The following is a 46,460-nucleotide window of genomic DNA, read 5'->3' on the forward strand; positions in this document are numbered from 1 at the left end:
TCAACCGCGAGGAGGAGATGGCCTCCCTCACCGCTCTCGTGCAGGACGCCCGCGCCGGATCAGGCGGTATCGCGCTCCTGGAGGGCGTCGTCGGCATCGGGAAGAGTCTGCTGCTGGAAAGGCTGGTGTCCGCGCTCCGCACCGACGGCCTGTCCGTGCTGACGGCCCGCTGCGACGCTCTGGAGCATGACTTCCCCTTCGGTGTCGTGCGCCAGCTCTTCGAACCGCTGCTGGCCACCCTCGACGAACCGCAGCTCACCCGGCTGCTGAGCGGCAGTGCCCGTACCGCGGCGCAGGCGCTCAGCGGTGAGAAGCTGCCGGGCGACGCCCTGCTCCCCACCGAGGACATGTCGTACGCCGTGCTGCACGGGCTGTACTGGTTCACCTGCAACCTGGCGGCGGAGGCGCCGCTCGTGATCGTGGTCGACGACGCGCACTGCGCCGACATGGCGTCCCTGCGCTTCCTGACCCACCTCGCGCGCCGGATCGAGGGCCTCCCCCTCCTGCTGGTGCTGTCCCAGCGCACCGGCGACGAGGCGACGGACGCCGCGCTCCTCGGTGACATCGCGGGCCAGCCGCTCTGCAAGGTGCTGCGGCCCGGTCCGCTGACCCACCGGGGGATCGGCCATCTGGTGCAGACCGTCTTCGGCCACGAGGCGGACGACGCGTTCCACGAAGCCTGCCTGGCGCTCACCGGCGGCAACCCCCTGCTCGTCCACTCCCTGCTGAGCGTCCTGCGGCTCGGCGGCCGACCGCCGACCGTCGACAACCTGCCGTACGTCACCGCGCACGACGGTGCCTTCTTCCACGACGCGGTCCGCTCCGTCCTGCAGCAACAGCCCGATTCCGCCACGGCGGCGGCCCGCGCGCTGGCCGTGATGGGCGACGATGCGCTGCCGGAGGTGTGCGCACGGCTGGCCGGGCTGGATGACGCGACGCACTTCGCCGCGATGCGGGCGCTGCGGTCCAACGGGCTGGTCTCGGAGGTCGACGACGGCCGGAGATGGTCCTTCAACCACGGGCTGATCAGAGAGGTCATCCTGGCGGACCTGCCACCCGAGCGGCTCGCTGAGGCGCACCGGCACGCTGCCCGGCTGCTGCTGGACGCGGGGGCACGCGCCGAGCAGGTGGCCGGCCATCTGCTGATGACCACCCGGCCGGCCGCCGGGGACTGGGCGGTGACCGTGCTGCGGGAGGCCGCCCGGGAGGCGTCGTTCCGCGGCGCCCCGGCACTGGCGGTGGAGCTGCTGCGGCACTGTCTGCCCGGGGAGGAGCGGACGCCCGAGGACACGCCGGTCCTCGTGGAGCTGGGTCTGGCCGAGGCGGTCGTGGACCCGCAGGCGAGCGTCCGGCATCTGCAGGCGGCGCTGGAGCATGTGCATGAGCCACCGCTGCGCTTCCGGCTGCTCAGCTCGCTGGCCAGCGGCCTGATCCGCAGCGGGCAGTCCCTCCAGGCGGTGCGGCTGCTCGCCGAGGAAGCGCCGACGGTCCACGACCCGGATCTGCGACGTCTTCTGGAGGGACAGCGGCTGATGGCGTCGGCCGAGGACCTGACGAGCTTCGCGGTGACCTTGCAGGAGTATCCGTTCGACATCAGCCGGCCCGGTAACACCCCCGGTGAGCGGGCCCTGATCGCCGCGGGGGCCGGCCTGTGCTCGGTGCGCGCCGACCGGGCCCAGGAGTCGGCCACCGCTGCCCGCCAGGTGCTGGAGAGCAGCGTGCCCGGTGTCGACTCGCCGTTCTTCCTGACGACGGCGGCGACGGCGCTGCTGTACGCGGGGCTGCCGGACGAGGCGGATGCCGCCTATCAGCGGGTCATCGACGTCACCCGGCAGAGCCACCGGCTGCTGCTGTACGGCCTGTGCCTGGCGCTGCGAGCCGAGGCGCACTACCGGCTGGGGGCGCTGTCCGAGGCGCTGGCGGCCACGCGCTCGGCGCTGAACGTGGTGCCACCGCGCCACTGGGGCCGCACACTGGCGCTGCCCGTCGCGACCCAGATCCATGCGCTGATCGACTCCGGTGATCTCGCCGGCGCCGATGCGGCGGCCACCCAGGCCTTCCCCTCGACGAGCCTGGACACCTGGCAGTGGAACGAGTTCCTGTGTGCTCGGGGGCGGCTGCGGCTCGTCCACCAAGACGCGAAGGGGGCACTGGAGGACCTCCTGGAGGCCGGCAGACGGCAGCTCCAGTGGACACGGACGAGTCCTGCCGTGTCGTCCTGGTGGTTCTGGGCCGGCCGTGCCCACCTCGCCCTGGGCGCGCCGGCGGCTGCCCGGGAGCTGGCGGAGGACGCCGTGGAACGAGCCCGGGCGGGGAAGCTGACCGATGCGCTGGGCACCGGGCTGCGGCTCCTCGCGACGACGGAGAGCGGCGCGCGGAAGCTGGGCCTGCTGGAGGAGGCGCTGTCCGCCCTCGACGGCTCTCCGGCACGGCTCGAACGGGCCCGTACGCTGGTCGACTACGGCTCCACCCTCCATGCGTGCGGACGCACGGAAGCGGCGCGGGAGACACTGCGGCAAGGGCTCGATCTCGCGTATGCGCTCGGCGCGGCCCAGTTGCACGCCCAGGCCAATGACGCGCTGCTGGCCACCGGCGCCCGTCCCCGCCGGGTCACGTCGAGCGGTGTGGAGTCGCTGACCCCGAGCGAGGCCCAGGTGGCGCGGATGGCCGCGGCCGGTGGCACCAACCGGGAGATCGCCGAGGAGCTGTTCGTGACCCAGCGCACCGTCGAGCAGCATCTGACCTCCGTGTACCGCAAGGTCGGGGTGTCCGGGCGGCGGGGCCTCGGCCGGTTCTTCGCGTCCGGAAGTCCCGCGAAGTGACGTCCCGGCCGTAGGGCTTCTGCGCGCTGTGCCGCGGGAAGCGGTCTCCGGCGCCGGGCCCGGACCGCTCCGGTCCACGCCGGCCGTGCCGCGCCGGCCGGTCACGGCGCTGCCGTTGCCGCGACACCGGCGCCTGGCTCGTCCGCCGACCCTGAGGCGGCGTGGACGGCGACCGCGGTCATCACCAGGCCCGCCCGTACGGCCCAGCGTCCTTCGAAGCCGGTCAGTAGCGCATCGCCGAGCTGCCATCCGGGCACCAGCAGCCGCGCGGTGAAGGTCCCCTCGTCCGGGTCGAAGGAGAGGAGTGCGTCCTCGAACTCCAGCGGACGCCCGGTCATCGGGAACCACGCCTTGTACACCGACTCCTTGGCGCTGAACAGCATCCGGTCCCAGGGCAACGGGGATGCGCCGTAAGGGTTCCGCGGGAGTGCGGCGCGTTCCGCGGGCAGCGCCACGGCTTCCAGCACCCCGTCCGGCAGCGGCTCCGCCGGTTCGGCGTCGACGCCGAGGGCGAGCACCTCCGTGGACCGTGCGACGACCGCGGCGGCGTACCCCTCGCAGTGGGTGAGAGCACCGACGAGCCCGGAGGGCCAGCGCGGTTCCCCGCGTGGTCCCGGCAGGATCGGTACGGGCGGGAAACCGAGTTGGGCCATGGCCCGGCGGGCACACCAGCGGCCCGCAGCAAACTCGCGTTGACGCTTGGCGACCGCGCGGGCGACAAGGGGCTCTTCCTCGGGCAGGAGCGCCGCGGCCGGCGGTTCGCCGAGGATCTCCGCCGCGGAGACCGTCTCCGGCAGTAACTCGTCGATCATCGCGGGGTCTCCTTTCCGTGCTGCGGTGAGGGCGCGCCTTGCGGGGCGTCGGCGCGGAGCGGTGGCTCACGGCGCAGGGACCGACACTAGAGCGCGCGCCCGGACAGAACCACCGCAGCGGGTGACCGCGTCTCAAGTACCGGGGAAATGACCAGACTTTCCCGCCTCGGCGGGCCACTCCGCCCCGCCGGTCCGGGCCCCTTTAGGGATTTCCCGAGTGTCGCCCCTGCTCCAATGGCCCGCAGCGAATCGTCACCCCGAAAATCGGTCGCCACACAGTCGAGCGGGCGCGGAGAAGGGCAGTTGACCATGCTGATGAACGAAATGAACGCACTGCTTCGTGGAGGCTCCAGCACCTACGTCGCAGACGAGGAACGGGTCCGCTATGTGCCGGACATGGGCTCCCCGCTCAAGCTGCTCTGCGGCAACCGCTATGAGCACTTCGAGCCGACGGCGGAACGTGTCCGGCAGGACGGTCACACACTCCAGGTGTTCGTCTGGACGGGGTGCACCTACGTGGCCGAATAGCTCGTCGGCCGGTGCCCGCCTCACCACCGGAAAGCACTGATCTGCGCCCGGCCCTCCGCGACCCGCGGAGGGCCGGGCCTTTGTCTTTCGATGGACTCCGGCCCCGGGCATTCCGTCCGGCATACCCCTTGTGACCGGCTGACACCGGGGGTTGTGCCCGCCTCTGACGCGTAGCCGACTCGCAGCCCGTGTACACCCCTCATTCTCAGGGACTACCCGGTGTCTGCGCCTGCTACCAGCGAGCGAGGAACGCGGACGCTTTCGGCTGACGCGGCGGCAACTCGACGCGGCCTAACGTGTTGTCCGTCCCGACAGGGATGCCACGAAAGGGATCAGCATGATTGCAGTAAAGGGATTGTCCAAGCGCTACGGCGACAAATTCGCCGTCGACAACCTGGATTTCACCGTAAAGCCGGGCCGCGTCACCGGATTCCTGGGACCGAACGGGGCGGGGAAGTCCACCACGCTGCGGATGATCGTCGGTCTGGACCGGCCGACCTCGGGCTCCGCCACGGTGTGTGGACGCCCGTACCGCGACCTTCCCAGTCCCTTGCGCACCGTCGGTGCCTTGCTGGAGGCGCGGGCGGTGCACAGTGGCCGGACCGCTCGGGAGCACCTGCGCGGGCTCGCCGCGTCCAACCGCCTGCCGCGGCGGCGAGTTGACGAGGTTCTGGAGAGGGTCGGTCTGACCGATACCGCCCGTCGGCGGGTGGGCGCCTTCTCGCTCGGTATGGGCCAGCGCCTGGGTATCGCGGCGGCGCTGCTGGGAGACCCGGAGATCGTCATTCTCGACGAGCCGGTCAACGGCCTCGATCCCGAAGGCATCCAGTGGGTGCGGGAGCTCATGCGCGGTATGGCCGAAGAGGGCCGTACGGTGCTGGTCTCCTCCCACCTGATGAGCGAGATGCAGGACACCGCGGACCATCTGATCGTGATCGGTCGTGGCCGTCTGGCGGCCGACTGCTCGATGGCGGAGTTCCTTGCCCGCAGCGCGCACAACGGCGTGGTGGTCCGTACCCCCCACGCCGTGGAGCTGGTGCCGTTGCTGCGGCGTGCGGGCGGCACCCTCGACGACGACTCGGCAGGCCGGGGCGAGCCTCGGGGCGAGAACGTTCCCCTGGTGGTGAAGGGCCTCGATGCCCGGCGGATCGGGGAGTTGGCGGGCCGGCACGGCCTGTGGCTGCACGAACTGGCGCCCCAGCGGGTGTCTTTGCAGGAAGCCTTCATGGAACTCACCGCGGACGCAGTCGAATACCGAGCGAAGGAAGAGGGACGAGCCGCGTGAAGACCGCAACGGGCACGATGGAGGCCACCCCAGCAGCAGTGCGGAGCGAGGGCCGGGCCTCGCGCATCCGCTTCATCGACGCGGCCGCCTTCGAATGGATCAAGGTCCGGTCCCTTCGGTCGACGTGGTGGACGTGGTTCGCCGCCGGCTTCGTCACGATCGGTATCTCTCTGGTCAGCGCCGGGAACGCGCAACCGGGCGAGCCCTCGGGGGCTGTGCTGGGAAAGCTGCTCGGCGGCATCCAGCTCGGGCAGATCGCTGTCTGCCTCTTCGGCGTACTCGCGGCCACCTCGGAGTACGGCACCGGTTCGATCCGCAGCACCTTCACGGCCGTCCCGCTGCGACCGCGGCTGTTGACGGCCAAGGCGCTGGTCGTGGGTGCGGTCTCCGTGGTCGTGGGGACGGTCATCACCTTCGGTTGTGTCCTCGTGGGCTCCCTCGGCCTGGACAGCGGTGTCCCCTCGCCGTCCCTGTCCGAGGGGTCGGTGCTGCGTGTGTGCCTGGGTGGCGGTGTCTATCTGGGATTCCTCGGCGTGTTCGCCCTCGCACTGGGCCTGGTCATGAGGGCCACCGCCGGTGGGATCACCGCTGCCACCAGCATCACCTTCGTACTGCCCAACATGATGATGTTCCTCGGTGAGACCGGCGAGACGGTCTCCAAGTGGTGGCCCACGGACGCGGGGGCCCAGATCCTCCAGAAGGAGCCCGCCACGGGCAGCCTGGCGCCCTTCCCCGGGCTTGCCTACTTCGCGGTCATCACCGTCCTTGCCGTCGTCGGCACGATCGTCCTGACCAACCGGCGCGACGCCTGACCGGCACCTCGCCGCCGGAACGGCCCTGCCCGGTTGCTGACGGGCAGGGCCGACGCCGCGCGTGCGCGCTGTGAGCCCCGGGTGATCGCCGAACGTGTCCGGTGGTGAGGTTCTCGGCCGCCCGTCGACGGGAGCACACCCCGCCGCACCGCGATCGGTTTCTCTACCCGTCCTGAGGGAGGAAGCAGCGGCAGGCGAGGGGCAGCAGCAGCGCCACTCCCGCGGGGAGTGCGAAGGCCAGCCGGAAGTGCCCGCCGGCTCCCAGGACACCGCTCAGTGCACCGCCGGAGACCACGCCGATGTAGTTGAAGACGTTGAGCCGGGCGAGGAGGGAGTCCGTGGCGTCGGGGCGGAGACGTCCGGCCGCCGCGACGGTGAGCGGCACGAGCACCGAGGTGCCCAGGCCGACGACCCCTGCCGCGGGCACTGCGGGCACCCACTGGGGTGCCAGGGCCAGAGCGGCGAGGCCGAGCGCGGTGACCAGGGCGAAGCAGCGGATCACCGGGCCCGGTCCGAGGCGGTGCACGAGGGCGTCGGCGAAGGACCGGCCCAGGACGGTGCCGGTCTGGTAGGCCGCGTAGGCGAGCGGCGCGGTCGCGAGCGAGGCGTGCAGGGTCTGGTGGAGATAGACCGTCGCCCACGCGGACATCGTGGAGTCGATGACGTAGACGAACAGCAGGACGATGCCCAGGGGGACGAGCCTTGCCCAGACGTTCCGGCCCAGGACACCGGCGCCGGCGCCGGACGCTGCTGCGGGGCGGTCCGCCGCCCCGGGCGGAGCGGGTCGTGCGGCCGCGAGCATGGCGAGCAGCGCCACGGCGAGCGCCTGGAGGGCCAGCGTGCTGCGGAAGGACCAGCCGGCGTGTGCGGCGCCGGCGGTGGCGAGGGCCGCCAGGATGCCCGCCCCGGCGGCGACCGCGTAGAAGGAGGAGAAAACGCTGTGCCCCGCGCGCCGCTCCAGCACGGCGGCACGGGTGTTGAGGGTGACATCGACGCCGCCGAGGACCAGCCCGAACAGCAGGTAGGCGCAGAGGGCAGCCGTCCGGCCGGGGGCCCAGCTGAGGAGCGCCGGGGCGACCGCCAGCGCCAGGACGAGGGGCCGCAGCACCTGAGTGGCGCCGTAACGCCGGATGACCGCCGATCCCGCGAAGCTGCCTGCCCCGGCTGCCAGCGAGACGCCGACGAGCAGGCCGGTCATGGCTCCGCCGGAGAAGCCGAAGTGCTCTCGCACCGTGGGCACCGTGGTGAAGACGGCAGCGACGCCGAAACCCTGAGCGAAGTATCCGCTGCCCACCGCGCGCCCCGGCCGCGAGCGCAGCACGTCGACGGCGCGAGGGCGCCGGGTGGCGGTTGCCGGGATGACGGACACGAAGCGCCCCTTCCGTACTGCTGCCCGTGAGGCGGGCAGGCGACGTGGGACATGACCCTAGGAAGGGGCGCGCACGGGAAAGAGGACGTCAGCGGACGGGGAAGGGGCGTTACCGGCCACATTCCCGGGCCGCCGGCGCCACCCTTCCTAGAATTGGGCGGACGGGGGCCAGTGGAGGCGAGGGCGATGGAGAGTCCCAGCACGGGGCCGCAGGGTGCGCCGGGTACCAGCCGCAGCACCTCGGCCACCATCCAGCCCAGCATTCTGCGGCACCTGCTGGTGGTCTGCGATGCGCGCGGTGTCGATCTGCGGCCGGCGCTCACCTCCGTCGGGCTTGCCCCCGACCTCCTGCAGTCGGCCCAGCTGCGGGTGTCCTACCGGCAGGGCAGTGCCGTCATCAGGGAGGCGCTGCGGCTCACCGGGGACAGCGGACTCGGCCTGGCGGTGGGAGCCGCGCAGCACCTGACGGCATGGGGCCTGCTCGGCTTCGCGCTGCTCGCCAGCGACACCGTGCGGAGTGCCGTGGAACTGGGTGTGCGCTACCAGAACCTCTCCGGGGCGATGGTGGTCTGGTCCACGGCCACGGACCGCGAAGGGTTCGCGCTGCATGCGCGGCTGCCCGACCCGGGGCTCGACCCCGCGATCGCGGTCTTCCTGGCGGACGAGGCTCTGAGCAGCATCGTGACGGTGACCCGCCTCGCGGTGGGCGCCGCGTTCCACCCCCGGCTAGTCGAGTTCGCCCACCGGCGGCCGCCCCATGCGGAGCGGTACGCCGATCTGTTCCGCTGCCGGGTGCGCTTCGGTGCCGAGACCAATCGTTGTGTGTTCGCCCCGGAGTGGTCATGTCTGGTGATGCCGGCTCGGGACCCGTGGACGCTGGCCGGCACCGTGGAGTTGCTCGACCAGGCCATGTCCTCCCGCCGCGCGCAGCAGGACCTCCTGGAGGTGCTGGAGATCTCGATCGCACAGAGCCTGCCGGACGTGCCGTCCTTCGCCGAGCAGGCCCACCGGCAGGCAGCCAGTGAGCGCACGCTGCGGCGGCGGCTCGCGGAGTGCGGTACGACCTATGACGCGCTGGTGGACGGTGTGCGGCGGGAGCGGGCCGAGCAGCTGCTCGGCCGTACGGCGCTGACCGTGCGTGAGGTGGCGCGCGGAGTCGGGTTCGCCGATGAGCGGACCCTGCGGCGGGCGGTCAACCGCTGGCACGGGATGACGCCGCTGGAGCTGCGCCGGGCACTCGGCGCCCGGCAGGACACCGGCGGCTGACCTCCCTGTGCCGCCGGTGTCCTGCCAGGCTGTCAACGGCCGTGAATCCACACGGTCTTGCCGCGGGTCCACTGGTCGAAGGCGGCCGTCGACTTCTCGGCCCCGCCGAAGCCCGACTGCTTCCACCCGCCGAACGGCACCGTGATGTCGCCCTCGCTGTAGCAGTTGACCGACACCACTCCCGCGTGCACCTTGCGGGCCATCCGGAGGGCGCTGTCGATGTCCCGGCTCCACACCGAGGCGGCCAGGCCGTAGCGGCTCGTGTTGGCCATGCGTACGGCCTCCTCCTCGGTGTCAAAGACCTGCACGGTGACCACGGGGCCGAACAGCTCCTCGGTGAGGATGCCGGAGCCGTCCGGCACACCCACCAGCACGGTCGGCGGGTAGTACGCCCCGCCCGGGTGGACGTCCACGGGGGCGCCGCCGGTGACCACCTGCGCGCCTTCGGCGTGCGCGGTGTCGACGGCGGCCGCGACACGGGCGAGCGCGGAGCGGTCGATCAGCGGGCCGACGCGTGTCCCGGGCGAGGCAGGATCACCGATCGTCAGGGACCGGGCAGCCGCGACGAACCGCTCCAGCACCTCGTCCGCGATGCCGCGGTGCACCAGTACCCGGGACCCGGCGGTGCAGTTCTGGCCCATGGTCAGGAAGGCCGCGTCCATCATGTGGTCGATCAGCTCAGCACCAAAACTCAGGGCGTCCGGCATCAGGATCTGCGGGCTCTTGCCCCCCATCTCCAGTGAGATCCGCTTGAAGTTGCTCTCCGCCGCCGCGGCGAGGACGCGCCGGCCGGTCGCGGTGGAGCCGGTGAAGGACAACGCGCCGACGTCCGGATGGCGGGCGAGCGCCGCTCCCGCCACCGGGCCGAAGCCGGGCAGCACCGTGAGCACACCCTCCGGAAGCCCGGCCTCGCGGCCCAGCTCCGCGAGACAGCAGGCCGAACGCGGCGTCGCCTCGGCCGGTTTGACCAGCAGACAGTTGCCGGCCGCCAGCGCGGGGCCAACCTTCCAGGCGGTCATGGCCAACGGGTAGTTCCACGGCACGACGGCAGCGACCACGCCGATGGGCTCACGACGGGTGAAGCCCAGGCCGCCCGTGGCCGGGGCGACCTTCCCATAGAGCTTGTCGGCCGCCTCGGCGAACCATCGCACCGCTTCGACCGCGCCGGGCACGTCGTGTTCCCGGCATTCGGAGATCGGCTTGCCGGCGTCCTCACAGTCGAGGCGGGCCAGCAGCTCGCGGTCGCGGTGCATCAGACCGGCCAGCCGCAGCAGCACCGCGGCGCGTTCACGGGGCTCCCGTGCGGACCACACACCGCTGTCGTGCACCTGCTGGGCGTGCCGCACGGCCGCCGCGACCTGCTTGACACCGGCCGCGGGAAGGATGTCGAGGAGCCGGCCGTTGGCCGGGTTGACCACGGGCAGGAGGTCGTCACGGCCGGCGCGGAAGGCGGTCACGGCGTGTCCGCCAGTTCCCAGCCGTCGTCCGTCCTGCGGGTCAGACCGCGCCGCCGCAGATCCTCCAGGTAGCGGGCCATGCCACGTTCGCCCCGCCTGCGGAACGGCGGGAAGAGCCGCGGCAGCAGGTTGGGCGCCATCATCACCAGGCGCACCAGCCGCGCCTCGCGGGGCCGCGTGTACGCCTCCAGCCGGGGCCGGTCGAGCAGGCCGACCACGGTCTTCACCACGTCGGAGGGCTGCTGCGGCACGTCCTGGAACTGCATCGAGTTGCCCCCATCCACGGCCTCTTGGCGCAGCATGCGGGTGTCGATCGCCGAGGGCAGCACGGAACCTGCCCGGATGCCCTTGCTCCGCAGGTCCAGCCCGATCGAGAGCATCGCCCCGCGCAGACCGAACTTCGACGCCGTGTAGATCGGTGTCTCCCCCAACGGGAAGATGCCGCCCAGAGAGACGGTCGTGATCACCCGCGGATCGCTGGACGCCCGCAGCAGCGGGATGGCGAGCCGGGTGGTGACCAGCGGCGAGAGGAGGTTGACCTCGATCTCTTCCTCGATGCTCTCGACGCTACGGGTGTCAAAACGCTCCGCGCTGGTCATCCCCACGTTGTTGACCAGGACGTCCAGACGCCCGTGCAGGTGAGCGACGTCCTCCAGCACCTGCCGCACCCCCTCGCGATCGGTCAGATCGGCGCAGAACGCCGTGTGGCCGGTGCCGGGAAGGCCTGCCGCCATGCGCTCGATACGGCCCTCGTCGCGGTCGACGATGACGAGTTGGGCACCGCCGGAGGCAAAGCGCCGGCACATCGCACTGCCGATCCCGCCCGCCGCTCCGGTGACGAGAATGACGCGGTCCTGGAATTCGTACATCAGGGAGCCACCTTCGTCATCGTTTCCGCATTCTGGCCTGGAGGGGGATTTCCGGTGGCCCGCCAGCCCATGGAGGTGATGACCTTCTGCAGGTATGCCACGAACGCGTCACTGTGGACATAGCCCTGGTGGCGCGGTGAGGCGACAAAGGAAATCCCTCCGGTCAGATCAGGCCGGTCGCTGCGGATCAGCTCCGAGAACCGCTGAGCCGCCGGTGACCTGCGTGCCCTTTCCTGGATCAAGCTGGCGATCATCTGAGCCTGCGCGTCGAAGAGCCGGTACGCCCCGGAATTCGTCTCGACGAAACCGACGCCGAACAGGCCGGCGTGCTCCCGCGAGAAGGCGGAGAGATAGAGGTCGGGATGCTGGTCATCGCTGAGGTACTGCTGGGCATAGGGCACGCGGTGGCGGTATCCGGTCGCCAGCAGGATGAGGTCGAAGTGATCCCGGGTGCCGTCCGCGAACATCACCATGTCTCCGCGCATCCGCACGATATCCGGCTTGGCCTGTATGTCGCCGTGCTGAAGGTGGTGCAGAAGAAGAGAGTTGATCGCGGGGTGGGATTCGAAGAGCCGGTGGTCCGGCTTCTGCAGTCCGAGCCGCCGCGGATCTCCGTTCCAGAGCCGCAGCAGCACTTCGAACAGCCGCCGCTCCAGCCACAGGGGAACCTTCGGTCCGTGCGCGGCGAGCTGGTCGACCGGACGGCCGAAGACGTGCTTGGGAATGAACCAGTAGCCACGGCGCATACTGATGACCGCGTGGTCTGCGCTGCGCGCCGCGTCGCAGGCGATGTCACACCCGGAATTGCCGGCGCCGACCACCAGGACCCGCTTCCCTTTCAGCTCGTCGGCGCTCCGGTACGTGACGGTATGACGGACCTCCCCGGAGAATACTCCCGGAAATTCCGGGACGTTCGGATACCACTGACTGCCCGAACACATCACCACGTCGCGGTGCAGGCTGCGCCGGCCGTCGGCACGCGTCACACACCAGGTCCCATCGCGCCGCTTCTCCAGGTTCTCCACCTCGACGCCGAACTCCACCCTCTCCGTGAGCCCGTAAGCATCGGCGAACGACCGCAGATAGGAGAGAATGTCGCGGTGCGGCGGATAGTCCGCGTACGAGTCCGGCATCGGAAATCCACCGAACCCGGAGAGCGACTTGCTCGAAATGAAGTGTGCCGACTCGTACATCGGCGATCCGGGATTGTCGATGTCCCACACGCCGCCCACCGCACGGTGCCGTTCCAGATGGGTATACGGCAGATTCCGCTCCCGCAGCGCCCTGGCCACCGCCAGACCGGCAGGTCCCGCCCCGATCACACAGGTGTCGTGTTCGCCGTCTGTCCGCACTCCGGCCTCCCCCTCGTATGCGTCGCCCATCCCACTCATCCCTCACGGTGAGAAATTCGAGAACCTCGTGATCACGACGCTAGGCACGCACGGCGCACACAGCGCGGGTTCCGGCGGCCAGAGACCGGACGTCCGCGGCCATATCCGCTGACCTGGCGCGCCCTCCCGCCGGCGCCCGACCAGAATGAACGCGCCGGCCCGCCGACCCAGGGACGGGCGAATCGAGCACCACTTCCAGGTCTCCGCCGCGATTCCCACGAGCCCCACGAATCGAGAAGCGTCATGAGCATCCGCGTTCTGCTGGCCGACGACGAGGACCTGGTCCGTTCCGGCCTGAGCATGATCCTCCAGGCCGATCCCGACATCAGCCTGGTCGCCGAGGCCACCAACGGCGTGGAGACCGTGCGGCTGACCCGCCTGCACCGGCCCGACATCGTGCTGACGGACATCCGGATGCCCTTCATGGACGGGCTGACCGCCACCGCACAGGTGCGGCTGCTGCCCCACCCACCCAAGGTGGTCGTCCTCACCACCTTCGACCTCGACGACTACGTGCACACGGCCCTGGAAGCCGGCGCGATGGGCTTCCTGCTCAAGGACATCCCGCCCCGCGACCTCCTCCAGGCGGTGCGAACCGTTCATGAAGGGAACGCCATGCTCGCCCCCTCAGTGACCCGCCGGCTCATCTCGAAGTTCTCCGCCCGCGGTGCATCGAGAGCAGAGGACACGCGGCAACGCCTGTCGGCCCTGACGGAACGCGAGGGCGAGGTGCTTCGCCTGGTCGGCGAGGGCATGTCCAATGCCGAGATAGGCGCCGGCCTGCACCTGGGCGAGTCCACGGTGAAGACCCACGTCAGCCGGCTTCTCGCCAAACTGCACTGCGCCAACCGCGTCCAAGCCGCCCTCCTCGCCCACGACGCCGGCCTCCTTGCGGCATGGCCGCACTCCCCCACGTCGAGTCGCTGAGACATGCCCTCTTCCTCTGTGGTGAGGGCCCGTTGACCTGGTGGTAGGGACAGCCCCAGGGCGAATACGCCAGCTGGCCGGGCTGGAAACGAGAGTGGCCGTACGTAGCGTCGGCGACATGAATTCCGCATCCCCACACCGCAGTTCACGTTCCCTGTTTCGTTGGCTGGCCACCGCCATCGTCCTGGCCGGCCTGGCCGCTACGACGGTGACGGCCTGTTCCGCCCCGGCCGCGGCGCCCCGCACCGAACGCGGACGGCTGGTGTCCGCTCAGCAGGTGAACACGCTGCCCGCCAAGAAGGATGTCGCTGCGGCGTTGGGCACCGCCCGATTCGACGCGCGTACGGTGCGGTTCGGGGTGGACGCCTACCGGCTGGTGTACCGCACCGTGGACCCCAGAGGCCGGCCGACCACCGCCAGCGGACTGCTGGTGCTGCCCCGCAGCCGCGAACACCGCTTACGGACGGTGTCGTTCGCCCATGGCACCGCCAGTTACCGGCACGACGTCCCGTCCTCCAGAGGCAAGGGCGGATTCGTGTCCTCGCCCGCCCTCACCTACGCGTCCGCCGGGTTCGCCGCTGTCGCCCCGGACTACCTCGGCCTCGGCGCCGGTCCGGGACTCCACCCCTGGATGGATGTGCCGTCCGAGACGACCGCCTCGTTGGACATGCTGCGGGCGGCCCGTGCCTTCGTTCCGCGTAAGGGCCGGGCGCTGGGGCACGATGTGCTGGTCACGGGGTTCTCCCAGGGCGCCTCGGCGGCGATGGGGCTGGCGCAGTCGCTTCAGGCCGGCGACGACCGATGGTTCCGGCTCAAGGCCGTCGCGCCGGTCAGCGGGGCGTACGACTTCCGGAACGCCGAGCTGCCGGCACTGCTCAACGGCTCTCTCGCCCCGAAGGAAAGCGTGCTGTACGCGGCGTATTTCCTCGTCGCATGGAACCGGCTGCACCCTGTGTACGACTCGCCGTCCGAGGTCTTCCGGGCACCGTACGACGACACGGTGGAGGCACTGTTCGACGGTTCGCACACCGGCCGGCAGCTCTTCGCCGGGACGCCGGACACCGTCAGCGCACTGCTCACCCCGCGCGGCTTCGACATACTGCGCCACCCGGCCGGCCGACTGGCCGCGGCACTGCGGGTGGCCGACCGCACCTGCGCCTGGACACCACGCGTCCCGGTCCGCCTGTACATAGCCCGTGCGGACGAGCAGGCGGCTCGTGCCAACACCGACCACTGCAAGGCCGCGTTGCGGTCGCACGGCGTGAAGGCGACGGTCGTCGATCTCGGTACCCCGGACTTCGAGGGCTCCAGGCATCTTGGCTCCAACGTCGCGGGCACGACGGCAATCGTCCGCTGGTTCAGACAGTTGCGCTGAGAGCCGTCGGACGGCGCGGCCGGTGCTGCCGATGTGGCCCCGCCCGGCCGCCATACGAGCCGCGGACGGATGTGGCGGAGCCGAAGCACGGTGGGTGTCACCGGCTCCGGCACTCCGCCCATCGTCTGGGCCGCCCAGCAGCCCGACGGAGGGAAGCTGTGTCAGAACCCGTGCGCCGGGCCATGACGGAAGTCGCTTCGACCGGTCACAGGCCGGCGACGTCCCCGGCCCTCTTCAGTGCGGAGCCGAGCGTGCCCACCACGGAGTCGTGCCGCCTCGCGCGCGCCGCCCGGTCCGCCGGCACCAGCCGCGCGCCGGCCTGCACGGCATAGGTGTCCGGGTCGCCGAAGGCATCCCGCGGGTGCTCCCCCGTAGCCGCGCAGTGCGCCGTGACCTCCTTGACCGCCTGGAGGATGACTGCCCGGTCCACGCCCGGCTGCATAGCCAGCCGTACCTGGAGCCGCGCCATCCACTTCTCGCGGTCCTTCTCCCTCGCCGCGTCCGTCGTCTGGTCCTTCTTCTTCTGGTCCTTCTTCGCCACGTGCTCTCCCTGGTGATCAGCAGCCGTCCGTCACGGAGTGGGACGCGGGGACATCGAAGCGGGTTGCGGCAGCGAGAATTTGATGAGTTTCAGGTGACTGCCGGGTGCCGCACAAGGGACGTACTCCGTGACGGCGGCGTCACCAGGGGGCGCGCTGTTCCGGCAGGGGGAGCCGGGCCCGTGCTCTGACTCCGATCCACTACGTTGATCATGCACGGACCGGCGCCGGGGCGTCGCGCGCAGGATGGATCTGCCTGTCGGCAAGGGCAGTTCAGCGGCCTCCGCCCGGCCGGCGCGCCACAGACGGCGCCGGTGGGGGAAACGGCCGGCAACGACGTCACCAGAATCGGAGAACAGCAATGCGGTACGAGTCGTCCGCGCAGCGTGACACGCGCGGTACGCCTTCCCTCGCGAGGCCGACCTCGCGTCGCCGGCTGCTGGGAGTGTCCGGCGCGGCCCTCCTCACAGCGGCCTGCAATCCCCAGGGGGGCAGGCAGTCGGGTGGCGAGGGGAGTGTGCGGCCGGACGCGAAGGGCGGCGGCGCACCCACCGGCGAGGCGCCGAACGGCGCGCTCGGGGTGAACTTCAACGAGGACCCCTCCGACATGAACTTCTCCCAGGTGAGGGCCCTTTCGGCGAGGTGGGTGCGCGGCTTCGTCCCGATGACGGACGACCTCGACACCCACGCTCCGGCCCAGCAGCGGTCCATCGCCAGGCTGCTCGACGCGAGCCGGAACGGCTTCAGGACGGTCCTCTCACTGAAGTTCCCCTTCCTGACTCTCGGGCAGTCGCTTCCCAAGGCGGGCAGCAAGGAGATGGCAGCGCAACTGAAGCGTGTGGACCGGGTGCTGCACTCCGTCATGGGGAAGACGGACATCCTCACCATCGGCAACGAGCCCTTCCTCGAAACCATGAAGGACGAGCGCGACGCGCGCCTCAACGTGTTCTACGAGCACCTCGCCGAACACGTCATCGGCTACCGCAGGAAGCACTTCCCGCACGGCTGCCGGACCCGCCTGTACATGGGGGCGCTCAATCGCCTCGACGAGAAGGACGGACGCACCCCGGCCACCGAGCGGTGGGTCGCCTTCGTCAACAGGAAGCCGGAGCTCGAGGGCCTCGACATCCATCCCCACGTCGACTCCCTGCAGGCGGCCGGCACGTACGTCCAGTACGTCGTGTCCCGCCTGGACAACGGCAAGAAGTTCCTCGCCACGGAGTTCTCCCTGGTGCAGCACTGGGAAGAGCACATGGGCGACAAGATCCCGGCGGCCTATGCCGAGAAGTACGAGGTGCCCCCGGACACCCGCGTGTGGCAGGTGATCGGCAACGCGATCGAGAAGCCCTTCTCCCAGCAGCGGTGGGACGACTTCCTCGCGATGAGTCCGTGGTTCGCCTCCCACAAGGACTATCTGACGCGGCAGATGCAGATGTTCCGGGAGACCGGGAAGCTCGCGGTGGCCACCTACGGGGTGTCCCAGATCGCATCCATGCAGACGGGCTGGGGCGCTGACAAGAAGCCCTGGATACTCAACCCGCTGTATGCGAACCGCACGGTCCGCAAGGAAAACGGAAGGGTCGGGCGGACCACCGTCTGGTTCGACTCGTTCCGTGCCCTGCAGGAGTCCTGAGCGACTCACCGGGGTGCGGAACGAGGCAGTCGCACGGCACGAGCTCCCTACTCCACCGCGTACAGCAGGTTGTACTCGGCACCGTCCGCCCTGAAGCGCAGACTGCGCTCACCGGGCGTATCCGTGATCCACTGCTCCCCGAGCTTGCCGTCCCCGGCTGTTCCGCCGCCCTCCCCGAGGGAGACCGCGATCGTTCCCGTGAAGTCACAGTCGTACTTGACGGTGTACATCCGGTCTCCCAGCACCGTCCCGTTCCACACGGTGCCACGGTTCTGGACCACCAGCCTCGGCTCGTCGGAGCCGCTCCAGCCCTCAGTCGTGACGCACTTGAGCTTCTCCAGATAGAGCTTGGCCATACCGTCCCCTGTGCAGGATTCTTCTCGACACTGCACATCCTGCCGAGCCTCAATAAACGATCACTAAACGCACGGGCGATGCGCCCGTGAGCGTGCCCGAGGGTCTTAGAACGCGCAATACGAACACCGTTCGCGCCCAGCCGAGAGTGGTGACGCCTTCTTGACCGCCATTTGCACCGTACGTGAGGATCTCCGCAGGTACTGACAGATGGTGAGAGGACGGACATGTCCTGAGAAGCCGGGGAGGCGGAGGGACACAGGACAACCAGCCGGGCCCTCACACCGCCACCACATGACCGGGCCGCGCACCGAAGATGGCGGCCGAATCCGGGAGGGACGATCGTGGCAGGGCACTTCATCCTCAGGAGCATCACCAACTCCGACATCGCGCTGGCGGGGCAGAAGGGCGCGAACTGGTCCGCTGTCCAGCACGCCGACATCGGCTGGAACACCACATCACGCGACGTGCTGTCCAAAGCGCTGAGCGGTCAGCCGATCGGCAACCGCGACGGGCTCCCGCCGCACCGCTATCTGGAGTCCAAGTTCAGCACCGGCCCCACGCTGGAGAAGTACCTGCGGGGCGCGGGCTGGGCAGACACGCTCATCCGGCCGGACAGTGCCGGTCTCGGCCTGCGCGAGCTGAGCCCCAAAGCCAGGGCCGCGTGGGACCGCGGTGACCGCACCGCGGCGCTGGTCGAGCAGTTCCTGCACGGCACCGCGACAGTCGAGGTGTACTACATCAGCGGGACCGAGATGAGCTGAGCGTGGTAGCCGCCTTGGTCGGTTGACGGTCCAGGAATGCGGCGAGGTCGCCGTCGCCGGAAGGGGGATCTGGCACAAGTAGGCGGCGGGCGGACGGAGTTGGCGCTGTGGTGACGGGCCGTCCGCCCAGCGCGGGCGCGTCCGTCCCGCTCAGGTGGGGTGTGAGGCCTGGCATCGGGTGACGGCGAGGATGGCCATGTCGTCCGCGTGGGCGCCCTCGGTCCAGCGGCCGACGTCCTTGGTCAGGGTGTCCACCAGGGTCTCGGGGTCCGTGAACGGCCGGCCCAGGCGCGCCGAGGACGCCGGGTCGTAGAACGTGCCCCGCCTGTCCCGTGCCTCGGTGACCCCGTCCGTGACCAGCAGCAGTGAGGCGCCCCGGGGCAGCCGCACCACATCGACCGGTGCGGCGGCCGCCGGGGTGATATCGCCCAGGCCCACGCCGAGGGGCAGCTGCGGGACGGTCGGGTCGAGTCGTACGGGCTGCTCGTCGTGCACCAGATACGGGGGCGGGTGCCCGCGGTTGACGAGGCTCAGCCGCTCGCCGTCGGCGGAGACCTCGGCCAGCACGGCGGTGGTGAAGCCCTCACTGGAGATCACCGGCCCGCTCCGGGCAGCCGCCCTGGCCAGCGCCTCGTCCAGCCGCTCTCCCAGCGCGGTCAGGGTGGGGGCGTATTCGGCCTCCTCACGGAAGGCGCCGAGCGCGACGGACACCGCGGCGACGGCCTTGAGGCCCTTGCCCCGTACATCACCGATGATCATCCGCACCCCGAAGGGTGTCTCCTGCACCGCGTAGAAGTCGCCGCCGATCCGCGCCTCGGCCTGCGCCGCGGTGTACCCGGCGGCCACGGCCAGCGGCCCGGCCTCCCGCGGCGGGTCCGGGAGCACCGCCCGCTGGACCGCCTCCGCGACGTCCCTGGCCAGCGCCAGATCGCGGCCCTGCCGCACGATGAGCCGGTTCACCCCGAGCGCGAGCACACCGATCAGGCCGACCACGGCCAGATCGACGAGCAGCGGCGTCGCCGGGCGGCCGCGTTCGAGGTCCAGGGCCACCGAGACGACGCAGGTGACACAGACGACGGCGAGCGCGGAGCGGAAGGTGAGGGTGGCGCCGGCGACGAGCGGTGCGGCGGCCAGCAGCGGCAGACCCATGTACGGCTCGGGCGCGAAGAGGTTCAGCAGGACGCCGGCCAGCAGGGCCAGCGCCGCGAGTATCCAGGGCACCTTCGCCAGCGTGGGTTGCAGGCCATTCACAGTGCATCTCCTGCTGCCGGGCCGCGGTCGCGACGCGGAAGGACCGGAGGCCACCGCACGGCACCGGGTGTGCCGGTCCATTGGCTTCACATATACGCCTTACGGGCTGGATGCGCGCGTTACGGCGGCGCCGCACCCGTCCGCGCGGCGACGCTCCTAGCCGGACTCGGCCCCGCGCGGGGACAGCGCGGAGAACCAGCGCAGCCCCGGTGTGGTCGCGCCGACCAGCGCCACGGCGCCGATGCACAGCAGGCCGCCACTGACCAGGGCCGCCGCGCCCGAGGTGGCGTCCGCGACGAGGCCGCCGCGCAGGTTGCCGAGGTCCGGTCCGGCCTGGCCGACGATCTGTTCGGCGGCGCTGACCCGGCCGAGCAGTGCGTCGGGGGTGTGCAGCTGCACGAGGGTGCTCCGGGAGACGACGGAGACGGTGTCGGCGGCGCCCGCCACGGCCAGGAAGGCCAGCCCGGCCCAGGGATCGGCCGCCAGGCCGAACAGGGCGAGGGCCGCGCCCCAGGTGGCCGCGCCGCCGAGCATCACGAGACCGGGGCGGGCGAGACGGGTGAAGCTCCCGGCGAAGAGGGAGGCGAGGACCCCGCCGACCGCGACGGCGGTCAGGAAGAGTCCGAGCGTACGGGGGTCATTGCCGAAGCGTTCCGCGTTGACCTGCGGAAACAGGCTGATCGGCATCGAGAGCACGGTGGTGGCCAGGTCCGTGAGGAGCGCTCCGCGGATGACGGGGGTGCGGACCAGGAAGGCCAGGCCGTCCGCCACACCGCGCAGACCGGGGCGGGCGGGCTCGTCGCCGGGGGCCATCCGCGGCAGACCGTACGCCCCGTACAGCGCGGCGGCGAAGGTGAGCGCGTCGATCAGGTAGCAGCCGCCGACGCCCAGTCCGCCCACGATCAGCCCGCCCAGTGCCGGGCCCGTCAGCATGGCGCCCTGGAAGGAGATCCGGTTCAACGCCAGCCCGGCGGCGAGCTGTTGCTCCGGCAGCAGACGGGGAAGGAAGGTGCGGGCGGCCGGACCGCCGCCGGCCATGAAGCAGGACTGCACCGCGACCAGCGACAGCACCCCCGCGGTCGGAAGGTGCCCGAAGAGGCCCTGAAGGGCGAGCAGCGCCACACAGACGGCCTGGCCGGTGGTGGTGATCAGGTAGACGGTCCGCCGGTCCACCCGGTCGACGAGCGATCCGGCGAAGAGTCCGAGCGCGAGGAGGGGGACGGCCTGGGCCAGGCCGACGGCTCCGGTCCAGACGGTGCTGTGGGTCGTCTGCCAGACCTGGAACATCACGGCGACGAGGGTCATCTGGCCGCCGAGCCGGGAGAGCGCCTGACCGAACCACAGCCGCCGGAACGGCGCCGACCGTCGCAGCGGGGTCAGATCGAGCAGCGCGTTCCTCACTCCCATGCCGGGTCCTCGGCCAGCCGCTCGGCGATCCGGTCGTGGAAGCTCTTGCGCGCGAGGGCCTGCTCGACGTCGGCGACGGCCCGGCTCAGCGGATAGGGCACCTCGGCCTCGATCTCGGCGAGCGCCGCCTCGGTGGCGCGCCACTCCGCGGCCAGCCGTCCGACGAGGCCACGGGCCCGGTCCGTGAGCGTCACCCTCTTGCTGCGCGCGTCGTCGCCCGCCACGGTCTCCACCCAGCCGGCCGCCCGCATCGCGGCCACCTTCTGGCTGAGCGCGGAGTGGGTCCGGCCGACCGACTCGGCCAGCTCGGTGATGGTCATCGGCCCGCGGGCGTGCAGCCGGAGCAGTTCCCTGACGTAGCTCGGCTTGAGCCCGGCGATCCGGTGCTCGGCGTAGACCCGGGCGATGTCCGCGTCCATCGACGCCTGCAGCAGCCACAACGGCCGCCAGAGGCTCTGGTCGGTGGGGTCGGGGGTGGGTTCGTTGGCCATGAGCGGATCGTAACAGTGCTTATGTAAGTGCTGTCAGATTGCTTTCGGCCAAGCGGAGACCGGGCCCTGGCGGGACGGAGTGTGCGGGCGGCCGGTCCTGGTGGACCATGGAAGCCGAAGCACTCACCAGTGAAGGGGAGGCCACAGCCAGCGAGGTGGACAGGCCACGGACCGGAGCGAGGGTCCACAGGGTCCGTCGGGTGGAAGGAGTGCCCGGGTGAGCGCAGCCGACGGGCGTCCGGCCGGTGCCGGTCAGCCGAAGGGCAGGCAGCCACAGCCGAGCGGGCTGATGGACCTCCTCGGGGTGGCCGCGGTCCTGCTGGACGCCGATGGCCGGATCGTGCTGTGGAGCCCGCAGGCCGAGGACCTGTACGGCTACACCTCCGAGGAGGCGCTCGGGCGGTATGCGGCGCCCCTGCTCGTGCACCAGGAGCACTGGGACCTGGTCATCGGGAAGTTCACCGGGGTCATGGAGACCGGCCGGAGCTGGAGCGGCACCTTCCCCGTCCGGCACAAGGACGGCACCGTACGGCTGGTGGAGCTGCGCAACATGCGGCTGATGGACGACCACGGCGACTTCTACGCCCTCGGGCTCGCGACCGACTCCTCGACGATCCGCGAGGTGGAGCGGGACGTCGCCCTGTCCACCCGGCTGATCTCCCAGTCCCCCATCGGGCTGGCGATGCTCGACACGGAACTGCGGTATGTGGCCGTCAATCCCGCGCTGGAGCGGATGCACGGTATCCCCGCGAAGGAGCATCTCGGGCGGCACTACCGCGAGATCATGACCGCCACCAAGTTCGAGGTGCCCGAGGCCGCGATGCGGCAGGTCCTCAAGACCGGGGTCCCCATGGTCGACCAGGCCACGGTCGTCGGCCGTACCCCCGCCGACCCGGGCCAGGAGCACGCCTGGTCGATCTCGCTGTACCGGCTGGAGGACCCGCACGGGCGGGTGCTGGGCGTGGCTGACCTGGTGGTGGACGTCACCGACCGGTACCAGGCAGCCAGGGAGGCCGCCGAGGCCCGGCAGCGGCTGGCCCTGATCGCCGACGGCTCCGCCCGGATCGGCACGACCCTGGAGGTGGACCAGACCGCGCGTGAGCTGGCCGAGGTCACCGTTCCCGAGCTCGCCGACGTGGTGACGGTCGATGTGCTCGACTCCGTCCTGGACGAGGCCCGCCCCGCCCGCGACGACGGCCGGGCGCTCTTCCGCGCCCTCGCGGTGAAGGCCGCCTACCCCACCGAAGCCGTCCAGGCCGCCGATCCGCCGGGCCATATCGCCGCGTACGAGACCGACCGCCTGGCCACCCAGTGCGTACGCACCGGCCGTCCGATCCTCGTCCCGCACGCCGATGACCACGATCTGGCACGCATCGCCCGTGACGACCACGCCGCCGGCCTGCTGGCCCGCGCCGGGGTGCACTCGTATCTGGTGGCCCCGCTCACCGCCCGCGGCCAGATCCTCGGTGTCCTGGGGCTCATCCGCGCCGGCGACTCACCACCCTTCGACGAGGACGACCTCGCACTCGCCGTCGAGCTGGCCTCCCGCGCCGCCGTCTGCATCGACAACGCCCGCACGCACCAGAAGGTGCGCAACGCCGCCGAGACCCTGCAGCGCAGCCTGCTGCCCGACCATCCGCCGCACCGCCCCGGGCTCCGGCTCGCCTCCCGGTACCGGCCCGCGCAGGCCACCTACGAGATCGGCGGCGACTGGTACGACGTCCTCCCGCTCGACGGCGACAAGACCGCGCTGGTCGTGGGTGACGTGATGGGCAGCGGGATCGACGCCGCCGCGACCATGGGCCGGCTGCGCACCGCCACCTGCGCCTTCGCCGACCTCGATCTCGACCCCGCCCAGGTCCTTCAGCACCTCGACAAGATCACCTCGGACCTGGAGCACTACATCGCCACCTGTGTCTACGCGAGCTACGACCCGCACCGCGCGGTGTTCCACATCGCCACCGCCGGCCATCTGCCCCCCGCCCTCGTCCGCCGCGGCAAGCACCCCGAGTTCCTCGACCTGCCCACCGGCACACCGCTCGGCGTGGGCGGCGTCCCCTTCGAGACCACCACCTTCCGCCTCGACCCCGGCGACCAGCTGGTGCTCTACACCGACGGGCTGGTGGAGACCCGCCACCACTCCCTCGACGAACGCCTGGACACCCTGCTCCGCCTGCTGAACCCGCCCGACGGCTCCCTGGAGGAGACCTGCGACCGCCTCCTCCGCGAACTGCGGCGCCCCGACGACCCGGACGATGTCGCCCTGCTGATCGCCGGCACCGAGCCGTTCACCCCCGGCAAGGACTGAGGAGCGATGCGCGGGCGCGGGACGGCCTCCGCGAGATGACCGAAATGGCGGTACCAAAACGACGATTCCGAAATGACGGGGCCGGAACGGCGGGCCATAATCGACCATCCGTGATGGAATTCTGACGTGAATTGATTACGCCAGGAAATTTGCGCTTCCCCGCCCTGGATTTCCCCCCTTCCCCGCGAAGGGGGTTTGTGTCCCTTTCTGGTGAATTCCGTGCGGATCAGCGCCCCGGGGACCCCATCGCCTCCGGCGCCATCCAAGGCGGACGATCATGCTCATGCCCGTCCCTCATGGGCAACCGACACCCGGAGGCGTGCTCGCGCCACCCATAAAGCTTAATTAGCCGCCCGAATTCGGGGATTTCAAGTGGTGCGCCGTGACAATGCAACTGGCTGCGTGTCATATCACTACTGCGCCGCAGAAGGGCGACAGGGTGTCGCCCTTCACAGCAGGCCGAAAGGAACATGTCCATGCGCACTGCCCGCACTCTGTTCGCCTCAGCCGTTCTCACCGCGATGTTCGCGGTCGCCGGTCCCACCGCGACCGCCGCGTCCGCGGTCGAGAGCCACACCACGGACCACACCGCGTCGAGCAGTTCCGCCCACGACCACGACAGGTGCAAGCACGGACACAAGCGGGACCATCACAAGAAGGACCACCGCAGGAAGCACCACAAGAAGAACCACCACAAGCGCGATCACCACAGGTGGGACCACCACCGCCCGAGCGGCGGCGTGCACACCGGCGGCGGGGGCCTGATGGACTTCCTGCGCTAGGACGGGGACCGGCCGGCACCCGGCCCGGGTGCCGGCCGGTTCCTGTTGCCCTGTGGGGCGGGTTTCCTCTTCGGGAGCCCGCCCCACAGCGGCGATTCGCCGTGGCGGGCAACGGCTGATAGGGAGGTGGCATGAGCGAAATACCTCCGGTTCTGACCGTGACTGCCATCAGCACCATTGGTGCCGCCGATGTGCACGACGACAACGCGGACTCCTGGGTGGTGATCGAAACCGCCGAGCAGGGGCAGCTGTTGCTCAACCTGCCCGGCCCCCTGTACCGGGCCGCGGTCCAGGCCACCGAGCTTCCGGCCGACCAGGCCGGCCCCGGCCGCCTGGCACTCACCGAGGACGAAGTCACCGCCTACCGCGCCCATATCGCGGCCCTGGCCCGCGCCGACCAGGAACCGCGCGCCTAGCCAGGCTTCCGGGGCCGGACCGCGGTGCGGAACGGAGCCGGCCTGAAGCCCGGAGCCGGCGGCTCGCGGCAGACCTCTCATCCGGCCGGGTTTCAAGCGGCCGAAGGCGGCAACACGTTGCGCATGTCCTCACGCGCTCGTTACCGCAACAACGAAGCAGCGAAGGTCATCGTCGTTCTCGCGGATCTGACGGCGCTGATCCTCGGTCTGTGGATTCTGTTCGCCCTCCTTGACGCGAACCGCGCCAACGACCTGGTCACCTTTGTCCATGACGTGGCCGGCTGGCTGGCCGGGTGGTCGCACGACCTGTTCACCATGGACACCGACTGGCTGCGGACCGTGCTGAACTACGGGCTTCCCGCCGTCGTCTACGTGTGCGTCGGGCACGCGCTGGCTGCCCGCATCCGCCGCTTCTGAAACGGGCGCGCCCCGCCCCGATCCGAGAGGCGGTCTCTAGGCGTCCTGATCCTGGCCCAGGGCACGGGCGATGAGCACGGCCACGTCGTCGGGGTTGTCCGGATCGCGCAGCGCGTCGAGCAGGCGGTCGCAGGTGTCCTCCAGGGAGCGGTCCGGGCTGTCGAGCAGGCGCAGCAGGAACGACAGCCGCTCGTCGATGGCGTCATGGCGGGTCTCCACCAGACCGTCGGTGTAGAGGACCAGCTGGTCGCCGGGGTTCAGGCGGAAGGTGGCCTCCTCGAAGGGCACCCCGCCGACCCCGAGGGGGACGCCGATGGGCAGGTCGAGCAGCGTCGGGGGCCGGCCGGTGCGCATCAGCACCGGTGGCAGATGTCCGGCGACGGCGATGTGACAGACCGCGTGCAGTGGGTCGTACACGGCGTAGGCGCAGGTGGCGTACTGCTCCAGACCGGCGGTGATCTTGTCGATGTGCTGGAGCACCTCGGTCGGCGGGATGTCGAGGTCGGCGAGGGTCGAGGTGGCGGTGCGCAGCCGTCCCATGGTGGTGGCGGCGCCGATGCCGCTGCCCATCACGTCGCCCACGACGAGCGCGGTCTTGTCCGCGCGGAGGGGTACCACGTCGAACCAGTCGCCGCCGACCTCGCTGACCGTGCCGGCCGGCTGGTATCGGGTGGCGATCTCCAGGCCCTTCCCGTGCGGCGGCCGGTCGGGGAGCAGGCTGCGCTGGAGGGTGACGGCGGTGTTGCGCTGGCTCTGGTAGAGGCGGGCGTTGTCGATGCACACCGCGGCGCGGTCGGCCAGTTCGGCGGCCAGCGCGAGGTCGTCCTCGTCGAACGGCAGCGGGTTGCGGGCGCGGGTGAGGCCCAGGGCTCCGAGTACCTCGCCGCGGGCGATCAGCGGCATCGTCAGGTAGGTGTGGATGCCGGCGCGGGCCAGCAGGGCGGCGGCTTCGGGGTCGCGGGCGATACGTGCCAGGTCCCGTTCCCCGACGTGGGGGATCAGGAGCGGGCGGCCGGTGCGGACACACCGGGTGGCGAGCCGGTCGGGCCCGTAACTGGTGAGGTGGCCGGGCGGGTCGGCGGCGCGGACCGCCTCCGTGGGGTAGGCCGCCTTGACCGCGAGGGCCCGGAAGAGCGCATGGCGGGCGCCGGGTGTCTGGGGCTGTCGGCCTTCCAGGACGGAGTCCAGGATGTCCACCGCGGCCACGTCGGCGAGGTCGGGGACGGCGACGTCGGCCAGCTCACGGGCGGTCTGCTCCACCTCCAGCGTGGTGCCGATCCGGGCCGAACCGTCGGCGATCATGGCCAGGCGCCGCCGGGCGCGGGCCGCCTCGGTGGCCGCGCGGTGCCGGTCGGTGACGTCCACCGACAGGCCGGCCACCCCGAGTACCCGCCCGCCCGGGTCCTCCAGCCGGTAGTAGGAGACCGACCAGGCGTGATCGTTGTCGGGGTCGGCGGGGGTGCGGCCCACGGTGTGCTCGTCGACCAGTGGCGTTCCGGACGCCAGGACCTGCCGCAGGGCGGCCTCGATGGCGTCGGTGTCCAGGAACGGCAGCACCTCGCGTACCGACCGGCCCAGATGCTCGTGGACGGGGACACCGTTCATCCGCTCCAGCGCCGGGTTGACGGCGAGATAGCGCAGGTCGGTGTCCAGGACGGCCAGCCCGATCGGGGACTGCGAGACCAGCCGGGTGGACAGGGCCACGTCGCGTTCCACCTGGCGCAGGATCTCCTCGTCGGTGGCGATGCCCAGGGCGTAGAAGTCGCCCCGGTCGTCGAGCAGCCGCATGTTGCGGAACTCGACCAGCCGGGTGCCGCCGTCCTTGTGCCGGACGGGGAAGGCGCCGGCCCAGCTCTCGCCCGTCGCCATGACCTCGGTGAACAGTCCGATCACCAGGTCCAGGTGCTGTTCGTGGACCAGCAGCCGCCCCGCGTACTGGCCCAGCGCCTCCCGCGCGGTGTAGCCGAAGAGCTTCTCGGCCTGCGGGCTCCACAGCACGATCCGTCCCTCGGCGTCGAGCAGCACAGCGGCGACGCTCAGCAGATCCAGCAGTCCGCTCCGCCGCGGCACCCCGGAAAGCGGCTGATCGCCCGCCGGGCCGAAGGGGCCTGCTGTGGCCATCCCGGCACCTCCTCCGCCTGTGCGCGCGGCATACGGCCCCGCCGGCGGGCCGCGGGCCGTGTTCACCGCAGCTCACCGTGCTTCCATGTTCCCCGGATCGGGGAGGCCGCGCAGTCGCGCCGGGCCCCGGCCGGTGCACCGCGGCTGTGGGCAGGGCTCCCACCGGCCCGACCGTGATCAACACCACGCCTTCCCAGCGGCTCCCCCGGCCGGCCAGGGCGCCGAGAACGGGCCTCCGGCGGCCGGTCCCCCGGGGCCGGGCGGTGGTGAACGGCGCAGGTCGGCGGGGTCATTCCCCGGTGGCCTCCGCCGCAATTCCCGGTACTTCCGCGGCGCCCGGGTTCCTGATTTGCCTCGGGCCAGGGGCGGTGTGCAACAGTGGGCCTCCCGGTCAGCCGGGCGCGCCGCTGCGCAGCCCCTGCCGGGACTCCCCCACACCCCAAACGGTCGGTTCCGGCTGCGCCCTGTGCGTGTCCGGACCGTCGCCCTCCCGTCACGTCCTTCCCGAGAGAGCGATGCAGGCAACGACTCTTCCTCCCCGGACCGCAGACCTGTTCCGGCAGGGTCTGGAGCGCCAGGCCGGCTCCGCCCTGCTGCGTTTCGGCGCCGCGCGGCAGCGCCCGGCCGACCGGATCAGCTGGTCCGGCGACGGCGCCGCCGCCTGGCTCGACGACGCCCGCGGACATCTGTGGAGCGTCGGCGAACCGGTCGCCGCCGCCGGACTCGTCCTCCGTGCGGCGCATGAACTCCCCGACCACGTGACGGAGTTCACCGGTCCCCTGGGTACCGACACGCTGGTCGGCCGTCACCTCGCGGTGAGCGAGGTCGTCGAGTGGGTCTTCCGGTGGACGCTGGAGGCACCGCCCGTCCAGCGGGCCGAGGAGCGGGTGATCATGCTGGACGAGTCGCACCACGGGGAGCTGCTCGCCTTCCTCAACGCGCACAGCCCCGCGCACTCGACCGGCCCCGGCTCGTCCGGCGTCAGCCTGTGGACCGGTATCCGTGGCGCCGACGGACAGCTGGTGGCCTGCGGCGCGCTGAGCAGTCTGCGGGACAGCGGGGCTCCGCTGATGGCCTCGGTCGCGACGGACGCGCGGCAGCGCGGCCAGGGGCTCGGCGCGGCGCTGACCTCGTGGCTGACCCGGTACGCCGTACGCCGGTACGGGTTCTGCACGCTGTGGCAGCTCGCCGACAACACGCCCGCCGAGCGCCTCTACAGCCGCCTCGGATACCGCAACGAGGACCCGTGTGTGTCCGCCCGGATCGCCCCGCCGGAATGGGTCTGAGGCCGGACCGTCCGACCGCCTGCGGCGCGTGACCGGGGCGCGCCGTCACAGCCGCAGGCGGTGTACCCGGGCGAGGAGCAGGACGGTGTCATCGGCCGGGGAGCGCGGTACCAGGCGGGCGAGGAGGTGGTCCGCGGCGGCTTCCAGGGAGTCGGGGAGGCCGCTGAGTTCGGTGCGGAGCGCCGTCAGCCCCTCGTCGATGTCATGGCCGCGCGCCTCGATGAGCCCGTCGGTGTAGAGGACGAGGGTGGAGTCGTCGGGCAGGCCGAGCTCCGTCGACCGGAAGGGGCAGCCGCCGACGCCGAGGGGGACCCCCAGCACCTCGTCGACGATCTCCGTCCGGCCGTCGGGGTAGCGGACCAGGGGCGGCGGGTGGCCGGCGCTGGCGATCCGGGTGTGGCCGGTGACCGGGTCGTAGCGGATGTAGAGGCAGGTGGCGAGTTCGATGCCCGCCTCCTGGGCGCAGTGGTCGAGTTCGGTGAGCAGCTCTTCCGGTTCCTGGTCGTGCCGGGCCAGTGCCTTGGCGGTGATGCGCAGCCGGCCCATCGCCGCGGCGGCCGAGACACCGTGGCCCATGACGTCGCCGACGACCAGGGCGACCCGCTGGTCGGGCAGGGCGATCATGTCGTACCAGTCGCCGCCGACCTCGGTGACGTGACTGCCGGGCAGATAGCGGTGGGCGACGTGCAGCGAGGAGCAGGTGCCCAGGGAGCTGGGCAGCAGCGCCCGTTGGAAGGTGAGGGCGATGTTCCGCTCGCGGCTGTACAACCGGGCGTTGTCCAAGCAGAGCGCGGCCCGGGAGGCCAGCTCGGCGGCCAGGCTGAGGTCCTGCTCGGTGAAGGCCGGTCTGGCGGCGGACCGGCCGAAGATGGCGATGCCCTGCACCGTTCCGCGCGCGATGAGCGGGGCGAGGAGGAGGCAGGTCAGTCCGCTGCCGGCCAGTACCCGGGCGCGCGCCTCGTCCAGTACGGTCCGCAGCATGAACTCCTGGTTCACCGGCACCGCGATCGGACGGCCGGTCCGCAGCATCCGGTGGATGGCGGAGCCCGTCGGGTAGTGCACCCCCTCCACCCCGCTCACCAGCTCCGTCGCGGGCGGAGGCAGCACGGTGCCGTGGGCGAGGCGGCGGGTGATCACCGGTAGCTCCGGGTCGAACACCTCCCGCTCGTCCAGCCACTCCACCAGCTCGACGACGGCCGCGTCGGCGAAGACCGGCATGACGGCGTCGACCAGTTCCTGGGCGGTGACCTTCACGTCCAGGGTGGTGCCGATCCGGGCGGACGCCTGGTCGAGCAGGGCCAGCCGCTGACGGGTGGCGGTCGCCTCGACGATGGCCTGCTCCCGGTCGGTCACGTCCACCAGCAGTCCGCCGACTCCCGGGCGGGTGCCCCCGGCCCGGGAGAGCGGGAAGAAGCTCACCGACAGCACCTTGTCCCGGTCCGGGTGGCCCCGGGTGCGCATGCCGACCCGTACCCCCGCGACGGGCCTGCCCTCCTCGGCGACGCCGCGCAGCATCCGCTCGTACTCGCCGCCATCCGCGGTGATCATGGTTTCGGTGATGCGCCGCCCCAGGTGTTCCTCGATGGGCAGCCCGTTGATGTCGGCGAGCCCCTGGTTGAGGTGGGCGTAGCGCAGTTCCTCGTCGAGCATGACCAGGCCGATCGGGCAGGTCTCGAAGAGCGCGTCGAGGAAGGCGAGATTGGTCTTCACCCGGTCCAGTTCGTCGCCCCGGCTCGCCAGGGCCATGATCACCGTTCGTCCGGCGACGCCGGCCACCGGGAAGACCCGGAAGCCGCAGTCGAAGACCGCACCGTCGAGATGCCGGGCGGGCAGCCGGCCGCGCCAGTAGCCCTCGGTCCGGCCGCGCTCGGCGAGGCGGGCGCAGTGGCCGGGTCCGTCGGCGGGAGCGGCGGGGAAGAGCAGGGCGCCGGGTTCCGCCAGGGTCTCCGCGGCCCGGTAGCCGAAGAGGTCCTGTGCGCCGGGGCCCCAGTAACAGATCCGGTCCTCGTCATCGAGGCCGAACACCGCGACGGCGACATGTTCCAGCAGCGACCCGGGCTCGGACCAGAGCGGACCGCGAGTCTGCCCGTCGCTCGGCCGATCTGCTGGCACCGGCTCGTCCTTCCACCGCACGGTGGCCCCGCCGCCCGGCGAAGGCCGGAACGGCTCTCTTCATTCTGCGCCCGTCCCTCAGGTGCGGACACTCGGCGTGGCACCGGAGCCGGGGCGAGCGGCGTCGTGCCGCCGCGGTTCCGTCGGTGGGCACGCCGCCGGTGCGGGGCGCGGCCGGTCCGCCGCAGGGACATTGGCCGGATTCCCGGTGTGAGCGGGCCCGCCGGTGCGGCTTGGGTGGAGGGGTCCGTGCGAGCGCAGCGTGAGGGGTAGGGGTGTACGACTACATCATCGTGGGAGCCGGGTCGGCCGGATGTGTGCTGGCGGCGCGGCTCACCGAGGACGAGCACACCCGCGTGCTCCTCGTCGAGGCCGGGCCGGTGGACGAGGCGCCGGAGATCCATGTTCCGGCCGCCTTCAGCAAGCTGTTCCAGACGAAGTACGACTGGAGCTACCTCAGCGACTGCGAACCGGGGCTGGACGGCCGGCGCCGGTTCCTGCCCCGGGGCCGGATGCTCGGCGGTTCGTCGTCGATGAACGCGATGATCTACATCCGCGGCAACCGCCGTGACTACGACGCCTGGGCCGCCGCCGGCGCGGAGCAGTGGGGCTGGGACGACGTCCTCCCCTACTTCCTGCGCGCCGAGGACTTCCGTGGGGAGAGTTCGCCGTGGCACGCGACCGGCGGGCCGCTGACCATCAGCGAAGGGCGCTCCCGGCATCCGCTGATGGCGGCCTACGTGGCGGCCGCCCAGGAAGCGGGCCACCCCTTTACCGCCGACTTCAACGGTCCGGAACAGGACGGCGTCGGCTACTACCACCTGACGCAGCGCGACGGTATGCGGTGCAGCACGGCCGTCGCCTATCTGCGGCCGGCCCTGGACCGGCCGAATCTGGAGGTGCTCACCGGGGCCCAGTGCACCCGGGTGCTGTTCGACGGTGACCGCGCGACCGGGGTCGAGCTGGAACGGGGCGGTGAACTGCTGCAACGGCGCGCCGAGCGGGAGGTGGTGCTGTCGGCCGGGGCGTACAACTCCCCGCAGCTGCTGATGCTGTCCGGTATCGGCCCGGCCGGCGAACTGACCGCCCACGGCATCACCCCCCGGGTGGACCTCCCGGTCGGCGAGAACCTCCAGGACCATCCGCACCTCGGCCTCCTCTACCTGACCGACACCGAGACCCTGCTGACCGCCGGGACGCCGGACAACGCGCGCCTGCTGGAGACCGAGGGCCGTGGCCCGCTCAGCTCCAACGTCGGTGAGGCCGGGGGTTTCCACCGCACGCGCGAGGGCCTGGACGCTCCCGACATCCAGGTGCACGCCACTCCGGTGATGTTCCACGAGGAGGGCATCAGCCAGGTCACCGACCATGCCTTCATGTTCGGCGCCGCCCTGCTCACCCCCACCGGGCGGGGCAAGGTCTCGCTGCGGTCGGCGATCCCCAGTGCCAAGCCGCACATCCTGCACAACTACCTGGCCACGGAGGAGGATCAGGGCACGGCGGTACGGGCGCTGCGGCTGCTGCTGGACATCGCCGACCGGCCCAGCCTGCGCAAGCACCGGCGGGCCGACTTCCGTGTCCCCCGCTCCACGGACGACGCCGGACTGCTGGAGTTCGCCCGGCGTGAGCTGCAGACGCTCTACCACCCGGCGAGCACCTGCGCGATCGGCCCGGTGGTGGACTCCCGGCTCAGGGTGCACGGTGTCAGCGGGCTGCGCGTGGTGGACGCCTCGGTGATGCCGACCGTGGTCCGGGGTAACACCAACGCGCCCACGATCATGATCGCGGAGAAGGCGGCGGACCTGCTCCGCGACCTCCCGGCACCGGCCTGATCCGCGGCGTCGGCCGTACGGGCGTCCCCAGGCGACGTCGGTGCCGACGCCTGGGGACACCCCTGCCTTCCGGTTCCGTGCGCGGGGCCGGAAGGCGATCCCGGGGCGCCGGGGCCCGGTTCAGCTGATCCGGGCGGGGACGAGCAGACGTTCGCGGCCCAGGGCCGTGGCCGTGGTCTCGCCGTACAGGACGAGTTTGCCGCCGGGCCAGAGCGCGACGAGGTCGTCCTGGCGGGTGCCGCCGCCGAAGGCGCCGGCGGTGACCAGACCGCTGTACCGCCAGGCCGACTTCGCGGGGCGGAGCCGGTGTTCGCCCTTGAAGCCCTTGGCGGCGAGGTTCTCGTAGACGGTCACCTCACCGTCGGACCAGCGGACGAACAGGTCCTGGTCACCGGTGGCCTTGGCGAAGTTCCCCGCGACGCTGTCGCGGGCGTGTGACCAGGTCGTGTTCTTGCGCTTGGCGAGCCGCTTCTCGGCGTGCAGCCCCCGGCCGTCGACATTGGTGTAGAGGGTCATCTCGGCGTCGGACCAGCGGACCACGAGGTCGTCGCGGCGGGCGTTGCCGCCGCCGAACCGGCCGGCGGTGAGGCTCTCGGCGTGCTTCCAGGTGCCGTTGGGGCCCTTGAGCTGGATCGCGTTGCTGAGCTTGGTGGTTTCGTTGACGTCCTTGTAGAGGGTCAGTCTGCCGTCGGCCCACCGGACGAGGAGGTCATCGGTGCCGTTGCCGGTGAACTCCCCGGCGGTCATGGCCTTCGCCTGCTTCCAGACCTTGTCCTTCACGAGCCGGATGTCCTTGCCCAGGCCGTAGGCGCGGTTGCCGGGGTAGAGGGAGACCTCACCGTCGGACCAGCGCACGACCAGGTCGCCGGTGCCGGTGCGCACCGAGCCGGAGTGGAAGCGGCCGGTGACGGCGGTGGCGGCGTGCTGCCAGGTCGTGCCGTCGCCGAGGGGGTTGACGGTGTCGGGTGCGGCGTCCGTGACCGCCTGCCGGTAGAGACGGAGGACGTCGTCGTCGAACTGGGAGCTGTAGGAGATGTCCGCCCGGAGCCCGCCGGTCTTGTAACCGCCGATGGCGCCCACGAGCTTGCCGCGGCTGCCGTCGAAGCCCTCCAGGAACGGCCCGCCGCTGACCCCCGTACGGAAGTCGTCGCAGGCGATCTCCATGAACCGGCCCTGGAACGCCCTGGTCTGCTGGGTGCACTGCAACGGGGTCTGCTGGCCCCCGGGGTAGCCGGTGAGCGTCACCTCACGGCGGGCCAGCTTCGCGGCGGGCACCGCCGTGAGGGTGTTGCCGGGGCCGACGGCGTCCTCCAGGAGCTGCCCCTGGGAGTTCGGTCCGACGCGCAGGACGGCGAAGTCCACATCGTCGCTGGGCGAGGAGGACAGATACCGCTCGTCGAGCCACATCTTGCCCGGTTGCATCGGGAAGAGGCCGTAGGGCCGCTCCCCCGGCTCCCCGGCCTGTGCGGCGCCGCCGCGGTAGCCGGGCACGAAGGCGACGTTGCGGTACGGCTTGTCGCCCTTGAGACAGTGGGCCGCGGTGAGCACCAGGCTCTTGGTCGGCGAGGTGACGGCGCTGGCGGTGCAGAACTGGTTGGGCGTCGGCGAACCGTCCTCGCTGCGGACCAGGAAGACCCCGACCGTGGCGACGCCCGCGGGAACCCGATGGCTCGGCGCGAACAGCGCGCTCCGGCCCGCCGCCCCCGGCACCTCCGGAAGGTCCCGCCCCTGCTTCCCGGCCCGTGCCGCGTCCACGGGGACGGCGGTACGGATGCGCTCCGGCGTCCAGTAGCGCTCCAACTCCTGTGCCCTGCGGATCTCTTCAGGTGTCACGCCCTTGGAGGGCCGCACCGGGCCGTCGGACGGCGTTGCCGGGCCGGGGGTCGCTGTGACCGGGCCACGGGCCAGCGTTGTCGGGACGGTCGGCGGCGAGGCCGTCGTCGCGACGGGAGCATCCGGTACGGCCATGGCCGGAACGGCGAACGCGAACGAGGCGCAGACGCCGACGGCGGCGGCGCGCACTAAGGGTATTCGTTTCATGAGCCTGTCCGTAGAAGGGTCGAAGCGACCGGTACAGCTGAGGGAACCGTGGGCGAAGGTGCGTTCCTGGCCCGGGGGTTCGGTGGTGCCGGCGCGCTGGATGGCGGGATTCCTGGGTCAGCTGGGCACATCCTGGTCGCCGCTGGTCGGCGCCGTCTGAACCTGCTGTGCTGCCCTCAAGGAAGGCCGGAGCGCGCGGCTTTCGCCGGATCGCTTTTCGACGGGGTAACAGAGGAGGAGCTGGAGGAAGGTATCACGAAACCGCGGGCAATATCGGACAGGCTATCGACGGCGGGCGAGGGTGACGATCTCGCGGCTCGTCGCGGTGACGGGCCCGCCGTCCCAGTCCCCGTACCGTGCCTCGACGGCGAAGCCCGCGTCGGCGAGGAACGCGTCGAGTCCCGCCGCGTCGAGGAAGCGCAGACGCGTCCGGTCGACACGGAGCACGGTGTCGTCGGCCGTGGCCGTCGTACCCGTGAAGGTGACCACGTCACCGATGACGGACTCGGTCTCGTGCCAGAGGCGCAGGGCCCGCCCGGCCGGGTCGACGACCTCGGTTGCCCGGGACGGGTTCCAGTCCTCCCAGGCACGCGCCTGCGGATGCCGGGTCTCGAACGCGAACCGGCCACCACCGCGCAGCGCGGTGTGAACGGCCGCCAGGGAGGCGGTCAACTCCGCGTCGGTGACCAGGCATTGGAAGGCATGGCCGGTCATCGTCGCCAGGTCGAACTCCGCGTGCCACCGCGCGGCCGCCGCGGTGCCCTCGACCCACTCGACATCGGCGCGGCGCCGGGCCCGGCCGAGTGCCGCGCGGTCCGGGTCGAGGCCGACGAGGCGGCCCGAATGGCCCTGTTCGCGTGCGCGGTGCAGCATCGCGCCGGTGCCGCACCCGACGTCCAGGACCGCGCCCGCTGCCCTGACCAGCCCGTCGTAGAAGCCGTCGGCGGGCCACTGCTCGGGGTCCCACGGGTTCAGCACGTCGTACAGCGCGGCGGCATCGGCGTCCGAGAACTCCATGGCGTCGTCCACCCCCGTCTCCTCGTCCCGGTCCACCGGCCTCAGCGCCCCGGGCTCCCGCTCCCACCGCGCCGGGCCCTGTGGGCTGAGCGCCGCGGCCAAGGGGATGCCCGCTTCCGGGGTGTACGCCTCACGCGGTCAGTTCGCCCTCGAAGACGGTGACGGCCTGGCCGAGCAGGGTGACGCGGTCGTTCCGTAGCTCGACACCCACGCGGCCGCCTCGTGCGGACAGTTGGGCACCGTTCAGTGCGGTGCGGCCCAGTCGGGTGGCCCAGTGGGGTGCGAGGACGCAGTGGGCGGCGCCGGTGACGGGGTCCTCGGGGATGCCGGCCGCGGGGGCGAAGACACGGGAGACGAAGTCGTGGTCGGCGTCGGCCGGGGCGCTCGCGGTCACGATGACCGCGCGGCCGCTGAAACCGGCCAGCGCGGCGATGTCGGGGTCCAGGTCACGCACCGTCGCGGCGTCCGCCAGCTCCACGAGGAGATCGTGCCGGGCGCGGCCCGTCCACCGCGGCTCGGCGCCGAGAGCCGTGGCCAGGTGGGGCGGTGTGGCGGTCGCGGTCGGCGCGTCCGCCGGGAAGTCCAGGGATATCGCGCCGTGGCTGTGGCGGCGGGCGGTCAGCACCCCGCTCAGGGTGTCGAAGTGCAGGGCCGCGTCGGGAGCGGCGCCCTGGGAGTGCAGCACATGGGCGGTGGCCAGCGTGGCGTGACCGCACAGATCGACCTCCACGGTCGGCGTGAACCACCGCAGCCCATAGGTGGTTTCCGCCGTCCGGTGCACGAAGGCGGTCTCCGACAGGTTGAGTTCGGCGGCCACCCGCTGCATCCAGGCGGCGTCGGCCGGGCGGTCCAGGAGACACACCCCGGCGGGGTTCCCGGCGAACGGCCGGTCGGTGAAGGCATCGACGATGAAGGCACGCATGCGCCCGACGCTACTGGCTGCGGGGGTGGTTCGTCCCGGGGACGGGGCCGCTGAGCGGTTGCCGGATTCGTGGTGGTGGCGGGTGTCCCGTACGTCTTTGGGTGGCGCGTCGGCCCTCGATGTGCCGTAGTCCGCCACCCCTTCCAGCAGTCATTTTCGCTCCGGAAGTGAGCATCTTTTGAGCCTCATCTGTCTGACGGAGCAGGTGACGGGCAAGCTGTTCTCGCCATGGAAGCCGGATACGTACTCAGAGGATCGCGGGCCATCGCGTTCGCGGTGGTCTGTGTGCTGCTCACGGCTCTCGGGCATGTGCTGACCTCCGGGGCGGTGCTGTCCTGGAAGGTGCTGCTGGTCGCCGCGGCGGGGGCCGCGGGAGGCGCGTGGTGCTTCGCCGGCCGCGAGCGCGGTCCGCTGACGGTGGCGGCCCTGACCGTGGGCACCCAGGCGGCGCTGCACTCCGTCTTCGCCCTCGGGCAGGCGCTCGGCCACGCCGGGCACAGCAAGCTCTCCTGGACCACGCTGTGGTGGGAGTCGCTGCGGTGTGGCGGCGGCATGCCGCTGCACGGGAAGCGGGACCCAAGTGGTCTGGACGGGGCGCTGGTTGACGGTTCGCCGGTGCGGGCGATGGCCGAGGGCGGGCACGTCGGCGGTCTGCCGGTGGACGGCCAGATGGCCGGTATGGGACATGTTCCGCATCTGGGGGCGCCGGGTGGCGCCGGTGCGATGCTCGCGGCGCATCTGCTGATCGCGACCTTGAGCGTGTGGTGGATGTGGGGCGGCGAACGCGCGGTCTTCCGGCTGCTGCGGGCGGTGTCCCTGGCCCTTGTGCCGCGTCTCCGCCTCGTGCTGTGTCTGGTCCTGCCGACCCTCCCGCCGGACGCCAGGGAACCGGAGCGGACACCGCCACGCGCCGTACGGAGACTGTTCCTGGTCCATGTCGTCTCACGACGGGGCCCACCGCTGGAGCCGGCTGTCCTCTGACAGCAGAGCGCCCTCCGGGCAGCGGACGGACCGCGCGGGTACATCGCGCCGTCCGCACCCGGGCCGACCTCTCCGGTCCCTCCCGACGCCGTCGCGGTGGCCGGATTCAGCGAAGGACTCCCGATGATGATGACGCCTGCCCGGATGCGGGTCCCACGGCTCTCACGGATATCCGTGCCCGTACCGATGCCCCTGCCGCTGCTTGTGCCGCTGCCCGTGGAACGGTGTGACGGAGCGGAGGTCTCGTATGCGTGCTGCTGAGGACGCCCTGGTGACCCGGTGGGCGCTGGAGGGCCGGAGCGGCGACGAGGCCGCCGTCGAGCGGTTCGTCCGGGCCACCCGGCGCGATGTGCTGCGCTATGTCACGCACTTGAGCGGTGACTTCCAGGCGGCGGACGACCTGGTCCAGGACACCTATCTGCGGGCCCTCCGTGGCCTCCCCTCCTTCGAGGGCCGGTCCTCGGCCCGTACCTGGCTGCTGACGATCGCGCGCCGCACGGTCGCCGACCGCATCCGTGCCAACCGGGCCAGGCCCCGGATCGCCGCGCTCGACGACTGGCAGACCATGGCGGAGCAGGCACAGCCGGAGGTGCTGCCGGGCTTCGACGAGGGCGTCGTGCTGGCCGATCTGCTCGGCGCGCTCGCGCCCGCCCGGCGCGAGGCGTTCGTGCTCACCCAGCTGCTGGGGCTGCCGTATGCGCAGGCCGCCTCGGTGGCACGGTGCCCGGTGGGCACCGTCCGGTCCCGGGTGGCGCGGGCCAGGGAGACGCTGATCGCGCTGCTGAACTCCGCCGAGGACGGCCCCGAGCGGCGGGCGGACGGCGCGGAGCGGGAGGCGGCGCCGGCCGGGTTCGGCGCGGCGTGGCAGGTGTCCGCTTCGACGGCCTCGGCCTGACGCCGGGGGCCGGGGTGCGGGGACGCTCCGTGCGAGCCGTCCCGCGCCCCGGCCGAGCCGGCCTTCCTCTCCGCGCCCCGGTCCAGTCAGTCGTACGGGCCGGACGCCTGGTTCCCGGTGGACCACCGCCTCGCTGGACCGGCACCGGCCGCCGCCCGTGGCAGGTGTCCCGGCCGTGGCGCGGTCATCCGTTCGGCGGCCCCTCGGTGGCCGCCGCGTTCCGTGCGGGTGAGGGTGGCCCTGCGACCGCCGTGCCGCGGTCCGCTGTCGCATGGGCTGACGTATGGGAGAGCCGGATGCCGAAGTACCTGGTCCAGGCCAGCTATACCGCCGAGGGCATGAAGGGGCTGCTCGCCGAGGGCGGCTCCGGGCGCAAGGCGGCCGTCGAGCAGGTGGTCGGCTCCTGCGGCGGCCGGCTCGAAACGCTGTACTTCGCCTACGGGGAAGACGACTTCTACTGCGTCGTCGAGTTCCCCGACCACCTCTCGATGGCGGCCATCTCCATGGCCGTCCGCGCCAGCGGCGCCCTGCACTCCAAGACGATTCCGCTGCTGACGGTCGAGGAGATCGACGAGGCCGCCAGGAAGTCGGTCGCCTTCCGCCCGCCGGGCGCCTGACCCGCCTGCGCGTGAGCAGACCGGAGCTCGATCATGCGGCGCTGTTCGCCGCGACTCCGAGCGCGTGCCTGGTCCTCGATCCGGAGCTGGTCATCGTGGACGTCAACGAGGCGTACCTCCAGGCGACCGGGCGGACCCACGACGAACTGCTCGGGCAGTACGTCTTCGACGCCTTCCCCGACAACCCCGCGGACCCCGACGCCGAAGGGGTGCAGAACCTGCACCCCTCGCTCCGCCGCGTCCTGGCCACCGGGGAGCCGGACACGATGGCGGTGCAGCGGTACGACATCCCCGTGGCGGGCCGGCCGGGGGAGTTCGAGGAACGCTGGTGGTCCACCATCAACACCCCCGTCCCCGGGCCGGACGACGGGGTGGCGTGGATCATCCACCGGGTCGAGGACGTGACGGCGTTCGTCCACTCCCGCCGGGCCCGGCCGATGCCCGGCGGGCGGCTGAGCGAACGGGAGGAGGCGATGGAGGCCGAGCTGTACGTCCGGGCCCGCGCGCTCCAGCACCTCAACGAGGAGCTGCGCCGGGCCCATGCCCGTGAACGGCAGGTCGCGGTCACCCTCCAGGAGGCCATGCTGCACTCCCCCGACCTCGCCGGGCACCGGGACATCGCGGTGCGCTACCTCCCCGCCATCGGCTCCCTGAACGTCTGCGGCGACTGGTACGACATCGTCGACCTCCCGGAGGACGGATTCGCGGTCGCGGTCGGCGATGTCGTCGGCCACGGGCTGGAGGCCGCCGCCGTCATGGGCATGCTCCGCAGCGCGCTCAGTGCCGCCGCCCGCTCCGTCGACGGTCCCGCGCAGGCGCTGAAGGTGCTCGGCCTGTACGCCCGCTCCGTCGACAAGGCGCTGGCCACCACCGCCGTACAGGTCCTGATCGACACCGCCGGCCGGCAGGTCACCTACAGCAGCGCCGGCCATGTGCCACCCGTCCTGCTGCACGCCGACGGCACCCACGAACTCCTGGACCGGGCCACCGATCCGCCCCTGGGAGCCCATCCCGAACAGGAGCCCCGCCCCCAGGCCCGGCGTCCGTATGAGCCGGGCGACACCCTCGTCCTCTACACCGACGGGCTCGTCGAACGCCGCGACGAGGACATCGACCACGGCCTCGCCCGGCTCACCGACGCCCTCGCCCGCTACAGCCGGTTCAGCCCCGAACGCCTCGCCGACGCCCTGCTCCACCGCCTCGGCGTCAGCGCGGGCGCCCGCGACGACATCGCTCTCGTCGTCGTGCGCCTGTAGTTGCGGGAGGTCGGCGGCGGCACTACGGGGCCGGGCAGCCCCGCGGCTGGGCCCCTTCGTGTCACTCCGGCGCCTCCCGCCCAGGCTCGGCGGTGTCGTCCCGCAGACAGCTGAGCCGGTCGATCACCTCGACCACCCCGTCCACGCTCTCGCACAGCCGCACGGCGATGGGGAGCAGGCTCTTGCGCTCCAAGGAGCCGGTGAGGGTCACATGGCCGTCGGAGACGTCGACCGTGACCGCGGACGGGGACACCCCGAGGGTGCGCGTCAGTACCTCCTCCAGCACCTCCTCCTGGATGGCCCGGTCCCGGCGCAGGAACAGCTGCACGAGGTCGCTGCGGCTGATCACACCGATCAGCCGCCCGGAGTCGTCGACGACGGGCAGCCGCTTGACCTTCTTCCGCTCCATCGTCCTGGCGGCCTCGACCACGCTCCACTCGGGGCGTGCCACCACGACGGGGCTGGTCATGAGTGCTTCGGCGGTGCTCGCCCCGAGCTTCGCGATCTGCCGGCGCAGCAGATCGGCCTCGGACACCACTCCCACCGGCTGGTCGTTCTCGTCGAGCACGGGGACGGCGGTGATGTCGTACTCGTCGAGCAGCCGGGCGATCTCCTTGAAGGAGGTGCCCCGTTGGACGACGACGACCTCGGGCGTCATCAGGTCTGCCACGCTGCGGTGCCTCATCTGACCAGTCCCTCCGGGTGTACTGGGCCGCTCTCGTCGGCCCCGATGTGCGGGGAGCGCGCCGCGGTCCGCGCTCAGTCGTGCGGAACCACGGCGACCGGACAGGTCACATGGTGCATGGCGGCGTGCGCGACCGGGCCGACGCGGGGCGCGAGCAGGGGACGGTGCAGCCGGCGGCCGACCACCAGGAGTTCGGCCCCGTAGACCGTCTGCACGAGGGCCCGGGTGGGGCTCTCCGGCAGCACGGTCTCCTGGACGAGCACCCCGGGGAACCGCTCGCGCCAGGGGCGCAGGGCGTCCCGCAGTGCGAGGTCCGCCTCCTTGGTGAGTTCCTTCGCGGCATCGGGGTCGATGCCCCACGGGGTGTACGCCTGTACGGGAAGCGGGCGCCCGTGGACGGCCTGCAGCGACAGGCCGCGGTTCGCCGCCGCGTCGAAGGCGAAGGCGAGCATCCGGTCGCAGGGGCCGTGGAGGCTGACGCCGACGACGACCCGCGGTTCGGGGGCGGGGGGTGTGCCGTCCGCGGAGGGGTGGCGTGGTGTCGTCGCCCGGTCCGGTGCCCGTACCAGGACGACCGGTCCCTCGGCCCGGCCCACGACGTCCAGGCTGATATCGCCGAGTACGTAGCTCTCCCAGGTCCCGAGAGCCCGCGAGCCGAGCACGATCATCAGCGAGGCGCCGGCCGCGCGCAGCAGCGCCGGTTCCGGCTCCTCCCCGACCAGGTCCTCGATGATCTGGAGGTGCGGGCGGCGTTCCCGTACCTCGTCCAGGGCCTGGCGTACGAGCTGGCGCGCGAGGACGTTCTGGTCGCGTTCGGGCGGCGTGTCCGGCGCCTCGGCGGCCAGCAGTATCCACGCGTGGAGCAGCCGCAGCACCGCATGGCGCCGGTCCGCCTCGTCAGCGGCCCACTGCGCGGCGGCCAGGCTCTCCGGCGAACCGTCGAGCCCCACGGTGATGATGTCCGGCTCCATGACCGTCCTCCTTTCGGGGGCGGAGAGACGGTCCGGAGGGGCCCGTCACCCGGGCTCCGGGCCGTTCGGGGCCGCGCACCGCCGCTCCCGCCTCAGCTTCCGTGCTGGCCCGCACCCGTACCGGGCGCCGAGGCGGCCTGGGTGGCGAGGACGGCCGCCTGGATGCGCCGCTGCACACCGAGTTTGGCGAGCAGGCGGGAGATGTGGTTCTTGACGGTCTTCTCGGAGAGATAGAGCCGCTTGCCTATCTGACGGTTCGTCAATCCGGCGCCGACCAGACCGAGGATCTCCCGTTCCCGCGGGGACAGACCGGAGAGCGCCGCCGCCTCGGGCGGCGCGTCGGAGTCGCCGCCCCGCAGGCTGCTCATCAGCCGTGCCGTCGTGGCGGGGTCGAGCATCGAACTGCCGGAGGCGACGGTGCGCACCGCGGCGACGAGGTCGGCCCCCTTGATCTCCTTGAGCACATAGCCGGCCGCGCCGGCCATGATCGCGTCGAGCAGCGCCTCGTCGTCGTCGAACGAGGTGAGCATCAGACAGGCCAGTCCCGGCAGGTGCGAGCGCAGCTCCCGGCACACGGTGATGCCGTCACCGTCCGGCAGCCGCACATCCAGCACCGCGACGTCCGGCCGGAGCGCCGGGCCGCGGGCGAGCGCCTGGGCGGCCGTGCCGGCGTCGCCGACCACCTCGATGCCGGACTCGGCGTCGAGCAGGTCCGCCACCCCGCGCCGGACGACCTCGTGATCGTCGAGCAGGAACACCCGGACCGGCCGGTCCGGGGAGAATGCCTCCGCGTCGCTCATGACGCCCCTCCGGCGGGTATGAGGTCCGTCTCACCCCATCCTGACCCCTCTCGCAGGGGCCTGCCAGGCCGAACGGGCGCCGCGGCGGCCGTACGGTGCCCGGCAGCCCTCGACCGCCGTGCCCCCGGCGCTCCCGCCTCGCGCTCCTGCCGGCGGGCGCCGGTCAGCCGTGCGGTCCCGTCATCGGCGTCCGGGCCCGTGCGGCAGCCGGGGCGTTGACGTCGAATTCCACGTCCACGACCCCCTCGACCGCCCGCACCAGGCGGGCCGCCACCGGGATGAGCGAGGTGTCCCTGACCTGGCCGCTGAGCGTGACGACCCCGTCGGCGACCGTGACCCGCAGGTCCCGGACCGGCGCCGTGAACAGCTCGCCCATGACGTACCTGACCTCCTCCGCGAGGTCGTCGTCCGAGCGCAGGAAGACCTTCAGCAGGTCGGCGCGGCTGACGATGCCCTGGAGCATCCCTTGTCCGTCCACCACCGGCAGCCGTTTGACGGACCCGCGGGCCATGGTCCGGGCCGCCTGGGACAGCGTGGCGTGGGGGCGCACGGTGAGCGCGGGACCGGTCATCAGCTCCCCCGCGGTCAGTGCGCCCGCGCGGCGCACGTCGTCGAGCCGGCGCCGCTGTTCCAGGCGGTCGGGTTCCGACTCCCTGAACTCCTCCTTGGGCAGCAGATCGGCCTCGGAGACCACGCCGATCACCCGGCCCTCCCCCGCCAGCACCGGCAGCGCGCTGACCTGCCACCGCTCCATGGTCTCGACGATCTCCTTGAACCGGGCCTGGCGGTCGACGGCGGCCACGGTCTGCGTCATCACATCGCTGACGAGGTGCGGAGTGTTCTGCATGATGCCTCCTCGGTACCCGGACCGGCGTCACCCGGCCCGTGACACCTCCAGCCTGGAATGCGCCGGGCCGCGCCGGACAGGGGCCGTCCGGTCCCTTCCCGCCGCCGGACAGGGGTCCCGCCCCCTGCGGCGGCCCGCAGGGGGCGGGACGAGGCGCGGAGGCCCTCCTCGGTGGCGGGGCGCGGGTGCGGGCGGTGGCCGGGTCCCGGGAGTGCGCCGGGCAGGCGCCGGCGGTGGGTCCGGAGGCGGATATTCCGCGCCGCGGCCACCGGAATTCCCGCCCCGGTAGCAGGGGTTTCCGCAGCCCCCGAGGGCGGAGCATCGGCCGCGTGGGGTTGCTCGTGCGTGCTAGTGTCGATCGGAGTTGCAGTTGTGGTTCCCAAAGACTTCTCGCACCCCGCCCCCTTTCCGGTCGGCGGGCGCTTTCTTGCAATTCCGGCTATCCGGACGGGGCAATCATCGCGGCGACACGGGGTCCGCGCAGCGCGGCCCCGGCTCTGCCCCCGAAGGAGATATGCCATGGCTACCGGCAGCATGAAGTGGTTCACCTCGGACGAGAGGTGCTGCTTCATCGAGCGGGACGGCGGCGCCGACGCCTCCGCCCAGCACCCGGACTGTGCCACTCAGGGCGTCTGACGCTGACGAGGACACCGCGGCCGGGGCGCGCACTGTGGGTGCGGGTCCTGGCTCGTTGCCCTGTGCGACGCCTGCTTTTCCCCGCGTCGGCGGTCGACTCCGCCCCGCTACGTTCCATCTGTTTTCTCCGGTCCGTTCTGCGATTCTCTTGTGCGCGGCTCACAGCTGCCGGGAATTCTTCGACGTACCGCATCGAGGAAGGTTCTCCATGAACCGCACATCCCGCCCGAACGACCGCTTCTCCCGTACCCGCTCCGCCGGTTCGGGCCGTGGCGGCCACCGCGCGCAGGGGTCCCAGCGCTCCGGCGGCAAGCGTCGTCGTCCCGCACCGCAGGGCGAGTTCGCCCTGCCGGTCACGGAGACGCCCGCGCTGCCGCCGGCCGAGAAGTTCGCCGAACTGGACATGCCGGCCGCGCTGTTGACGGCGCTGACCGCGGAAGGGGTGACCACCCCGTTCCCGATCCAGGCCGCCACGCTGCCGAACTCGCTGGCCGGCCGCGACGTTCTGGGCCGGGGCCGCACCGGCTCGGGCAAGACGCTCGCCTTCGGTCTGGCCCTGCTGGCCCGTACCGCCGGCCAGCGCGCCGAGCCGGGCAAGCCCCTGGCCCTGGTCCTGGTGCCCACCCGGGAGCTGGCACAGCAGGTCACCGACGCGCTCACCCCGTACGCCCGTGCGCTGTCGCTGCGGCTGGCCACCGTCGTCGGCGGGATGTCGATCGGCCGCCAGGCCGGTGCGCTCCGCGGCGGGGCCGAGGTCGTCGTCGCCACCCCCGGACGGCTCAAGGACCTGATCGGCCGTGGTGACTGCCGTCTGAACCAGGTCGGCATCACGGTGCTGGACGAGGCCGACCAGATGGCCGACATGGGGTTCATGCCCCAGGTGACCGCGCTGCTCGACCAGGTGCGTCCCGAGGGGCAGCGGATGCTCTTCTCGGCCACCCTGGACCGCAACGTGGACCTGCTGGTCCGGCGCTATCTGACGGACCCGGTGGTCCACTCCGTCGACCCGTCGGCGGGCGCCGTCACCACGATGGAACACCATCTGCTGCACGTCCGTGACACCGACAAGCACGCCACCACCACCGAGATCGCCGCCCGCGAGGGCCGGTCGATCATGTTCCTGGACACCAAGCGGGCGGTGGACAAGCTCACCAAGCACCTGCTGAACAGCGGGGTACGCGCCGCGGCCCTGCACGGCGGCAAGTCCCAGCCCCAGCGGACCCGGACCCTGGCCCAGTTCAAGACCGGGCAGGTCACCGTGCTGGTGGCCACCAATGTCGCCGCCCGGGGCATCCACGTCGACAACCTCGACCTCGTCGTCAACGTCGACCCGCCCACGGACCACAAGGACTACCTCCACCGCGGCGGCCGCACCGCCCGCGCCGGTGAGTCCGGCAGTGTCGTCACCCTCGTCCTGCCCGGCCAGCGCCGCGAGATGGACCGGCTGATGGCCGACGCCGGGATCACCCCGCAGTCCACCCAGGTCCGCGCCGGGGAGGCCGAGCTGACCCGTATCACCGGCGCCCGGACCCCCTCCGGTGTTCCCGTCACCATCGCCGCACCGCCCGTCGACACCCCCCAGCGCGGCGGCTCCGGCACCCGCAGCCGGCGCGGACGCTCCGGCCGGGCCCGCCGGTCCTCCGGAGCGCCCGGGGCCACGTCCGGGACGTCGCAGCGGCGGCGGCCCTCGGCCGGCAAGACCTCATAGAAACGGAACCCGTCCCCCCACGCACCCCGCTCTTTCTTCGCTCTCCCGTCAGGCCGTTTACGGTTTCTCTTCGACCCTGTAGAGGCACTATGCGCTGCGTCATCGCCCGCTTCCCCTTCGACCTGATCAAGACCGAGGTGCAGGCCTCGATGAAGGGCGTCAAGCCCGAACCCATCACCGGTGAGTCCGTGCTCATCGGCGGCCGTCACTACCCCGTCAAGCAGGTCGGCGAGGTCATCACCCGGCAGGACCGCCGCGACTTCACCGCCGGCGAGGTGACCCGGGCGCTGACCCGCCTGGGCTTCACCTGCAGTTCCTCGGCCGCCCCTGTCGCCCGCACTCCGCTCGAGGAGGCGGCGGCCCTGCTCGACGCCCCGCCGGCGCCGGACGGTGACCCGGCGAGCTGAGACCGGGCACACCGGACAGCGCGGGCCGGGCCCCGACCACACCGGTCGGGGC

General features: G+C 71.7%; 40 protein-coding genes (1 of these 40 only partly in view). 21 read left to right on the forward strand and 19 right to left on the reverse strand.

Features of this window, described 5'->3' with window-relative positions:
* Nucleotides 1-2,822, forward strand: the 3' portion of a protein-coding gene (locus tag ACWC9R_RS19770) for an ATP-binding protein (RefSeq protein ID WP_450733156.1). Its footprint begins 58 nt before the window's first position; only the last 2,822 of its 2,880 coding nucleotides appear in the window; the start codon falls outside the window, past its left edge; it ends in the stop codon at nt 2,820-2,822.
* Nucleotides 2,823-2,923: 101 nt separating this feature from the next.
* Here ACWC9R_RS19770 and ACWC9R_RS19775 read toward each other — a convergent pair whose 3' ends face one another.
* On the reverse strand, nt 2,924-3,634 hold the full coding sequence (locus ACWC9R_RS19775) for a 4'-phosphopantetheinyl transferase family protein (protein ID WP_450733158.1): 711 nt from the start codon (nt 3,632-3,634) through the stop codon (nt 2,924-2,926).
* Between the two features lie 309 nt (nt 3,635-3,943).
* Between ACWC9R_RS19775 and ACWC9R_RS19780 the strand changes: the two genes are divergently transcribed.
* From ACWC9R_RS19780 to ACWC9R_RS19790, 3 genes are all read left to right on the forward strand, one after another.
* The gene (locus ACWC9R_RS19780; RefSeq protein WP_450733160.1) at nt 3,944-4,162 is read left to right on the forward strand and encodes a DUF5988 family protein; all 219 of its coding nucleotides are present in this window, start codon (nt 3,944-3,946) and stop codon (nt 4,160-4,162) included.
* A 337-nt stretch (nt 4,163-4,499) separates the two neighbouring features.
* Nucleotides 4,500-5,447, forward strand: a complete 948-nt coding sequence (locus tag ACWC9R_RS19785; RefSeq protein ID WP_450733161.1) for an ABC transporter ATP-binding protein — start codon at nt 4,500-4,502, stop codon at nt 5,445-5,447.
* Nucleotides 5,444-6,259 (forward strand): hypothetical protein, encoded by an 816-nt coding sequence (locus ACWC9R_RS19790; RefSeq protein WP_450733163.1) that lies wholly within the window; start codon nt 5,444-5,446, stop codon nt 6,257-6,259. The genes ACWC9R_RS19785 and ACWC9R_RS19790 overlap by 4 nt, the downstream gene beginning before the upstream one ends.
* A gap of 163 nt (nt 6,260-6,422) precedes the next feature.
* On the opposite strand, the gene ACWC9R_RS19795 is transcribed toward ACWC9R_RS19790, so the two are convergent.
* Complete coding sequence (locus ACWC9R_RS19795) at nt 6,423-7,628, reverse strand: MFS transporter (RefSeq protein ID WP_450733165.1); 1,206 nt, start codon at nt 7,626-7,628, stop codon at nt 6,423-6,425.
* A gap of 186 nt (nt 7,629-7,814) precedes the next feature.
* On the opposite strand from ACWC9R_RS19795, the gene ACWC9R_RS19800 reads away from it, so the two are divergent.
* Nucleotides 7,815-8,894, forward strand: coding sequence for an AraC family transcriptional regulator (locus tag ACWC9R_RS19800; protein ID WP_450733166.1), 1,080 nt, complete (start codon nt 7,815-7,817; stop codon nt 8,892-8,894).
* Nucleotides 8,895-8,926: 32 nt separating this feature from the next.
* Here the strand turns inward: ACWC9R_RS19800 and ACWC9R_RS19805 are convergent, their stop codons facing one another.
* From ACWC9R_RS19805 to ACWC9R_RS19815, 3 genes are read right to left on the reverse strand one after another with little or no spacing between them, the layout of a single operon-like run.
* On the reverse strand, nt 8,927-10,351 hold the full coding sequence (locus ACWC9R_RS19805; protein ID WP_450733168.1) for an aldehyde dehydrogenase family protein: 1,425 nt from the start codon (nt 10,349-10,351) through the stop codon (nt 8,927-8,929).
* Complete coding sequence (locus tag ACWC9R_RS19810; protein ID WP_450733222.1) at nt 10,348-11,223, reverse strand: SDR family NAD(P)-dependent oxidoreductase; 876 nt, start codon at nt 11,221-11,223, stop codon at nt 10,348-10,350. Before ACWC9R_RS19810 ends, ACWC9R_RS19805 begins: the two co-directional genes overlap by 4 nt.
* Entirely contained in the window at nt 11,220-12,602 is a 1,383-nt protein-coding gene (locus ACWC9R_RS19815) for a flavin-containing monooxygenase (RefSeq protein ID WP_450733170.1), read from the reverse strand. The genes ACWC9R_RS19810 and ACWC9R_RS19815 overlap by 4 nt, the downstream gene beginning before the upstream one ends.
* Nucleotides 12,603-12,854: 252 nt before the next feature.
* Between ACWC9R_RS19815 and ACWC9R_RS19820 the strand changes: the two genes are divergently transcribed.
* Together ACWC9R_RS19820 and ACWC9R_RS19825 are read left to right on the forward strand one after the other, a co-directional pair.
* A complete protein-coding gene (locus tag ACWC9R_RS19820; RefSeq protein WP_450733171.1) occupies nt 12,855-13,538 on the forward strand; it encodes a response regulator in 684 nt (227 codons plus the stop codon).
* Nucleotides 13,539-13,656: 118 nt separating this feature from the next.
* Nucleotides 13,657-14,913 (forward strand): alpha/beta hydrolase family protein, encoded by a 1,257-nt coding sequence (locus ACWC9R_RS19825; RefSeq protein WP_450733173.1) that lies wholly within the window; start codon nt 13,657-13,659, stop codon nt 14,911-14,913.
* Nucleotides 14,914-15,118: 205 nt separating this feature from the next.
* Here the strand turns inward: ACWC9R_RS19825 and ACWC9R_RS19830 are convergent, their stop codons facing one another.
* Complete coding sequence (locus ACWC9R_RS19830; protein WP_450733224.1) at nt 15,119-15,382, reverse strand: hypothetical protein; 264 nt, start codon at nt 15,380-15,382, stop codon at nt 15,119-15,121.
* Nucleotides 15,383-15,969: 587 nt separating this feature from the next.
* Here ACWC9R_RS19830 and ACWC9R_RS19835 point away from each other — a divergent pair.
* Nucleotides 15,970-17,085: a hypothetical protein gene (locus tag ACWC9R_RS19835; protein WP_450733175.1), complete on the forward strand. Its 1,116-nt coding sequence runs from the start codon at nt 15,970-15,972 to the stop codon at nt 17,083-17,085.
* 47 nt (nt 17,086-17,132) lie between these two features.
* Here the strand turns inward: ACWC9R_RS19835 and ACWC9R_RS19840 are convergent, their stop codons facing one another.
* Nucleotides 17,133-17,441: a hypothetical protein gene (locus ACWC9R_RS19840; protein WP_450733177.1), complete on the reverse strand. Its 309-nt coding sequence runs from the start codon at nt 17,439-17,441 to the stop codon at nt 17,133-17,135.
* A 342-nt stretch (nt 17,442-17,783) separates the two neighbouring features.
* On the opposite strand from ACWC9R_RS19840, the gene ACWC9R_RS19845 reads away from it, so the two are divergent.
* The gene (locus tag ACWC9R_RS19845) at nt 17,784-18,203 is read left to right on the forward strand and encodes a hypothetical protein (protein WP_450733179.1); all 420 of its coding nucleotides are present in this window, start codon (nt 17,784-17,786) and stop codon (nt 18,201-18,203) included.
* Nucleotides 18,204-18,353: 150 nt separating this feature from the next.
* On the opposite strand, the gene ACWC9R_RS19850 is transcribed toward ACWC9R_RS19845, so the two are convergent.
* The 3 genes from ACWC9R_RS19850 to ACWC9R_RS19860 all read right to left on the reverse strand — a co-directional run bounded on the left by ACWC9R_RS19850 (nt 18,354) and on the right by ACWC9R_RS19860 (nt 21,352).
* Nucleotides 18,354-19,454 (reverse strand): PP2C family protein-serine/threonine phosphatase, encoded by a 1,101-nt coding sequence (locus tag ACWC9R_RS19850; protein WP_450733181.1) that lies wholly within the window; start codon nt 19,452-19,454, stop codon nt 18,354-18,356.
* 156 nt (nt 19,455-19,610) lie between these two features.
* Nucleotides 19,611-20,861: an MFS transporter gene (locus tag ACWC9R_RS19855; RefSeq protein WP_450733183.1), complete on the reverse strand. Its 1,251-nt coding sequence runs from the start codon at nt 20,859-20,861 to the stop codon at nt 19,611-19,613.
* Entirely contained in the window at nt 20,852-21,352 is a 501-nt protein-coding gene (locus ACWC9R_RS19860; protein WP_450733185.1) for a MarR family winged helix-turn-helix transcriptional regulator, read from the reverse strand. The genes ACWC9R_RS19855 and ACWC9R_RS19860 overlap by 10 nt, the downstream gene beginning before the upstream one ends.
* A gap of 217 nt (nt 21,353-21,569) precedes the next feature.
* Between ACWC9R_RS19860 and ACWC9R_RS19865 the strand changes: the two genes are divergently transcribed.
* The 4 genes from ACWC9R_RS19865 (at nt 21,570) to ACWC9R_RS19880 (ending at nt 25,275) form a co-directional block, all read left to right on the forward strand.
* Nucleotides 21,570-23,660 (forward strand): SpoIIE family protein phosphatase, encoded by a 2,091-nt coding sequence (locus ACWC9R_RS19865; RefSeq protein ID WP_450733187.1) that lies wholly within the window; start codon nt 21,570-21,572, stop codon nt 23,658-23,660.
* A 476-nt stretch (nt 23,661-24,136) separates the two neighbouring features.
* The gene (locus ACWC9R_RS19870; RefSeq protein ID WP_450733189.1) at nt 24,137-24,442 is read left to right on the forward strand and encodes a hypothetical protein; all 306 of its coding nucleotides are present in this window, start codon (nt 24,137-24,139) and stop codon (nt 24,440-24,442) included.
* Nucleotides 24,443-24,573: 131 nt separating this feature from the next.
* Nucleotides 24,574-24,858: a hypothetical protein gene (locus tag ACWC9R_RS19875; protein WP_450733190.1), complete on the forward strand. Its 285-nt coding sequence runs from the start codon at nt 24,574-24,576 to the stop codon at nt 24,856-24,858.
* A gap of 123 nt (nt 24,859-24,981) precedes the next feature.
* A complete protein-coding gene (locus ACWC9R_RS19880) occupies nt 24,982-25,275 on the forward strand; it encodes a hypothetical protein (RefSeq protein WP_362612518.1) in 294 nt (97 codons plus the stop codon).
* 36 nt (nt 25,276-25,311) lie between these two features.
* Here the strand turns inward: ACWC9R_RS19880 and ACWC9R_RS19885 are convergent, their stop codons facing one another.
* Nucleotides 25,312-27,396: a SpoIIE family protein phosphatase gene (locus ACWC9R_RS19885; protein WP_450733193.1), complete on the reverse strand. Its 2,085-nt coding sequence runs from the start codon at nt 27,394-27,396 to the stop codon at nt 25,312-25,314.
* Between the two features lie 515 nt (nt 27,397-27,911).
* Here ACWC9R_RS19885 and ACWC9R_RS19890 point away from each other — a divergent pair.
* Nucleotides 27,912-28,682, forward strand: coding sequence for a GNAT family N-acetyltransferase (locus tag ACWC9R_RS19890; protein WP_450733195.1), 771 nt, complete (start codon nt 27,912-27,914; stop codon nt 28,680-28,682).
* Nucleotides 28,683-28,727: 45 nt separating this feature from the next.
* Here ACWC9R_RS19890 and ACWC9R_RS19895 read toward each other — a convergent pair whose 3' ends face one another.
* On the reverse strand, nt 28,728-30,794 hold the full coding sequence (locus ACWC9R_RS19895) for a SpoIIE family protein phosphatase (RefSeq protein WP_450733197.1): 2,067 nt from the start codon (nt 30,792-30,794) through the stop codon (nt 28,728-28,730).
* A 275-nt stretch (nt 30,795-31,069) separates the two neighbouring features.
* Here ACWC9R_RS19895 and ACWC9R_RS19900 point away from each other — a divergent pair, with 275 nt between their 5' ends.
* Nucleotides 31,070-32,626 (forward strand): GMC family oxidoreductase, encoded by a 1,557-nt coding sequence (locus ACWC9R_RS19900; protein WP_450733199.1) that lies wholly within the window; start codon nt 31,070-31,072, stop codon nt 32,624-32,626.
* Between the two features lie 120 nt (nt 32,627-32,746).
* Here the strand turns inward: ACWC9R_RS19900 and ACWC9R_RS19905 are convergent, their stop codons facing one another.
* The 3 genes from ACWC9R_RS19905 to ACWC9R_RS19915 form a co-directional block, all read right to left on the reverse strand.
* A complete protein-coding gene (locus ACWC9R_RS19905; RefSeq protein WP_450733201.1) occupies nt 32,747-34,666 on the reverse strand; it encodes a hypothetical protein in 1,920 nt (639 codons plus the stop codon).
* Between the two features lie 282 nt (nt 34,667-34,948).
* On the reverse strand, nt 34,949-35,683 hold the full coding sequence (locus ACWC9R_RS19910; protein ID WP_450733225.1) for a class I SAM-dependent methyltransferase: 735 nt from the start codon (nt 35,681-35,683) through the stop codon (nt 34,949-34,951).
* Nucleotides 35,684-35,813: 130 nt separating this feature from the next.
* Nucleotides 35,814-36,605 (reverse strand): PhzF family phenazine biosynthesis protein, encoded by a 792-nt coding sequence (locus ACWC9R_RS19915; RefSeq protein ID WP_450733202.1) that lies wholly within the window; start codon nt 36,603-36,605, stop codon nt 35,814-35,816.
* 228 nt (nt 36,606-36,833) lie between these two features.
* On the opposite strand from ACWC9R_RS19915, the gene ACWC9R_RS19920 reads away from it, so the two are divergent.
* From ACWC9R_RS19920 to ACWC9R_RS19935, 4 genes are all read left to right on the forward strand, one after another.
* Nucleotides 36,834-37,586 (forward strand): PE-PGRS family protein, encoded by a 753-nt coding sequence (locus ACWC9R_RS19920; RefSeq protein WP_450733203.1) that lies wholly within the window; start codon nt 36,834-36,836, stop codon nt 37,584-37,586.
* Nucleotides 37,587-37,833: 247 nt separating this feature from the next.
* Nucleotides 37,834-38,481, forward strand: coding sequence for a sigma-70 family RNA polymerase sigma factor (locus ACWC9R_RS19925; protein ID WP_450733205.1), 648 nt, complete (start codon nt 37,834-37,836; stop codon nt 38,479-38,481).
* Between the two features lie 296 nt (nt 38,482-38,777).
* Nucleotides 38,778-39,098: a GYD domain-containing protein gene (locus tag ACWC9R_RS19930; protein WP_450733207.1), complete on the forward strand. Its 321-nt coding sequence runs from the start codon at nt 38,778-38,780 to the stop codon at nt 39,096-39,098.
* Between the two features lie 11 nt (nt 39,099-39,109).
* The gene (locus ACWC9R_RS19935) at nt 39,110-40,354 is read left to right on the forward strand and encodes a PP2C family protein-serine/threonine phosphatase (RefSeq protein WP_450733209.1); all 1,245 of its coding nucleotides are present in this window, start codon (nt 39,110-39,112) and stop codon (nt 40,352-40,354) included.
* A gap of 61 nt (nt 40,355-40,415) precedes the next feature.
* Here the strand turns inward: ACWC9R_RS19935 and ACWC9R_RS19940 are convergent, their stop codons facing one another.
* The 4 genes from ACWC9R_RS19940 to ACWC9R_RS19955 all read right to left on the reverse strand — a co-directional run bounded on the left by ACWC9R_RS19940 (nt 40,416) and on the right by ACWC9R_RS19955 (nt 43,657).
* Nucleotides 40,416-41,039, reverse strand: a complete 624-nt coding sequence (locus tag ACWC9R_RS19940; RefSeq protein ID WP_362612494.1) for a CBS domain-containing protein — start codon at nt 41,037-41,039, stop codon at nt 40,416-40,418.
* A 74-nt stretch (nt 41,040-41,113) separates the two neighbouring features.
* Complete coding sequence (locus ACWC9R_RS19945) at nt 41,114-42,010, reverse strand: universal stress protein (RefSeq protein WP_450733211.1); 897 nt, start codon at nt 42,008-42,010, stop codon at nt 41,114-41,116.
* A gap of 92 nt (nt 42,011-42,102) precedes the next feature.
* Nucleotides 42,103-42,810 carry a response regulator gene (locus ACWC9R_RS19950; protein ID WP_450733213.1) on the reverse strand — a complete coding sequence of 236 codons (708 nt, stop codon included), beginning with the start codon at nt 42,808-42,810 and terminating at the stop codon, nt 42,103-42,105.
* A gap of 163 nt (nt 42,811-42,973) precedes the next feature.
* Entirely contained in the window at nt 42,974-43,657 is a 684-nt protein-coding gene (locus ACWC9R_RS19955; protein WP_450733214.1) for a CBS domain-containing protein, read from the reverse strand.
* A gap of 844 nt (nt 43,658-44,501) precedes the next feature.
* On the opposite strand from ACWC9R_RS19955, the gene ACWC9R_RS19960 reads away from it, so the two are divergent.
* On the forward strand, nt 44,502-46,001 hold the full coding sequence (locus tag ACWC9R_RS19960) for a DEAD/DEAH box helicase (protein ID WP_450733216.1): 1,500 nt from the start codon (nt 44,502-44,504) through the stop codon (nt 45,999-46,001).
* 89 nt (nt 46,002-46,090) lie between these two features.
* Nucleotides 46,091-46,408, forward strand: coding sequence for an SCO5918 family protein (locus ACWC9R_RS19965; RefSeq protein ID WP_450733218.1), 318 nt, complete (start codon nt 46,091-46,093; stop codon nt 46,406-46,408).
* Nucleotides 46,409-46,460 lie beyond the last annotated feature (52 nt).

It is taken from the genome of Streptomyces sp. NPDC001219 (assembly GCF_053597915.1).

Excerpts from the sequence above, each read along its gene's own strand:
- ACWC9R_RS19775 (WP_450733158.1), bottom strand. The coding sequence starts at position 3,634 with ATGATCGACGAGTTACTGCCGGAGACGGTCTCCGCGGCGGAGATCCTC.
- ACWC9R_RS19780 (WP_450733160.1), top strand. The coding sequence starts at position 3,944 with ATGCTGATGAACGAAATGAACGCACTGCTTCGTGGAGGCTCCAGCACC.
- ACWC9R_RS19785 (WP_450733161.1), top strand. The coding sequence starts at position 4,500 with ATGATTGCAGTAAAGGGATTGTCCAAGCGCTACGGCGACAAATTCGCC.
- ACWC9R_RS19800 (WP_450733166.1), top strand. The coding sequence starts at position 7,815 with ATGGAGAGTCCCAGCACGGGGCCGCAGGGTGCGCCGGGTACCAGCCGC.
- ACWC9R_RS19815 (WP_450733170.1), bottom strand. The coding sequence starts at position 12,602 with ATGGGCGACGCATACGAGGGGGAGGCCGGAGTGCGGACAGACGGCGAA.
- ACWC9R_RS19820 (WP_450733171.1), top strand. The coding sequence starts at position 12,855 with ATGAGCATCCGCGTTCTGCTGGCCGACGACGAGGACCTGGTCCGTTCC.
- ACWC9R_RS19825 (WP_450733173.1), top strand. The coding sequence starts at position 13,657 with ATGAATTCCGCATCCCCACACCGCAGTTCACGTTCCCTGTTTCGTTGG.
- ACWC9R_RS19830 (WP_450733224.1), bottom strand. The coding sequence starts at position 15,382 with ATGGCGCGGCTCCAGGTACGGCTGGCTATGCAGCCGGGCGTGGACCGG.
- ACWC9R_RS19840 (WP_450733177.1), bottom strand. The coding sequence starts at position 17,441 with ATGGCCAAGCTCTATCTGGAGAAGCTCAAGTGCGTCACGACTGAGGGC.
- ACWC9R_RS19855 (WP_450733183.1), bottom strand. The coding sequence starts at position 20,861 with ATGGGAGTGAGGAACGCGCTGCTCGATCTGACCCCGCTGCGACGGTCG.
- ACWC9R_RS19860 (WP_450733185.1), bottom strand. The coding sequence starts at position 21,352 with ATGGCCAACGAACCCACCCCCGACCCCACCGACCAGAGCCTCTGGCGG.
- ACWC9R_RS19870 (WP_450733189.1), top strand. The coding sequence starts at position 24,137 with ATGCGCACTGCCCGCACTCTGTTCGCCTCAGCCGTTCTCACCGCGATG.
- ACWC9R_RS19875 (WP_450733190.1), top strand. The coding sequence starts at position 24,574 with ATGAGCGAAATACCTCCGGTTCTGACCGTGACTGCCATCAGCACCATT.
- ACWC9R_RS19880 (WP_362612518.1), top strand. The coding sequence starts at position 24,982 with ATGTCCTCACGCGCTCGTTACCGCAACAACGAAGCAGCGAAGGTCATC.
- ACWC9R_RS19885 (WP_450733193.1), bottom strand. The coding sequence starts at position 27,396 with ATGGCCACAGCAGGCCCCTTCGGCCCGGCGGGCGATCAGCCGCTTTCC.
- ACWC9R_RS19890 (WP_450733195.1), top strand. The coding sequence starts at position 27,912 with ATGCAGGCAACGACTCTTCCTCCCCGGACCGCAGACCTGTTCCGGCAG.
- ACWC9R_RS19905 (WP_450733201.1), bottom strand. The coding sequence starts at position 34,666 with ATGAAACGAATACCCTTAGTGCGCGCCGCCGCCGTCGGCGTCTGCGCC.
- ACWC9R_RS19910 (WP_450733225.1), bottom strand. The coding sequence starts at position 35,683 with ATGGAGTTCTCGGACGCCGATGCCGCCGCGCTGTACGACGTGCTGAAC.
- ACWC9R_RS19915 (WP_450733202.1), bottom strand. The coding sequence starts at position 36,605 with ATGCGTGCCTTCATCGTCGATGCCTTCACCGACCGGCCGTTCGCCGGG.
- ACWC9R_RS19920 (WP_450733203.1), top strand. The coding sequence starts at position 36,834 with ATGGAAGCCGGATACGTACTCAGAGGATCGCGGGCCATCGCGTTCGCG.
- ACWC9R_RS19925 (WP_450733205.1), top strand. The coding sequence starts at position 37,834 with ATGCGTGCTGCTGAGGACGCCCTGGTGACCCGGTGGGCGCTGGAGGGC.
- ACWC9R_RS19930 (WP_450733207.1), top strand. The coding sequence starts at position 38,778 with ATGCCGAAGTACCTGGTCCAGGCCAGCTATACCGCCGAGGGCATGAAG.
- ACWC9R_RS19940 (WP_362612494.1), bottom strand. The coding sequence starts at position 41,039 with ATGAGGCACCGCAGCGTGGCAGACCTGATGACGCCCGAGGTCGTCGTC.
- ACWC9R_RS19945 (WP_450733211.1), bottom strand. The coding sequence starts at position 42,010 with ATGGAGCCGGACATCATCACCGTGGGGCTCGACGGTTCGCCGGAGAGC.
- ACWC9R_RS19950 (WP_450733213.1), bottom strand. The coding sequence starts at position 42,810 with ATGAGCGACGCGGAGGCATTCTCCCCGGACCGGCCGGTCCGGGTGTTC.
- ACWC9R_RS19955 (WP_450733214.1), bottom strand. The coding sequence starts at position 43,657 with ATGCAGAACACTCCGCACCTCGTCAGCGATGTGATGACGCAGACCGTG.
- ACWC9R_RS19960 (WP_450733216.1), top strand. The coding sequence starts at position 44,502 with ATGAACCGCACATCCCGCCCGAACGACCGCTTCTCCCGTACCCGCTCC.
- ACWC9R_RS19965 (WP_450733218.1), top strand. The coding sequence starts at position 46,091 with ATGCGCTGCGTCATCGCCCGCTTCCCCTTCGACCTGATCAAGACCGAG.